A 44,636-nucleotide genomic window follows, 5' to 3' on the forward strand; every position below is an offset into this window, starting at 1 on the left:
GGCCGCGTTCGCGTGCCGGGCCGTTCTCGCCGTCGGCTCAGACCGTGACGGCTTCGCGCGCCTGCTCGAGGCCGTCGATCAGACGGGTCGTCGGGCGGCCGATGAGGTCACTGAGGGTGCTGGTCGCCTCGGCGAGCGCGCCGTCGCGGATGTTGCCGTCGAGCGCGACCACGAAACCCGCCGTGCCCTCGTCGAGACCGGCGCCGGTCAGGATGGCCGTGTGCTCCTCCGGGGAGACGGGGCGGTACGCGACGTCCCGGCCGAGGATCGTCCCGACCGCAGCGGCGAGGTCGGTGAACGCCCAGGCCTCGTCGCCGGTCAGCTCGTAGACGGCGCCTTCGTGACCGGGAGTGGTGAGCACCACGGCGGCCGCCTCGGCGTAGTCTTTGCGCGTCGCGCTGGCCACACGGCCGTCGCCGGCACTCGCCACGATCTCGCCGGACTGCCCGGCGGTGTCGAGTTGACCGACGTAGTTCTCCGTGTACCAGTTGTTACGCAGCACGGTCACCGGCAGGCCGGATTCCGCGAGCAGCTCCTCGGTGGCTTTGTGCTCGGGCGCGAGCACCAGCGCGGTGTCCGTGGCGTGGGGCGCGCTCGTGTAGACGATGTGGCCGACCCCCGACCGTACGGCAGCGTCGATCGCGTTCTTGTGCTGGGGGACGCGTTTGCCCGGCTCGCTGGCCGAGACCAGAAGCAGCGCATCCGCACCGTCGAACGCCGCGTCGAGCGTCTCCGGCTTGTCGAAGTCGATGGTCGCGGTCTGCACGCCGCGGTCGGCGAGAGCGGCCAGCTTCTGTTCGGAGCGCCCGAGGGCGCGGATGTCCGCTGCGGGGACGCCCCTCTCGAGCAGCGATTCGACGACGAGGCGTCCGAGGTGTCCTGATGCTCCGGTGACGACGATGGTCATGGTGGTGTTTCCTTTCGGTCGGTCTCCAGCTCCAACCCGCGTCCTCCACGGTTACTTCCCGTTCGGAGGTACCCACTTTTTGGTAAGTTACTGACGTGAATACCAGTATTCAGTCGATGAACGGATTCGGATTCACGGATGGTGTGCTCCCCTCCGCCTGCCCGAGCCGTATCGTGCTCAACCACGTGACCAGCACCTGGGGCGTTCTGGTGCTCGTCGCCCTCTCTCAGAGCGACCTCCGCTGGGGCGAGCTCCGCCGAACGGTGCAGGGCATCAGCGAGAAGATGCTCGCGCAGACCCTCAAGACACTCGAACGCGACGGCTTCGTGCTGCGGACCGCCCAGTCGAGCATCCCGCCCCGGGTCGACTACAGCCTCACCGACCGCGGTCGCGACCTCACCGAGCACCTCCTGCCCCTGATGTCGTGGATCGCCGACAACGCCGACGAGATCCTGGAGCCGCAAGCGTGACGACTGCCGCCGGCGCGAGCACGGTGCGCACCCGCTCTGTCCCACTCGATGTGCTGCGGATCGGCGCCATCCTCGGCGTGATCGCCATCCACGTCTTCGCCGGGATCGTCGGAAACCCCGCGATCCGCGGGTCGGGCACGTGGTGGGTGGCGACGATCGTCGACATCGGCGGCATCTGGGTGGTGCCGGTGTTCGTGATGGTGAGCGGCGCGCTGCTGCTCTCGCCTCGTGTGCACGCCGACGGACCGGCCGCCTTCTACCGCAAGCGACTGCTGCGGTTGGGGCCGGCTTTCGTCGTGTGGCAGGTGTTCTACATCGTCGTCGTGCGCATCCTGATCAGCCACGAGCACCTCACGGCGCTGCAGACGATCGGGCTCGTCGTCGACGGCAAGGCGTACACGCAACTGTATTTCCTGTGGCTCATCGCCGGGCTCTACCTGGTCGCGCCGGTTCTGGCGGCGTTCCTCTCCGGTGGCGGGCAGCGTCGCGCCCTCGTCTTCGCCGGCTCAGTCCTGCTTTTCACGGTCGCCGTCGTCGGGCTCTCCGGCCTGTCGGCGCTCTTCGGCGATCCGCATCCGATCGTGCTGAACGCGCTGACCCAGTGGCTTCCGTACGTCGGCTTCTTCCTCGCCGGCTGGGCTCTGCGCACCGTCGTGCTCTCGCCCGGGTGGACGGTCGCGGCGGCGCTCGTCACCGCAGCCCTTCTCGCCGAGACCATCTGGCAGTACGGCAGCGCATCCCGCCCCGCCTGGCTGCAGGCGGTCTCACCGGTGGGCTACGACGGTGCCGTCGTCGCCGCTGCCTCGCTCGGTGTCTTCGTGGTCGTGCAGAGCCTGTTCGCCCGCGTGACCGCGCTGCGCGAACGCGGTGCCCGGATGCTCGCCCAGCTCTCCGACGCCGCGTTCGGCGTCTTCCTGGTGCATTTCTTCTTCCTGACCCTGGCCGTCACGCTGTTCCCCGGGTTGAACGTGGCGCGGTCGAACAGCCTGCCCGTCGCCATCCTGCTCTGGGCGGGCATCGCGGTGCTGTCGTTCGCCGTCAGTCTGGCGGCTCGTCGCGTGCCGGGGCTCCGGCGGCTGTTCTGACACAGCGCGCCTCAGCGCCCCTCGTTACGGACGGGTGCGGGTGTCCTGCTTGCGCAGCTCCTTCGGCAGGGAGAACATGAGGTCTTCCTCCGCGGTCTTCACCTCTTGCACATCCCCGTAGCCGGCCCCGCGCAGGTCGTCGAGAACCTCCTGCACGAGCACCTCGGGCACGGATGCGCCACTCGTGACGCCGACGGAGGCGACCCCGTCGAGCCATTCCTGCTTGATCTCGCTGGCGTAGTCGATGCGGTAAGCCGCCTTCGCGCCGTATTCGAGCGCGACCTCGACGAGCCGCACCGAGTTGGAGGAGTTGGCGGAACCGACCACGATCACGAGGTCGGCGTCTTCGGCCACCTTCTTGATGGCGACCTGGCGGTTCTGGGTGGCGTAGCAGATGTCGTCGCTGGGGGGATCTTGCAGGTGCGGGAACCGCTCGCGCAGTCGCCGAACGGTCTCCATCGTCTCGTCGACGGAGAGCGTGGTCTGGGAGAGCCAGACGACCTTCTCCGGGTCTCTGACGACGATGTTGTCGACGTCGTCGGGCCCGTTGACGAGCGTGACGTGCTCGGGCGCTTCGCCGGCGGTGCCCTCGACCTCCTCGTGACCTTCGTGTCCGATCAGCAGGATCTCGAAGTCGTCGCGGGCGAACCGCACCGCCTCGCGGTGCACCTTGGTGACCAGCGGGCAGGTCGCGTCGATCGCCTGGAGGCCGCGATCGGCAGCCGACTGCACGACGGCGGGCGAGACACCGTGCGCGCTGAAGACGACGTGAGCCCCGGTGGGCACCTCGTCGACCTCGTCGACGAAGATCGCGCCCTGGCGTTCGAGCGTCGAGACGACGTGAACGTTGTGCACGATCTGCTTGCGCACGTACACGGGGGCGCCATAGTGCTCGATGGCCTTCTCGACGGCCACGACCGCGCGGTCGACGCCGGCGCAGTAGCCCCGGGGGGCGGCCAGCAGCACCCGCTTATGTCCGACGACCGGGGTATCCTTGAGCCGGCCTCTCAAGCCGGGGATTCTCGGCATCGGCAGGCTGATGGTTGCGTCGCTCACCCCTCAATCCTAGGTGAGTGCGCTGAGCACTCGATGGGAGACGTACCGTGGCCAGCACTGCGAGCCCGACAGGCGCCCCGTCGATGGAGGTCGGGCCGCCGACCGCCGACGCGCCGTGGCCCGTCGCCACCCTGTCGAGCAAGATCCGGGGCTGGATCGAGCGGCTCGGCACGGCGTGGGTGGAGGGCGAGATCACCCAGTGGGGCGTCTCGGGCGGAAACGTTTACGGCAAGCTCAAAGACCTGAACGAAGACGCGACGATCAGCTTCACGATCTGGTCGTCGGTGAAGGCCCGCATCCCGGCCGATCTGAAGCAGGGTGATCGCGTGATCGCGGCCGTCAAGCCGAACTTCTGGGTCAAGGGCGGCACCCTCACCATGCAGGTCTTCGACATGCGCCATGTCGGGCTCGGCGATCTGCTGGAACGGCTCGAACGGCTCCGCGCGCAGCTCGCGGCCGAAGGGCTGTTCGCCCTCGACCGCAAACGCCGGCTGCCCTTTCTCCCCCATCGCATCGGCCTCATCACGGGCAAGGACTCCGACGCCGAGAAGGATGTGCTGCGCAACGCTCAGCTGCGCTGGCCGCAGGTGGAGTTCCGCATCGTCCACGCCGCCGTGCAGGGCGAGCGCACGGTGTCGGAGGTCACCGCCGCGATCCGCCGACTCGACGCCGACCCCGAAGTGAATGTGATCATCATCGCGCGAGGCGGTGGCGACTTCCAGAACCTGCTCGGGTTCAGCGACGAGACGCTCGTGCGCGCGGCTGCCGCTGCCACCACGCCGATCGTGAGCGCCATCGGGCACGAGGCCGACAGGCCGCTGCTCGACGAGGTCGCCGACCTGCGCGCGTCCACCCCGACCGACGCGGCGAAACGCGTGGTGCCCGACGTCGCGGAGGAGATCGTGCGCGTGCACCAGGCCCGCGCCAGGATGGGGATGCGGCTGACGCACCTGCTCGCCGCCGAGATCGACCGCATCGGGCATCTGCGCTCGCGGCCGTCGCTCGTCTCGTCGAGCTGGATCGTCGACTCCCGCGCCGAAGAACTCACGCGGTACGTCGCGCGCGGCGCAGAGCTCGTCGAGCGCGCCATCGAGAGGGAGCACATCCGCACCGCCGAACTGCGGGGGCAACTGCGCGCGCTGTCGCCGCAGGGAACACTCGACCGCGGGTACGCGATCGCCCAGCTCCCCAGCGGACACGTGCTGCGGACGCCCGGCGAAGCCCCCGACGGAACACTGCTGAAGCTCACGGTCGCCGACGGTTCGCTCACCGCCGTCGCCGACTCGCTGGCGGACTCAGGCGAAGGTCAGAACGACAAATAGAATGGATGTCATGCCCACCACCGAGGACAAGAGCCTCAGCACCGCAACGCTCAGCTACGAGGAGGCCCGCGACGAACTCGTGCGCGTCGTCGCCGAGCTCGAGCAGGGCTCGTCGACCCTCGAACAGTCGATCGCGCTCTGGGAGCGCGGCGAGGCCCTCGCCCGCCGCTGCGAAGAGTGGCTGATCGGCGCGAAGGCACGGCTCGACGCCGCACGCGCCGGAGCCGTCGCCGGGGATGCGGGCTCGGCGCCCACGGGAGCCTCTGACCCCGAATGACCCCCAGCAAGAAGCCTCCGGCGGTCGTCGCCGAACTCGGTCGCCCCGAAACACCCGAGGAGACCGCGGAACGCAAAGCGCAGAACTCGCGCAACCACCGCAACCGGCAGACGATCAACAACCTCGTCTATTCGCTCCTCGCGACGGTGGGGCTCGTCGCCGTCATCGTTCTCTTCGTTCCCCGCGGCAACCCGATCGACGCCAATCCGGCCGTCGACTACACCTCGATCGCGGCCGAGGCGCAGGGCTCGGAACCCGACAGGCTGCTGGTGCCCGCCCTCCCCTCGAGCTGGAAGTCCAACAACGCACAGGTGAACACCAAGACCCCCGACCGGGTCGACTCCTGGTACGTCGGGCTGATCACACCCAAGGGCGAATACATCGGCATGCGCCAGGGCTTCGAGGCCAACGACAGCTGGACGGCCGAGCAGGTCAACAAGAGCATGATCACCACCACGACGACGATCGACGGCGTGAAGTGGGACGTGTACGACAACCGCTCCTCGGGCAAAGACAACGGCGACGTGGACTACGCGCTCGTCACCACCGCCGGCAAGAGCTCCATCGTCTTGTTCGGCACAGCAGCCACCGACGAATTCCGTGTTGTCGCGGATGCCGTCGCCGGCCAGATCCGCCAACTCGGAGGTTCATGATGGGAATGCCACGACCGTCACGCGTGTGGGATGAGATGCTGCGAGGCAACGAGCGCTTCGTGGGAGGCGGGCCGGAGCATCCGCGCCAGGATGTCGAACGCCGCGAGACGATCGCCGCCGGCCAGGCTCCGCTCGCCGCGATCTTCGGCTGCAGCGACTCCCGCCTCGCAGCGGAGATCATCTTCGACCTCGGTCTCGGTGACGCGTTCGTCGTGCGCAACGCCGGGCAAGTCATGTCGGATTCGGTGCTCGGCTCCCTCGAATACGCCGTCGGCGTGCTGCACGTTCCGCTCATCCTCGTGCTCGGACACGACGAGTGCGGTGCGGTTCGCGCCGCGATCGACTCCCAGGCCACGGATGCGGAACCCCTGCCTCCGCACATCGCGAACCTCATCGCCCCCATCGTTCCCGCCGTGCACCGCGTCTCGCGCACCTCGCTCGGTCAGTCGATCGACCCCTCGGTGCTCGACGCGAGCGAGGTCGGGCGCGAGCACCTGCGCGACACGGTCGCCGAACTGCTGGAGGAGTCCGAGATGATCAGCGCGGCCGTCGCCGACGGCTCGTTGGCTATCGTTGGTGCGAACTACCGGCTTCAGGAAGGTCGGGTCGTGCCCGACGTCGTCGTCGGACTGGCCGACCCGGCCTCCGACTAACACCGCGCGGGAGAGCCAGCCATCCGCTGGCCTCGCTTCCGCGCCCCAGAAAGGAAAACACACCGTGGTGGACACCCAGGCGGACACCGGCTACCGCATCGAACACGACACGATGGGAGAGGTCCGCGTTCCCGCGGCCGCTCTCTACGGAGCGCAGACGCAGCGCGCCGTCGAGAACTTCCCCATCTCGGGTTCGGTGCTCGAGCCGGCGCAGATCGCCGCCCTCGCCCGCATCAAGAAGTCGGCGGCCCTCGCCAACGCCCGTCTCGGCGTTCTCGATCAGTCGATCGCCGACGCGATCGCCGCCTCCGCCGACGAAGTCGTCAGCGGTGCGCACGACGCCGAGTTCCCGATCGACGTGTACCAGACCGGTTCGGGTACCTCGTCGAACATGAACATGAACGAGGTGCTGGCGACGCTCGCCTCGCGCCGGCTCGGTTCGCCGGTGCACCCCAACGATCACGTGAACGCCTCGCAGTCGTCGAACGACGTGTTCCCGACCTCCGTGCACATCGCCGTGACCGGTGCCCTGATCGACGACCTCATCCCCGCTCTCGACCACCTCGCGGTGTCGCTCGAAGAGAAGGCGGAGCTGTGGGTGACCGCCGTCAAGGCCGGCCGCACCCACCTCATGGACGCGACGCCGGTCACGCTCGGCCAGGAGTTCGGCGGCTACGCCGCGCAGATCCGCCTCGGCATCGAGCGCGTGCAGTCGGCGCTGCACCGGGTCGCCGAGGTGCCTCTCGGCGGAACGGCCGTCGGCACGGGCATCAACACTCCGCTCGGCTTTCCGCAGCTGGTCATCGAGCTGCTCACGCAGGAGACCGAGCTGCCGATCACCGAAGCGCGCAACCACTTCGAAGCACAGGCCAACCGGGATGCCCTGGTCGAGACCTCCGGCGCTCTCCGCACGATCGCGGTCAGCCTGACGAAGATCTGCAACGACCTGCGCTGGATGGGCTCCGGCCCGAACACAGGACTCGGCGAGCTGCACATCCCCGACCTTCAGCCCGGCTCCTCGATCATGCCCGGCAAGGTCAACCCGGTCATCCCGGAAGCCGTGCTCATGGTCGCTTCCCGGGTCATCGGCAACGACGCCACGATCGCCTGGAGCGGCGCCTCCGGAATCTTCGAGCTGAACGTCGCCATCCCCGTGATGGGCACCGCGCTGCTCGAGTCGATCCGTCTGCTCTCGCAGGGCACGCGCGTGCTCGCCGACAAGACCATCACGGGCCTGGAGGCGAACATCGACCGCGCCCGCGCTCTGGCGGAGTCGTCGCCGTCGATCGTCACCCCGCTGAACCGCGTGATCGGCTACGAGGCCGCCGCGAAGGTCGCCAAGCACTCGGTCGCCAACGGCATGACCGTGCGCGAGGCCGTGATCGACCTCGGCTTCGTCGAGCGCGGTGAGGTCACCCTCGAGCAGCTCGACAAGTCGCTCGACGTGCTCAGCATGACCCACCCCGGCTGACCCGCCGCCTGCTCGGTCGGCCGGGCTGCCCGCCCGGCCGATCGAGCTGCAGGTGCGCCGGCCGACCAGTTCGTCGGAATTCCACACGAATTCCGGCCGATTTTCCGTCACGCCGGAAGAAACGCCGCACCCACGCGCGACTTCTCCTGCGCAACCCCCGGCGCCTCACCCCGAACTCACAACGGCCACCCAGAAGCCGCCCAACAGGAACGGCCCCAACGGCACACCATCGCTTCCTCGCCGCCACTCCGCGAGCGCTGCGATCCCGGCCGTCCCGAACGCGACCATCCCGGCCAGCACCACGGACCCGACCGAAGCACCGCCCCGGTCGCTCACGCCCAGCGCGAGGGCCAGCATGCCGGCGAGCTTCACATCCCCGAGCCCGAGGCCACCGCCGACGGCCATGACCCCCAGCGCGCACAGCACCACGACGCACACCGCGAACGCTTTCCAGGGGGCCGCACCGCCCGCCGCCCACGCGCCGATGCCGCCCACGCCCGCGACGACGAACCCCGGCAGCACGAGGATGTTCGGCAGCCGCCGCTCGCGGATGTCGCTGAGACTGAGCGGCACAGTCACCATGGCCACGTATCCCAGCACCGCGAACCGAGCAGGATCGTGCCCCATCAGCGCGCCGGCGACGCCCACCAGCCCCACCAGACCCGCAAGCGCGGAGAATTCGGCGCGATCTCCCAGACCGGTGCCCCTCACGAGCCCCACAAGCACACCGGCGTCGACCGGCCCGGCAGCCCGGCCCTGCACCGGCCTGCCGGCCCGATCGCGCTGTCCCCCGATCGTTCTCCCCACGCCTTCGACGCTAACCCGCCGTCGGGCGCGAATCGCGTTGTCCACAGGTCGAGCGTCCGCCCACAACGGCATCGACGCTTGAGGCGCTAGTGGCCCTGGAAGGCGCGGCCGGCGAACGCCCAGCAGACGAACGCCCAGCAGGCGAACGCACCACGGCGCCCGCCCCGTGTTCCGGGCCGGGCGCCGTCGCGCGCGTTCACTCGAGCGGCGCAGACCGCCGCACGCGCCTAACTGAGTTCGTTGCCTTCGAGCAGCTCCGTGACGAGCGCCGCGATGGCCGAGCGCTCCGACCGTGTGAGGGTGATGTGGCCGAACAGCGAGTGGCCTTTCAGGGTCTCGATCACCGAGGCGACGCCGTCGTGCCTACCCACCCGTAGATTGTCGCGCTGGGCCACATCGTGGGTCAGCACCACGCGCGAGTTCTGGCCGATGCGGCTGAGCACGGTGAGCAGCACGTTCCGTTCGAGCGACTGGGCCTCGTCCACGATCACGAACGCATCGTGCAGCGAGCGGCCTCGGATGTGCGTGAGCGGCAGCACCTCCAGGATGCCCCGGTCTTGCACCTCGTCGAGCACGTTCTGCGAGACGAGTGCGCCGAGGGTGTCGAAGATCGCCTGACCCCAGGGGTTCATCTTCTCGCCCTGGTCACCGGGAAGATACCCGAGCTCCTGGCCGCCGACCGCGTACAGCGGGCGGAACACCATGATCTTCTTGTGCTGCTGCCGTTCGAGCACCGCTTCGAGTCCTGCACAGAGGGCGAGCGCGGATTTGCCCGTTCCGGCGCGGCCGCCGAGCGACAGGATTCCCACCTCGGGGTCGAGCAGCATGTCGATGGCGAGCCGCTGTTCCGCGGAGCGACCGTGCAGTCCGAAGACGTCCCGGTCGCCGCGCACCAGCTTGAGAGCGCCTTCGCCGGTCACCCGGCCGAGCGCCGAGCCACGGTCGGAATGGATGATGAGGCCGGTGTTGACCGGCAGGTCTTCGACCAGGCTGGTTCGCATCCACTCGTTGTCGTAGAGGTCGGCCATCGCCTCGGAGCCGAGAGTGATCTCGTCGAGGCCCGTCCAGCCCGAATCGACCGCGAGCTCGTGCCGGTACTCCTCGGCGGCCAGGCCGATGGAGGCGGCCTTGACGCGCAGCGGAAGGTCTTTGGAGACGACGGTGACGGCGAGCCCGTCGTTGGCGAGGTTGAGGGCGACGGCGAGGATGCGCGAGTCGTTGTCGCCGAGCTGGAGACCGCTCGGCAGCACCGACATGTTGGAGTGGTTCAGCTCGACTCGCAGCGACCCGCCGTCGCCGACCGGGATCGGGAAGTCGAGGCGTTCGTGCTTGACTCGCAGCTCGTCCAGGTTGCGGAGCGCTTGCCGCGCGAAATAGCCGATCTCCGGGTCGTTTCGCTTTCCTTCCAACTCCCCCACGACGACCACTGGGATGACCACCGCGTGTTCGGCGAATCGGAAGATCGCCTTCGGATCGGACAGCAGCACCGAAGTGTCGAGCACGTACGTGCGCTCGGTCTGTTCGACGTGACGGCTTGTCGATCCGGTCTCTGCCGGCTGTCGGGTAACTTGTTCGGCCACAACCACTCCCGCCCCGGTCGCTCCGCGGAGCTCCCGGTGTCTGTCGACGAGTCGGCCGGTTGGGTTTCGAAACGAACTTACGTGGCCGTCTCGATCGGGCGCCGTGCCCGATAGCACGAAGCTACGCCGACCCACCGACACCGAGGGGCGACACGCCCGCTGCGCCGGATTAACCCTGGGTAAATCCTCGCCCCAGTGCAGGGGCCAGGTCAGAGCAGTGCAGGGGCCAGGTCAGAGCAGTGCAGGGGCCAAGTCAGAGCAGCGCAGAGGTCAGATCACCGACCCGTACGACACGAACGCCGCCCGCAGCATCTCCAGCGTGTCGACGTCCGTGCCCGCGTGAACGCTCAACCGCACACTCGTGGTGCGGGTGGTCGCGGTGATGCCGTGGTTGTGCAGCGACGCGCTCAGCGCCGTCAGGTTCTCGGTGGCCGGTTCGAGCACGATCATCCCCGCGCGCTCCGCGTTGGTGCGCGACGACGCCACAGGGATGGCGTACTCGTCGGCAAGCTCGAGCACCTGTTCGACCGTGGTCGAGATGGCGTCGTTGATCGCGCCGACGCCGACCGAAGCGATTTCCTCAAGGGCCGCCGCGAACCGCGCCTCCGCCACGCAGTCGGGATTGCTCAGCGAGAAGGCGCGCGCGCTGGAACTGGGCTCGGTCACCTCGTCGAACGATTCGGTCTTGTCCGTGCCGGTGAACCCGCTGAAGACGGGGGTGAGGTGGTCGAGGGCGCGTTCGCTGAGCGCCAGGAAGCCCGTCCCCCATCCGGCCCGCGCCCATTTCTGGCCGCCGCTCACGATCACGTCCGCCACCTCGAACGGCGCGTCGACGACACCGAAGCCCTGGATCGCGTCGACGATCAGCAGCCTGTCGCCGATCACCTGGCGGATGCCGTCGATGTCGGCCAGATACCCCGTGCGGGAGTCGACGAGACTGACCGCGACGGCTGTGGTGTCGCGCCCGATCTGCTCGCGGATCTGACCCGGCGTCACGCGGCCGTGGTCTGTCTCGAGCCAGGTCGGCGTCACGACGTGCATCGCCTCCGCGGCCCGCACTGCCGCGAACGTGATGCTCGGGAACTCCGCCTTCGACAGGAGCACCTCGCCGCCCGTCAGCCCGAACATGGCGTGCATCAGTCCGGTGCTGGTGTTCGGCTGGAACACGATCTGGTCGGCTCCGAACCGGGTGAGACCGGCGATGGCCTCGCGCACCCGGAGGTCTTCGCCGCGCATCCGTTCGATGCTGCCGTAGCGGCCCCTGCTCAGGATCTCGTTCCGCCCCGCCGACTCGGCGAGCACCGTCGCCGACAGCGGGCCGACCCGTCCGTAGTCCAGGTAGCCCGGCTCCTCGCGGAATCCCGCCGCGAACTCCTCGATCGTCGTCATCTGGTTGACCTCCCGGGCCATCTTGTCAGGTCGGGCGGGTCAGCCGCCGTAGCGCCGCTGCCGCCGCGAGAAGTCGCGCACTGCCCGCAGGAAGTCGACCTCGCGGAGGTCGGGGCCGAGCGCTTCCACGAAGTAGAACTCGCTGTGCGCGCTCTGCCACAGCATGAAGTCGCTGAGCCGCTGCTCGCCGGAGGTGCGGATGACGAGGTCGGGGTCGGGCTGACCGCCCGTGTAGAGGTGCTCGCCGATCATGTCGGGAGTGAGGAGGTCGGCCAGCGTCTCCAGGCTTCCGCCTTCGGCATGGTGCGCGGCGACGATCGAGCGCATCGCATCCGTGATCTCCTTGCGACCGCCGTAGCCGACGGCGAGGTTGACGTGGAGGCCCTTGTTCTCGACCGTGCGCTTCTCGGCGTCGGAGAGCGCCGCGACCAGCGACTCCGGCAGGCCTGTGGTCGTGCCGACGTGCTGCACGCGCCAGTCCCGGTAGCGCGACAGGTCGTCGGCCAGCTCGGCGATGATCTCGATCAGGGCGGACAGCTCCTCGCTCTTGCGATTCGTGAGGTTGTCCGACGACAGCAGGTAGAGCGTGACGACGGAGACGCCGAGGTCGTCGCACCATTCCAGGAACTCGCGCATCTTCGCCGCTCCCGCACGATGCCCGTGCGCGGCCGTCTCATGGCCGGCCAGGCGCGCCCACCGGCGGTTGCCGTCGATGATCATGGCCACGTGCCTCGGTGCGACATCTTTGGTCAGGCCACGGCGCAACCGGGTCTGGTAGAGCCCGTAGAGGAGACCGCGCCCGAGGGGGAAACTCCATTTGCTCACAGAGGTACGTTACCCGTTCGAAGCGGAGGCCGACTCTCAGCCGCCGAACCCCGCTCGTCCCGTAGCCTTGAAGCATGACGCCCCGCAAAGCCCGCGACAATGAAGACGTCGCCGAGTCTCTCGAGAGACCGGCCGAAGCCCTCACCGCGCCCGATGCCGCCGTCAAGGCAGACGAAGCGCGCGGCCCCGACCTGCCCAACGTCCCGTTGCTGGATGCCTCGCCCGCGAACGACGACGACATCAAGCCGACCTGGCGCGGCTGGATCCACGCGGGAACGTTCCCGGTCACCATCGCCGCCGGCATCGTGCTCATCACGGTCGCACACGGCGCGCCCGCCAAGTGGGCGTCGGCGGTGTTCGTGCTCACGTCGATGCTGCTGTTCGGCAACTCGGCCCTCTACCACCGCTTCGACTGGAATCCGCGTACCAAGGTCATCCTCAAGCGCATCGATCACGCGAACATCTTCCTGCTGATCGCCGGCACGTACACCCCGCTCGCCGTGCTGGCACTGCCGCCGGCGAAGGGCATCCTGCTGCTGGCGCTCGTGTGGGGCACCGCCCTGCTCGGCATCGGGTTCCGGGTGTTCTGGATCTCGGCACCGCGCTGGCTCTACGTGCCCATCTACGTGGGGATGGGCTGGGGCGCCCTCGGCTTCATCGTCGACCTGTTCGAGGCGAATGTGGCGATGATGGTGCTCGTTCTCGTCGGCGGCGTGCTGTACACGATCGGCGCCGTGATCTACGGGATGAAGCGCCCCAACCCCTTCCCGGGCAGGTTCGGCTTCCACGAGATCTTCCACACGCTCACCGTGCTGGCTTTCCTCTGCCACTGGGCGGCGACGCTGCTGATCGCGCTGCATCCCGTCTACAACGCGGGCTAGCCGCGGTCTAGCCGCGGTCAGCCGGCCGGCCGCAGGCCGGCTGCGACCTACGCTTTCGGGCGCCCGCCGGTGCCGCCGGTGCGGCGCGGCCCGTCCGCGTCGCCGTCGTCTGTGCCCGCCCCGGGGTCGTCGGCACCCGGCTCGTCGCCGCGACGCAGCTGCTGCTCCGCATCCAGCTTCTCCGCGATCTCGGCGCGATACCGCACGCGGCGGATGCGGCGCACCATGTCGATGACGAGCAGCACCACCACGACGGCCAGCAGGAACGTCACGATGAAGCCGACGTACCCGGGTGTGACCTGGTCGTCTTTGGGCGCTCCGGGAGCCGGGGTGGGCGACGGTGTCGCTGCCGCCACCCGGATGGAGGCGCCGAGGAGAAGATCGCCGATCACTCGGCGCCCTCGATTCCGGCGAAAAGGTCGGTCTCAGGCATCTGCGTGTTCACTTTCGAGTCGATGAGCTGGAAGTCCTCGGTCGGCCAGGCTCGACGCTGCACGTCGTTCGGCCAGAAGAAGAAGGGGCTGTCGGGTGCGACCTGGCTGGCGTGGGAGCGAAGCGCCTCGTCGCGCGTGTCGAAGAAGTCCCCGGCGGGGATGCGGGTCGTCGCCTCGAACGTGCGGGCCGACATCCAGTCGCGCATCTCGCGCAGCTTCTCGATGAGCGGCGAGCCGGGCTCCGACGTCAGCAGTTCGTCGTAGACGGCGTCGAGCCGCACCGAGTTCATGATGCGGTCGTAGTAGAGCTTCGACACCTGCCACGCCTCCCCCGCCTCTGGATAGCGCGCGGGGTCGGCGGCGGCACGGTAGGCCTCGACGCCGACGACGTGAGCCCGGATGTGATCGGGATGCGGGTAGCCGCCGTTCTCGTCGTACGTGATCATCACGTGCGGCTTGAAGGAGCGCACGAGTGCGACCAGCGGAGCGGCGGACGTCTCGAGCGGGATGGAGGCGAACGACCCGGCGGGCAGGGAGCCGTCTTCGCGCGCCATGCCCGAGTCGACGTACCCGAGCCAGCGATGCTGGATGCCCATCACCTTCTGCGCCGCCGCCATCTCGCGCCGGCGCAGCCCCGCCAAGTCGCGGCGGGCCATCGCCAGATCGGGAAGCTGGTCGTTCAGGATGTCGCCGCGCTCGCCGCCCGTGCAGCTCACGACCATCACCTCGTCGCCGAGGCTCGTGTAATAGGCGTAGGTGGCCGCCCCCTTGCTCGACTCGTCGTCGGGATGGGCGTGCACTGCCATCAATCGCCGGGTCACGTTCGCGGTCGTCCTTCTGCTTCGCCGGAGCCTCATGCGAGGAGAACGATTCCCAGATTCGTCTCCTAGTCTTGGAGTTCAAGCCTACCGTCGCGGACGGTGCACCATTTCACGGGAGTTTCAGTGCTGGGAGAAGCATGGCGGTGAGCGAGACGCTCGACCGGCGCTACGGTCGCACGCCCGACCGCAAGCGACGCGACAAGTGGTGGCTCATCGGAGCGGCGGTCGCTTTCGTCGCCGTGTTCACGGCCTGGATCTTCTGGGCGGGCTGGGATGGCGACGCGGCCAACCTCGAGGCGACCGACACCGCGTACACGATCAAAGACGCCCACCATGTCGACATCACCTTCACCGTGAACGCGCCCGCGGGCACGCCCGTGACGTGCGCGGTGCAGGCGCTCAACGAATCGTTCGCCATCGTGGGCTGGCGCATCGTGAGCTACCCCGGTGAGAATGCCCGGTTGACGACGCACAAGGAGTCGATCCGCACCACGGAACAGAGCAATACAGGTTTGATTTCGAGCTGCTGGCTGTCCTAGGCTTATCCGATACGCCTCGACGATTGTCGAGGCGTCCGCTCTATCGTGACGGCCGTCAGGCCGCCGAAGATCTGCCCGAGAGGCCCGAGGGCCGACGGCGCAAAGGAGTTCAGCATGTCTCAGGAGTCTCAGGTCAGCTTTCTGACCCAGGATGCTTACGACCGTCTGCAGGCGGAACTCGAGGAGCTCAGTGGCAACGGCCGGCGAGAGATCGCCAAGCGCATCGAATCGGCCCGTGAAGAGGGAGACCTCAAGGAGAACGGCGGGTACCACGCCGCCAAAGACGAGCAGGGCAAGATGGAGGCCCGCATCGTTCAGCTGACCCTTCTGCTGCGCACCGCCACAGTCGGCGAAGCGCCGCAGAGCCACGGTGTGGTCGAGCCTGGAACGGTGATCACCGCGACCATCGCCGGCGACGAGAGCGTGTTCCTCATCGGAAGCCGCGAGATCGCCGAAGGCACCGACTTCACCGTCTACAGCGAGCAGAGCCCGCTCGGCGCCGCCATCCTCGGCCTCAAGGTCGGCGAGTCGACGAAGTACACCGCGCCGAACGGCAAGGAGATCGCCGTCGAGGTTCTCAACGTGGAGACCTTCACCGGCTGATCCGGGGCCGCGGCCGTCTATTCGTAGTCGAGCACCGGGTCGTACCCCGCCGACCGCAGCGCTTCGATGACCTGCTTGCGGTGCTCGGTTCCGCGCGTCTCGACGCTCACATCCAGCTCGACCTGGCTGATCTGCAGCCCGTGTCCGTGGCGGGTGTGCAGCACCTCGATGACGTTGGCGTTCGCCCCGGCGAGGATCTCGGAGATGCGCGCGAGCTGTCCTGGGCGGTCGGGAAGCATGATCTTGAGCTTGAGGTAGCGGTCGGAGGCCGCAAGCCCGTGGCTGATCACCCGTTGCATCAGCATCGGGTCGATATTGCCTCCGGAGAGGATGCTCACGGTCGGACCCGTCGGCGCCACCTTGCCCGACAGGATGGCCGCGACAGCGGCGGCTCCGGCCGGCTCCACGACGAGCTTCGCCCGCTCCAGCAGCACGAGCAGCGCCCGCGCCATGTCGTCTTCGCTGACCGTGACGATCTCGTCGACCACGTCGCGGATGATCGCGAAGTTGAGGATGCCCGGCTTGCTCACCGCGATGCCGTCGGCGATGGTGGCGACGGGCGAGATCTCGGTCGGCTCCCCCGCCTCCAACGACACCGGATACGCCGCGGCGTTGGCAGCCTGCACGCCGATCACCCGCACCTCGCGGCCCTCACGGGCCGCCCGCTGCTTCACGGCACTGGCGACGCCCGAGATGAGCCCGCCGCCACCGATGGGCACGATGATGGTCGCCGCATCCGGAACCTGGTCGAGGATCTCGAGCCCCAGGGTGCCCTGGCCGGCCACCACGTCCGGGTGGTCGAACGGCGGGATCAGCACGGCCCCTGTCTCGGCGGCGAAGTCGGCGGCCGCACGGAGGGTCTCGTCGACGATGCTGCCGCTCAGCACCACGTCGGCGCCGTAGTCGCGGGTTGCCTGGAACTTGGGGATCGCGACGCCGACCGGCATGAAGATGGTGGCCCGGATGCCGAGCTCCCGCGCCGCGAACGCCACACCCTGCGCGTGGTTGCCGGCCGAGGCCGCCACCACACCGCGCGCACGTTCCTCGGCGGTGAGCTTGGCCATCCTGTTGTATGCGCCGCGGATCTTGTATGACCCGGTGCGCTGCAGGTTCTCGCACTTCAGGTAGACCGGCGCTCCGAGCACATCCGCGAGGTAGCGGGAGCTTTCGATCGGTGTCGGCTGCGCGACCCGTGACACGATCACCCGTGCGGCCTCGATCTCGTCGAGACTCGGGCCGGCGAAAGGAGTGCGCGTCGGATCTGTCAGCGTGGCCACGAGCTTCAGCCTACTCGCGCTCGTATTCCGCTGACCGAATGTTCTCTTGAGCACCTCGTGGCTGACGGGAGCGGGCTCACGCCTGGGGACGCGGGCGGCGCACGTCGCGGGGAACGGTCTGCCAGAGCACCGTCGCCGGGCCCACGTACCCGCCGGGGCCCCGCGCACGCCAGGCACCGCTCGAGATGTAGTGCACCATGACGTTGAGCACCGCCGCGAACGGCACCGCGAACAAGGCGCCGGGGATGCCGGCGAGCAGCGAGCCGGCCGCGACCGAGAGCACGACGGCGAGAGGATGCACCTTCACCGCGGTACCCATGATGAGCGGCTGCAGCACGTGGCCCTCGATCTGCTGAACGGCCAGCACGCCCGCGAGCATGATGAGCGCCGCGACCCAGCCGTTGAAGAGCAGGGCCACGAGCACGGCCAGCACGCCCGTCACCACGGCGCCCACCACCGGTATGAAGGAGCCCAGGAAGACGAGCACGCCGATCGGAATGACGAGCGGCAGCCCGAGGAAGAACGCGACGATGCTGATGCCGACCGCGTCGATGAACGCCACGAGGATCTGCACCTTCACGAAGTTGCGCAAGGTGTTCCAGCCTGCCTGTCCGGCGCCGTCGATGGCCGGCCGTGCGCGCTTCGGAAAGATGCGCACGACCCAGTTCCAGATCGAACGACCGTCGATCAGGATGAACAGCAGGCTGAAGATCGTGAGCAGTACGCCCGTCAGCAGGTGGCCCAGGGTCGAACCGAACGAGAGGGCGCCGGAGAGGAAGACCTGGCCGTCTTCTTGCACCGACTTCCAGATGGAGGCGAGCCCGTCGGTGATCTGGGCTTCGGAGAGTCCGAGCGGGCCGGTGGTCAGCCACGCACGGAAGTCGGTGAACGACGCAACGGACCGGTCCCGCAATTCGCCGCTCTGCCGCGTGACCTGCCAGATGGCGAGATAGAGCAGGCCGCTCACGACGATGATGAGGCCGAGCATGGCGGCGACGATCGCCAGCCATCGCGGCCAACGATGGCGGTGCAGCCAGTCGACCAAGGGAACGAGCAGTGCGCCGATCAGCACGGCGATCAGCAGCGGGATGATGATCAGCCGTAGCTGGATGACCAAAAAGATGAAGACGGCGATCACGGCGCCGATCACCAGCAGACGCCACGACCACGCCCCGGCGATGCGCATGCCGCGGGGCAGCGACTCGTCGGCCGACTCCACGGGCTCGTCGAGGTCGCGCTTGCGGCGGTTCAGGAACCAGCTGCGGGCAGGCGCGCGGTTCTCACTCGCCGCGACCGAGGTGACGGGCGGGGTGGAGCCCGGTGGGGTCGCATCCGTGTCTGACATGGTCGTCAGTTTACGGGCGCGCCCCCGCTGAGACAGTGGGTTGACCGAGCGTGTGGAGAATGCTCAGGTCTGATCAGGGCTGTGGATGGATGGGCTCGGCCACCACCAGCGGCGGGTTCTCGATCGATGTCGAGAACCACGACCAGGCGGCTCCGCTCTTCTGCTGCACGGAGGCGTACGTGACCTGGTTCGGCGGCAGGTCGTGCAGCGCGACGGTCACCGAGACGTTGCCGTTGACCGTCTTGAGACCCGTGCCGGTCGGAGACCCGACAAGGGAGAACGCGCCGACGTCGAGGGTGACCGGACCGCTGGTGGAGATCGCGAACGAGATCACGTAGCTGCCGACGTTCGTGATGCCGTATGCGCTCGGCTGGAAGTGCACCGAGACTCCGGGACCACCCGACAGCGTCTCCCGGTTGGTGAACGACGCGTAGGGAGTGCCCGTCGTGTCGGTCTGCATGATGTCGGAGGCGATGAGGGTGAGGTTCGTGCGCCCTTTGCCCACGGTGTGCGTGGGACTGATCGTGTCGATGGGCAGCAACCACCACGGGAAGTGGATGACGTCGCTCACGCGCAGCTCTGTGGCGAGGTCCTTGATGGACAGTGTCTTTTCGAATGTGGAGAGGTCGATCGTCGACGTTTTCTCGGCGGCCTCCCCCGAGGCTTCACCTGACATGAGGATTATTCTACTCTTGGGGGCAATACCCCCGGGTGGTCACGCAGTGGCGAGGGGCGTCGCGGTGACGGGTGTCGCGGTCAACGTCAGATACGTCGATGCTCCCGGCTCCGGGGTCTCCCTCGCCGCGTGCTGAGCGGACAGCTCCGTGCCGTCGTGCAGCCGGAGCCGGGTGCGGCGAAGAGCGCCGAGAAAGCTCGTGGACACGACTGTCGCCGGGATGCCCGCCGTGCCGAGCAGCACATCCTCAGGCCGCAGGTAGACCTGCACGGCACCATCCGGCAGGTTCTCGCTGGCGAGCGGCACCCGCTGCCCGAACACCGACAGCACGCCGCCGGTGACGTCGCCGCGCACCTTGTTCGTGAGACCAACGAACTCGGCCACGAACGGCGAAACCGGGCGGCGGTACAGCTCCTCGGGCGTTCCGATCTGCTCGATGTCGCCGGAGCGCATCACGGCGACCCGATCGGCCACCGCGAGCGCCTCCTCCTGATCGTGGGTGACGAAGAACGTCGTGATGCCGAGCTCGATCTGGATGCGGCGGATCTCCTCCCTCAGCTGCACGCGCACCTTCGCGTCGAGCGCCGACAGCGGCTCGTCGAGGAGCAGCACGCGAGGCCGGGTGACCAGCGCTCGGGCCAGAGCGACGCGCTGCTGCTGTCCTCCACTCAGCTGGTGGGAGTATCGACCGGCATGGTGGCCGAGCCCGACGAGTTCGAGAGCCTCGGTGGCACGGCGGCGCCGCTCGGCGGGAGGCGTCTTGCGCATCCGCAACCCGAACTCGACGTTCTGGCCGACGGTGAGGTGAGGGAACAGCGAGTACGACTGGAAGACCATCCCGAGGTCGCGGCGGTTCGTCGGCTCGCCGGTGACATCGGCGCCGTCGATGAGGATGCGCCCGGAGTCGAGCCGCTCGAGGCCCGCGAGCGCGCGCAGCGCGGTCGTCTTGCCGCACCCGCTCGGGCCGAGCAGCGCGATCAGCTCACCGGGACGGGCGGCGAGGTCGAGGCCGGCGAGCCCGGCTCCCCCGCCGAAGTCGCGAACGACCTCCCGGAGCTCGACGGTGGATCCGAATCGCGGGGATTCGAGTGCAGACATGGGTCAGCCTTTCGTGCGGCGCCGCCGGCCGACCGCCACGATGCGGTCGACGGCGAAGAGGAGGAAGAACGCGAACAGCAGCGCGAGGAGCGCGAAGATGACCGCGACGAACGGATCGGACTGGGAGACGAGCAGCAGCGAGGTCTGCAGGTTGACCCGGCTGAGCAGTGATGCGATCGTGAACTCGCCGAGCACGACGGCCACCGAGAGCACGCTCGCCGCCAGGATCCCCCGCCCGAGGTTGGGCACCAGGATGCGCAGCAGCACACTCGTCCACCCCGCGCCGAGCGACCGGCCCGCCTCGCCGAGCGTCACGACGTCGATCGCCGCGATGTTGCTCTGGATCGCCCGGTACGCGTACGGCAGCACGGTGAAGCCGTACGCGAACGCGAGAGTCCAGGCGCCCGATCCGAAGAGCTGCGTGACCACCGAATAGGTCGGTGCGAGACCGACGACCATCACGATGGCGGGGATCATGATCGGCAGCAGGCAGACAACCTCGAGCAGACGGCGCAACCGGCGGAAGCGCAGCTCGACGAGGATCATCGTCGGCAAGAGCACGAGCAGCATGATGAGCACGGTGACGACCGCCAGCACGAGCGAGTTGCCGAGGCCCTGGTACACGCGGTCGTAGCGTGTCGTGGTTCCGCTGAAGACGAGCGCCCAGCGGTCGAAGTCGTAGACGCCCGGCTTCGCGGTGCGCAGGGTGAACTCGAGCATCGAGAACAGCGGGATGAGGAAGAACAGCCCGAAGACCGTCCAGATGACCGCGCGCGCGACAGGTCCGGGACCGAACCGCAGCGTCTGACCGCTCGCGCGGCTCACCGCTGCCACCGGGCCGTGCGCGCGACGAGCGCCGAGTAGCCGAGCATGACGACGATCATCACCACGAGCATCCCGAGCGACATCGCGCCGGCCAGGTTGGCCCGGCCGAGCACGGTCTCGCTGATCAGAGCCTGCCGGATCTGCAGCGAGACGATGTTGTTCGCCTGCCCCACCAACGCTGCAGCCGTGGCATACGACGAGAACGCGTTGGCGAAGAGCAGCAGCAGACTGCCGAGGAATGACGGCATCAGTACGGGGATGCCCACCCGCCACCAGTACGTCGCCCGGCTTCCGCCGAGGGTGGCGTTCGCTTCGAGCCACTGCGGTTTCAGTCCCTCCAGCGCCGGCATGAAGGTGATGACCATCAGCGGGATCTGAAAGTAGAGGTACGGCAGGATGAGACCCGGCACGGTGTAGAGCCAGACCCCGTTCTCGTAGATGTCGATGTGGAACTGGTTGCGCAGCAGCACGGTCACCAATCCCTGGGCTCCGATCGTGGCGATGAACGCGAAAGCGAGCATCACGCCGCCGAACTGGGCGAGCACGCTGCTCGCCGAGTCGACGAGCGAGCGGGTCACGCCGCCCGCCCGCGAGCGGAGCATCGCGAAGCAGAGCGCGGCGCCGCCCACCGCGCCGACCACCGCCGTGACGGCGGAGAGGAAGAAGGCGCCGAGGAAAGAGCCGGCGATCGCCGGTTCGGCGAGACCGCCGAGGTTGCTCCAGGTGAAGCGGCCGTTCGCATCCAGGAACCCGCTGCCCACAGCGATCGCCGTGGGAACCGCGAGGAAGACGATCACGTAGAACGCGAACGGCGTGAGGCCGAGGAGCGCCGGCACGGCACGCCAGCGGCCGCGCGAGGTGATCGCCCGGCCCGACGGCGAGTGCCGCCGGGAGACGTCCCCGGCGGCACCGCTGTCGATCACCGGCGCCGGAGCGTCAGCAATGGAATGGGTCACGACTAGCCGACCGCGTTCGCCCACTTGGCGTTCAGCAGGATTCCGGCGTCGGTCGCCTGCTTGTCCGTCATGACGGCGGTCTTATCGAGCTTGCCCGGGAACTCCTTCTCGTCGAGTGTTCCGGCCTTCTCCATCGCGTCGACCCGAGCCGGGTACGCGCCGCCCTTCAGCCACGCGTTCTGCGCGTCGTCGCTGTAGAGGTACTCCTCCCACAACCGGGCAGCGGCCGGGTGCGGCGCGTCTTTGCTGATCGCCTGGTTGTAGTAGCCGACGTACGAGGTGCCGGGCAGTACGACGTACTTCCAGCCCACACCGCCTCCCTTGATGGTGTCGCTCGTCGTGTAGCCCTTCTGGTTGAACGACCAGTCGAGCAGCACCGGGGTCTCCCCCGACGCGATCGTGTTCGGCTTGCCGTCGGCCGCGTTCCAGTTGCCCGCCGCTTTCAGCTTCGAGAACCAGTCGATGCCGGGGGTCAGGTCATCCAGAGTGCCGCCCGCCTGCAGGTCGGCGTAAGCGACCGCACCGGCCGCAGCCGCGGCCTGGGTCGGGTTGCCGTTGAGGGCTACCGCTCCCTTGAACTCCGGCTTCAGCAGATCGGCGAACGACTTGGGCGGCGACTTGATCTTGTTCGCGTCGTATCCGACGGCCATGACCCCGTAATATCCGACCTTCCAGAGCCCGCTGCTCTCCTTCTGGTTGGCGGGGATGTCCTCCCACCCGGTCGGCTTGTACGCCGCGAAGTACTGGGTGTTGGCGAGCGCGACCGAGCTGCCGATGTCGAACGTGTCGGGTGCCGTGTCCTGGCCCTTGAGCTTCTTGGCGGCGTCGATCTCCTCCTGGCTGGAGGCGCTGTCCTGGCTCGGGTTGATCGTGATGCCGTACTTCTTGGTGAAGCCGTCGAAGATCTGCTGGTAGTTCGCCCAGTCGCCGGGCGTCGCGATGATGTTGAGGCTGCCCTCCTTCTTCGCGGCGGCGGCCAGGTCGTCGATGGTGCCGAAGTCTTTCACACTGGTGGCCGTGGCCGCATCGACCGACGAGCCGTCGGTCGTGTCTGCCGCAGCGCCGCCCGAACAGGCGGCGAGCGAGAGGGCGACGACGGTGGCCGCTGCGGCCAGACCGGCGACGCGTGCGCGCTTCTTGATCAAAGGATCCTCCGTATGGATGCCCGGCAGGACGCCTCCCGACGAGTGGGAAGACCTCGGATTCCGTGCGGGCCGTTGCACACGGTAAGCAGCGCCGGCAACGCGTTCGGGTGCGAGGGGTGGACGTCGGGTGAACGACGGCAGAACCGCAGTGGCCTCCGCGCTGTCTGTGGCGGGCGCTAGTGTCGGGGTCGTGGTTGAAAAGGTCTCCCCCGCGCTCGCGCGACGCATCGCCCTCGCCGCCCAGGGCTTCGGGCGCCCTCGTGCCGCCACGGTCGGCACGCGTCAGCTGAACGGTCTCATCGACCGCATCAACCTGCTGCAGATCGACTCGGTCAACGTGTTCGAGCGCAGCCACTACCTTCCCGCCTTCGCGCGGCTCGGCCCCTACGACAAAACCCTGCTCGACAACCTCACGTTCAGAGCGAACGCCCCGCACACCGAGTACTGGGCGCACGAAGCGGCGTTCATGCGGCGCGAGGACTGGCCCCTGTTCCGGTGGCGCATGGATGCCCAGCGCATCCGGTACACCCGGCCCGGCTCGTGGTTTCCCGACAACCTCTCGACGGTCGACTGGCTGCGCACCGAGCTCGCAGCGAACGGCCCCCTCACCGCGGGCGAGATCGAGCACGACGCCAACAAGCGAACGGGCCCCTGGTGGGGCTGGTCGGATGTGAAACGGGCCCTCGAGCTCATGTTCATCTTCGGCGAGCTCGCCATCGCCGGGCGCACACGCTTCCAGCGGCGGTACGCTCTCGCCGCCGACGTGCTGCCCGCTGCGGTGCTCGACACGCGCATCGAGACGCCGGATGCGGTGCGCGAGCTGATCCGCAGGTCGGCCGTCGCGCACGGTATCGGCACGGCGGGCGACCTCGGCGACTACTTCCGCATCCAGCGGGCTCCCGCCCTCGCCGCCATCCAAGATCTCGAAGACGCCGGCGAGCTCCTGCCGGTGACCGTCGCCGGTTGGCAGCAGGGCAACGGCAAGCCGCTGAAGGCCTGGCTGCACAAAGACGCGCGCCTGCCCCGCAGCATCGACGCCACCGCGTTGCTCTCCCCCTTCGACCCGGTGGTCTGGTATCGCGACCGCGGGCTGAGAATGTTCGACTTCCACTACCGCATCGAGATCTACACGCCGGCGGAGAAGCGCATCTTCGGGTACTACACGCTCCCCCTGCTGATCGACGACCGCGTCGTGGGGCGCATCGATCTGAAGAGCGACCGCCAGGCGGGCATCCTGCGGGTGCAGTCCGCTTGGAGCGAGCCCGGCGCGCCCGCCGACACCGTCGAACGGCTCGTGCCGCTGCTCCTGGAGACGGCCGCCTGGCAGGGCCTCGACGGCGTCGCCGTGACCGACCCGCACCGAGGAGACCTGGCGCCGGCCTTGGCGCAAGCCGTCGCCCTCGCCGCTTAGGGGCCGGTCGGGAGTAGCATCCCTGGCATGACAGACGAGACGCAGATCCCCGACAACCACTACCTGGCGGTGCTCGTGAACCCCGACGGCAGCGTGTACGCCGAGGTCGTGCAGAGCCTGGTCGACGGGCAGCCGGCCGACCCGTTGCGCGACGTCACGACCGTCGGCGGCCAGACCGTCGAGAGCGTCTGGCGGCCCGACCTCGAAGGCACCGAGGGCGCCGACGGCTACCGCGTTCCCTACCGGTATGTGGGCACGGGCGAACTCGACGCCTAGAAGGTTCCGCCCATCTTCTCGAGGCGCTCGACGCGCTCCGGGATCGGCGGGTGGGTGCTGAACAGCCGGCTCATCACGCTGGGCTTCAGCGGGTTGGAGATCCAGAGGTGCGCCATCGACGAGTTCTGCTTCTTCATCGGGCGCCCGTAGGCCTCGAGCTTGAGCAGCGCGCTCGCGAGCGCATCCGGGTGCCGCGTGGTCATCGCGCCGGTGGCGTCGGCGAGGTACTCGCGCTGACGTGAGACCGCCAGCTGCACCAGGGTCGCCACGAGTGGCGCGACGATGGCGGCGATGAGACCGAACACCAGCACGATCGGGTTTCCGCCGCCGTTGTTGTTGTTGCGACCGCCGCCGAAGAAGGCCATGCGCAAGAAGATGTCGGCGATGAAACCGACGGCGACGGTGAGGCCGAACACGATCATCCCGAGCCGGATGTCGTAGTTGCGAACGTGACCGAGCTCGTGCGCCATGACGCCCTCGAGCTCGGCGTCGGTCATGATGTCGAGCAACCCCGTGGTCGCCGCGACAGAGGCGTGCTGCGGATCGCGGCCCGTCGCGAATGCGTTCGGCGCCGGGTCGTTGACGATGTAGACCGCCGGCATCGGCGTTCCGGTGGTGATCGACAGATTCTCGACCACGTTCCACAGCCGCGGGTTGTCGCTCTTCTGAATGGGCACCGCCCCCGACATGCTCAGGGCCTCGCTACTGCCCACGTAGTACTGGAAGACCGTGTAGAGCACCGCACCGATGAGCACGACGACCAGGATCGTGTAGCTGTGATAGATGAAACTGGCGAGCCAGCCGAGGCCGCCGATGATCAGCAGGAACAGCAGGATCGTGAAGACCGTATTGCGCTTGTTCCTGGCAATAGCCCTGTACATCGCCGACCGTTAGAACTGGACGCGCGGCGGTTCGGCGATCGCCGCGAGGTCGGTGACCTCGAAGAAGCCACGCTCGGAGAATCCGAGACGCTTCGCGAAGATGTTGTTCGGGAACACCTTGATCTTGGTGTTCAGCTCACGCACACCGCCGTTGTAGAACCGGCGCGAGGCCTGGATCTTGTCTTCGGTGTCGACCAGGTCGGCCTGCAACCGCAGGAAGTTCTGGCTGGCCTGCAGCTGCGGATACGCCTCGGCGACCGCGAAGATGCTCTTCAGCGCCGATTGCATGTGGTTCTCGGCCACGGAGGCCTCGGCCGGGCCTTGCGCCGACAGCGTCTCCGCCCTCGCCTGCGTGACCGACTCGAACACGCCCTTCTCGTGGGCGGCGTATCCCTTGACCGTCTCGATCAGATTGGGGATGAGGTCGGCACGCCGCTTGAGCTGCACCGTGATGTCGCTCCACGCCTCGTCGACACGCACGTTGAGCGTGACGAGAGAGTTGTAGGTGGCCCACAGGTAAATCCCGATGATCGCAACGATGACGACAACGATGATGACCGGGATGAGCCATTCCATGTTCTGGTACTCCTTGGTGACGGGCACGCCGACTGTCGTGCGGTCTTCATCCTAACCGCGAGCACCTCGGCTCTCTCCCCGTTCCCATGACCTTCAAAGCTAGCGCTGTAGCCCCGGACAGACCGCTCGAAGGCAGCGTCCAGCCGGCGCCGCGCGGCAGGGACGAACGACGCGGCGCCGACGCCCCGAGTGCCCGACACCGGGAGCGGTCGACGCCGCGTTCGTTCCGCCGGCGGCATCCGTGGTCGGACGGATGCCGTCAGAGCTCGGCTACGGACAACCCCAATATCCCGATGGGGTGAGCACGAGCGTTGCGCCGGGGCAGGGACCGCACCCCGAGTTGTCCGGAGGAGTCGACGACACCCCCGGGGCGTAGTGCGGCGCCGGGGCGGCGGATGCCGCGGGCGACGCGGAGTGCGTGGCCACCGTCGAGCGGGCGGCGGCGTGGGCGGTCTGGTATTCGGCAGCGGCGCGGGCCGCGGCGGCCGCAGCCGCTTCTGCGGCGAGACGCTGCTGTTCGGCGGCCTCCCACGCGGCGACGGAGTCGGTGACGGCCTTCTCGGCTTCCTTCAGTCCCACGACCCCGGCGGTCACCCGGAACGCGCTGGCGGCGGAGACGTTCGCGGCCACCCCGGCGATCGAGGCCGACAGCGCCGCGCGACCGCTCTCCGCGGCCCTGCCTGCGCTCGACGCGAGAACGGCGCGCGCCCGGACGAGCTCTGCGGTCGCCGCCGCCGAGGCGGTCTGACGGCGCGACTCGGCCGCTGCAACCCGCAGGCTCGCGGCGGACTCGACGTGCGCCACGGTCAGACGACTGATGGCGGCGCTCCGTGCGGCATCCCGCGCCTCGACCACGGAGATCGAGATGGCGCCGCTGGTGGATGCGACGACGCCGACGGCGACGAGGAGCGCTGCGGCGAGGCCGGCGAGGCGGCGCCGGCGGCCGGTCAGGAGACTGGCGGTGGAACGGGTGATGCGGTCGGACATCGGACTCTCCCGGAAGATGAATTATGCTCAATAACTCTCAGGTGATTCACAGCTAGCACGGAGTGTTTCAGTGAAATGAGAACCTGTCAAGAATCTCGTTGGTCACATTTGTCACACGGGCACCATCGATGGCCGCAAATCGCGTGTTGGATCCCCCGAATTCGCGGGTCTGATCCCCCGAAGAAACGGACTCGTTCAGCCGGCGAGAGCCGAATCCGCGCCCCGGCGACTCGGCGACCCACCGAGAACGCGGGCCAGATACTCGTTGGCGAACCGGCCCTCCGGGTCGAGCCTGTCGCGCACCGCGACGAAGTCGTCGAATCGGGGGTAGGCGGCGCGCAGCGACTCCGCGTCGCGGTAGTGCATCTTGCCCCAGTGCGGACGACCGTCGTGCGCCGTCATGATCTCTTCCACCGCCCGGAAATACGGATGCGGGTTCTCCCGGTAGTAGCGATGCACGGCGATGTACCCGCTCTCGCGTCCGTAGGCAGTGGAGAGCCAGTTGTCGTCGGCCGCGGCCGAACGCACCTCGACGGGGAAGGAGATGCGCCAGTCGCGCTTCTCGATCAGCGCTTTGACCTCGGCGAGCGCAGCGGGCACGGCCGCGCGCGGAAGCGCGTACTCCATCTCTCGGAATCGCACCGTTCGGTTCGTCACGAAGACGTTCGGTGACGCATCCGTGAAGTCGCGGTTGCCGGTGAGCTTCTGGGCGAGCCTGCTGAACGGCGGGACGACGGCGGGAACAGCCGTTCCGAGGGCGCAGACGCCCCGGTAGAGCCCGTTGGCGAGCAGCTCGTCGTCGAGCCAGCGCGAGAACGCGGGCAGCGGCGCGCGAGCCTCGTCGAACGGCAGTCGCGTGTTGGTCTTGGTGAGCGCGGTCTCCGTGTGCGGAAACCAGTAGAACTCGAAATGGTCTTCGCGCGCCGATCGTTCGAGATAGCTCTCGAGTGCCGCCGACAGCGGCTCCGGCCGTTCGACGGCCTGCAGCAGATACGCGGGAACGCACTGGATGGTGAGGTCGACGATCACGCCGAGCGCCCCGAGGCCGAGGCGGGCGGCCGGCAGCAGGTCCGCGTTCTCCGTCTCGCTGATCGTCAGGAGAGCTCCGGATGCCGTGACGAGCGTGAGCGCCACGATCTGCGTCGCCAACCCGCCGAAGCCTCCGCCCGTGCCGTGCGTGCCGGTGGAGGTGGCGCCGGCGATCGTCTGCCGGTCGATGTCGCCCATGTTCTCGAGCGCCAGCCCGTACGGCTTCAGGAGCCGCGGAAGCTGGTGCAGACGGGTTCCGGCTGCGAGCCTCACGCGGCCGAGCGTCTCGTCGACGGCGATCACGCCGGTCAGGTCGGTCAGGTCGAGCTGCACGCCGGGCGCGGCGGCGATCGCCGTGAAGCTGTGGCCGGCGCCGATGGCTTTGACGCGCATCCCTTGGCGGGCCGCCGCCGCCACGGCGCGCTGAACGGCATCCGCGGTCGCCGGGCGCTCCACACGCGCCGGGCGGATCTTCTCGCTCCGGGCCCAGTTGCGCCACACCGCGCCGGTCGCCGTCACAGGAACACCTGTCCCTCGCCGCGGTAGCTGGGCACCGCGCCGACCACCTTGGCGATGTCGCCGACCGTGTCGACGAGCTGGAAGGCGTCGACGTGCTCGCTCAGCTCCCCCGACTTGGTGTGGCGCAGCCAGACCCGATCGCCCACGCGCAGCACTCCCGCCGCGACGCCGGTCAGCGGGGTCTGGACCTCGCCCGCCATCTCCCGCTCGACCAACTTGAGGCCGGTGGGCCATGCGACCTGCGGCATCCTGTCGGCGCCGGGAGGCCCTGAGGCGATCCAGCCGCCGCCGAGCAGGGTGGCCGTGTCGGGCGCCGGGCGCCGCACCACTGAGAGCGCGAACGATGCGGCCGGAGCCGGCCGGAACGACCGGTAGTTGTCGAACAGGTGCCCGCCGAACAGACCGCTGCCCGCCGCGATCTCGGTCACAGATTCGTCCGATGCCGTGAACTCCAGCGATCCGGTGCCCCCACCGTTGACGAACTCGAGGTCGGCGATCTCGCGCACGCCCGCCACCGCCTGCCCTCGCCGGTCGGCGAGCTCCGCCTTCGAGTTCTTCTGCATCCAGCGGAGCGTCGCGCCCCAGGCCGGCTTTCCTTCCGGCTTGTCACCCTGCCCTGCGATCTGGGCTTCGTACCCCATCATTCCGACCAGAGCGAAACCGGCACGGCCGACGACGACCTCGGCGAGGGTGCGCGCCGCGGCGGGCGTGAAGACGGGAGACCGCCAGACGCCGATGTGCCCGAGCACCGGGCTCTTCCACGACGAGTCGAGTTCGAGGCAGACCCGGATCGTCTCACGATCGGCGGGGGCGATGACCGAGTCGATGAGATCGAGCTGGGCCACCGAATCGACCATGAGGGTGACCCTCGCCGCGAGCTCGGGCGAGGTCGCGAGGCGATGGATCGCCGAGCGGTGCGCCGTCGGATAGCCGACCACCACATCCTCGATCGGCGGATGCCCGTCAGACCCCGAGGCCAGCCACAGCGCCTCCGGCAGGGTGTACGCGAGCACACCGTGGTATCCCGGAAGCGCGAGCACCGCGTCGAGAACGGCCCGGACGCGCACAGACTTCGACGCGACCCGGATGGGCTTGCCGGCCGCCCGGCGCAGCATGTCGTGCGTGTTGTGGCGGAGGGCGGGCAGGTGCAGCACCGCGAGCGCCGGATCGAGGTGCGCGGTGGCAGCGGAGAGCGCGGGCCAGAAGACGTCGGGCGTCGTCCAGGTTCGCTCGGCCGCCGTGGGCTTGGTCGACAGATCGATGGGCATCAGCGCACCGCTTTCACTCGTGCGACCGCGAGAGCACCCGCGAACGCGAAGACACCGGACAGGATGAAGAGGCCCATGAAGCCGCCGAGCAGGGCGACGACTCCCGCGCCGATCAGCGGCGCCATCGCTTGCGGCACGGCGGTGGCGATGTTCATGATGCCGAGGTCTTTGCCCCGGTTCTCGGGGTCGGGCAGCACCTGGGTCGCGAGCGCCTGGTCGACCGAGAGGAAGCATCCGTAGCCCAGTCCGAGGAGACCGGCCGCGATCATGGCCGCACTCAGCTCGGGCACGAACGCCAGCAGCAGGGCGGCGACGCCCTGAAGTGCGGACGACGCGAACACGAACGCCTTGCGCCGCCCCACCCGGTCGGACCAGCGCCCGAACACCAGCGACGCGACGATCACGAACACCATGTACACGAGGATGAGCACGAGCAGGTCGTCGTCGGCGTTCTCGTCGTGCAGGCCGAACTCCAGAAAGTAGAGGAGCAGGGTGGTGCCGAACGCATTGCCGAAGTTCACCAGGACGCGGCTCAGCAGTGTCCACCCGAAGTCGGGATGCTCGCGCGGGCTGATCCAGAGGCTCTCCACGATCGCCGCGAACGACATCTTCTGCTTGAGCTCACGAGGCAGCACGGCGTCGGGAAGGAAGAGGAACGGGGTGACGAGCACGAGCAGCAGAACGGCCATCGCCGCATACCCGACGAAGATGCCGACGAACACGTAGGTCACGAGCGAGACGCCGAGGATGATCCCGACCGCCTGCGGGGCGCTCAGCCAGCCCGACACGTAGCCGCGCTGATCCACCGGAACCTGGTCGCTGATGGTCGCGGTGAGGGCGGCCGTGAGGATGCAGAAGCCGGTGAGGGCGAGCGACCAGAACACCCCGATGCCGACGATGGTGGTCTGGGCTCCGAGGAGGATGAGCGAGATGGCGAAGACGACGGCGCCGATCGCGATCCACGGGCGGCGACGGCCGAACCTGCTCGTCGTGCGGTCGGAGAGCGCGCCGGTCAGCGGATAGGCGACGATCGCGCACACGCCGGAGATGCCCGAGATCACTCCGAACGCGACCACGTTGTCGACCCAGTACGTGGTGTTCAGCTGCGCCTGAACCTGATCGGGCAGCAGCTTCTGGATGGGCGCGAGCTGCGCCATCCAGATGCCGAGCCAGGCGATCGCGAAGAACGCGATCCAGCGCGAGGTGACACGGCGGGTCGGCTCGGCGAAGACCGCCGGGGTCGTGGTCTGGGTCATCAGGGCCTCACGTTCGGGTTCGGGTGGTGAGAGAGTCGCTGCGGATGGGTACTGGTCGTGCCAGCTGCGCCACCGCACCGGCGGCGAAGTCGATGGTCGCCTCGGCTGCCGCGTCGTCGCGGGTGACCAGCCAGGCGATGGTGATGCCGTCGGTGAGCACCACGAGCATCCGCGCCACTTCCGCGGTCGGTCGCAGCCATTCCGAAGCCGTGGCGGCCGCCGCCGTGATGACCGCCGATTCGGCGACGGCGAAGTAGCGCTCGTACTGCCTTCGGGCGAGCGGCTCGAAGCCGGGCTCGCGCAGCGCCCACTGCGTCAGCTCGAACATCGCCTTCTCGCGGTCCGGGTCTGCGCGCACCGCGTCGAAATAATCGCGCAAGCCCGCGCGAACGACCTCGCGCACGGTCGCCGGCTCCGACGCGGCGAGCAGCGCCGGCGTGAACGCGCTCTGCTCCCCGTCGACGACCGCGTTGATCAGTTCGACCATCAGTTCATCGCGCGAGGTGAAGGCGTAGTGGAAGCTGGCCAGCGACATCCCGGCTTCCGCCACGATCGCGCGGGTCGTCGCGGCCGCGACGCCGTCTCTCGCCACGACACGCAGCGCGGCGCGCACGAGGGCGGTGCGACGTTCGGCGGCGGAGATGCGCGTCATCTGATCCTGCTTGCAAGTGACAGGTGCTCGGACGTCTTCTCGCGCTCCTTCGCGCCAGAAGTGGGACGGTTGACCCAAATGTCAGTATGCCGCAAATTCGGCCCGGTGGTTTGACACGCCCGGGGTCCGCCACCTGAAATGGGGTGGAATGCTCCGCTTTTCGTCAGATGTTTCGCCACCAACCCGGTCGAGGGGGTCGATCGGGTTCTTGCTCTGCGCGCTCGCAGCGGTGGCGCTCGCTCTGACCCTCGTGCCGGCCGGCGCGACCCGGGCGTCGGCGGAGACTCTGACCCCCGCGGCGCCGGCACCCTCTGCGCCCTCCGATACACCCTCGGGAACGCCCACTCCTGAGCCGCCGACGATCGACGACCTCGGGAACGGGCTCGTGCACCTCCCGCTCACCGTCTCCGGCCGAGGCGCCGAAGGCGACCACCTCGAGATCTCCGGCGGGTCGGGCTCCTCCAGCTGCCGCGCCACCGTCGGCGCCGACGGTGGCTGGGACTGCCGGCTCACCAGCCTTCCCGACGGGCCGTCCGTCGTCATCCGCGCCGTCTCCCTCGACTCGGGCGCCGCGGCACCGACCCGTCGCGTCGCCGTGCTCTCCGCCCCGTCGATCACGGCCCCCGACGGCGGCCTCGTCACCGGCGGCGGTATCCGCGGAACCGCGTATCCCGGCGCCACGGTGACCGTTCGCGCCGACAACGGCGCCACCTGCACCTTCGTCGCCGACTCGACTGGGGCTTGGGGATGCGTGCTCGGTTCGCTGGGCTCCGGCGCCTACACGGTCGCTGCGAGTCAGCGTGGCCCCCGAGGCTTCCCCAACGAGAGCTCGGCGTCGAGCAGCCCGGTGCGGATCACCGTGGACAAGACGGCACCGGCCGCCCCGACGATCGTCTCCCCCGGGTCTGGCTCGGTCCGAACGGGCGAGCCGCTCACGTTCAACGGAACCGGAGAGACCGGGGCGAGCATCGGCGTCTACGCCGGCAACGACTCCGGCAGCTCGGTGCTCTGCACCGCCACCGTGCGGGCCGGCGCCTGGAACTGCACGGGTTCGATGCCGCCCGGAAAGTACACCGTCTCCGCGCTGCAGACCGATCCGGCGGGCAACGTCAGTGCGGCGAGCAACGCCGTCGTCTTCACGTTCACCGCGCCGGCCCCCATCCCGAGCAGCCCCTCGTCGCCGTCGAAGACCCCACAGGCAACTCCCACCCCGGCCGTGCCGGCCGTGCCCCCGGGAACGACGCCCGCCCCGAGCCCGAACGCCCCCCAGGCCGGGCGCGGCGGCCCGGGCGTGCCCGACTGGGTCGGCACCCCGTTCACGACCGCGTCGGCGCCCGTCGTCACGGCGGCGGCGTTTCCCGGCTGGCTGCGGTCGATCATCCTCGCCGTGGCCGCGCTGCTGCTGCTCGCTCTTCCCGCGCGACTGCTCGCCGGCACCATCGCCCGCGGGCGAGCCGAGCGCGGCGAACGCCGGCGCGGCAGTCTGTTCGGACGCAACCGCAGCGCCGCGGAGCTGCGCGAATCCGAGGACCGACTGAGCGTCGGCGCCGCCGGCACCGACGAATCCCGAGGGCCGAACCCCTGGTCCACGGCCGCTGCACTCGCCGCGGCCTCCGCCCTCGTCACGCTGTCCAGCCCGGTCGGGGATGCGGCAGCCTACCTCCGGGTGCTCGTCGCGATCACGATCGCGCTGGTGGCCGTGAACGCCGTCTGGGTCTTGTTAGCCCGCTGGACAGCCCCGCACCTCGCGCACTCGCACGCCCGCATCGTTTTCCGCCCGGGCATGCTGATCGTCGTCGCTGCCGCCGCCGTCGCCTCGCGACTGTTCGGTTTGCAGCCCGCGGTGCTCTTCGGCCTCATCCTCGGCATCGCGCTCGTCGAAGGCACGAGTCGTGTCGCCCGCGGGCAGGTGGCCGCCGTTCAACTCGCGGGGATTGCGACCGTAGGTGTGCTCGCTTGGCTGACGGTCGGCATCATTCCCGAACCGACGGGCGTCGTCTCGGCGTTCGCCACCGAGTTGGCCAACTCGCTGTCGTTGCTCGGTCTGGGCACGGCGGCGATCGCGCTCATCCCGGTCGGCGGCCTCGCCGGTCGCGCCGTCTTCCAGTGGTCGCGGCTGGTCTGGCTCGGGATGAGCCTCGTCGTCTACACACTGCTCTTCGCGCTGCTGCTGCCCGTCGCATCCCTGGTCGAGACCGGCGAGAACCTGATCATCCTCGTCATCGCCACGCTGGCGTTCGCCGTGCTGAGCGTGTGCGTGTGGATGTGGGAGCGCTTCGTGGAGCCTGCGCGCCAGTAGGTGCAGCGGCACTGACCGCCCGGCTCACACCGCGTCGACATAGAACCAGTTCGCGCCTTCGCGAACGAAGCGGGACGTCTCCTCCTGCACGCCGGTGTCCTCGCCCTTGTAGTAGGCGCGGAAGGCCACCACGCCGTCACGGTCGAACGGGCCGCCCTTGTCGGTTCCCAGGATGTCGAGCCGGTACCACCGAATCCCCGGGGTCAGATCGAGCGTGCTCGGCCTCGTCGAGCCGTGCCAGCTGCGCAGGAGATGCCCGGGGTCGCCGAGCGCGAAAGCCGAGAAGCGCGAGCGCATGAGCCGCTCGGCCGTGGGCGCAGGCGTGTCGCCGCGGTGGAGCGGGCCGCAGCACTCGTCGTACGTCTCCCCGCTCGAGCACGGACAGCGAACGGGATGCGCGGCAGAACTCACGCGTCGAGCGTACCCGTTCGCCGCCCGCAGAAAGGCCCGGCCGCGGAACGTCTGGGGGGATCATCGGTTCGCGACCGGGCCGTGGACACCACACCAGATTCGGGCGCCTGCACACAGTGTGCGCCACGCTCTTGAGCACTGCCTTTGCGCGCGCTGAGCATCCTCACACACCGCACCCGCCGGTTCACCGGCCGATGGGTCGGGGTGGGCCGGGGGTGTAGCCTGAAGACATGGCTGATTTGCTCATCGGGTTCATTTGGGTCGTCGTCGTCGTGGGCGGCGTGCTCGGGTTTTCGGCCATGGTCGCGATGGCGAAAGCGCCGTACCGCAACAAGTAGGTCGGCTCAGGCCAGGCCGGATGCTCAGCGCAGGCCGGCAATGAACAGGTTCAGCACGCGGCGCAGATCGTCGCCACTGTAGCCGCTCTTGTTCGCCGCCCAGGCGAGAGAGCTGGCGAAGACGAACAGGTCGTCGGACTTCACGTCGTCGCGCACGGCCCCCGCACTCTGCGCGCGAGCCAGCAGCAGCGCGGTCGAGTCCTTCATCACGCCGCAGGGCGCGGTGAGCGGTGAGGTGCGGTCGTTGACGGCCTCGGCCACCGAATCCGGCAATCCGTCGTAGCTGCTCAGATGACGAGCGAGCTCGATCAGCCAGTCGTTCAGCGCCTCTCCCGCGTCGTCGCGTGCCAGAAGCTCCTCGGCCTTCTGGTCGAGGCCTTGGCGGCTCTCGACCAGGGCGGCTGCGAGCAGGCAGTCGCGGTTGGGGAAGTGACGGTAGAGCGTTCCCGCTCCGACACCGGCTCGCTTGGCGATGTCGTCGAGCGACGTCTGCACGCCGTGCTCACTGAAGGCCTCGCACGCGATCTGCACGATCTTGTCGTAGTTGCGCTGAGCGTCGGCTCGCAGCGGTTTGACCTGGGTGATGGTGTCGCCGGCCACTGATGGTTCCTTCCGAAAGAATTCACTTCATCGACGTTGACAAAGCGGAGACTGTCTCCGTATTGTAGATCACTCAAGAGGAGACTCTCTCCGATTAGCAATGATATGCCCCCAGAAACGGATGCGCCAGCATGACGACCACGGAACTCAGCCCAGACACAGCCAGCACCGCAGCACTCCGCCCCACCGCCGCCGCCGAACGCCCCGCCCGACGCAGCCTGCGCACCCCCGCGCTCGGACTCATCGTCGTCTTCATCACTCAGCTGATGCTCGTGGTCGATGCCAGCATCGTGAACGTCGCCCTGCCCGACATCCAGAAGGAGCTGCACTTCTCCCCCACCGACCTCTCCTGGGTGGTGACGGCGTACGCACTCGCGTTCGCTGGCCTCATCCTGCTGAGCGGCAAGATCGGCTCGATCGTCGGCGCCCGCCTCGCCCTCATGGTGGGCGTCGGCCTGTTCATCGTCGCCTCGGCGATCGGCGGTTTCGCGCCGAACCCCGAGATCCTCGTCGCCGCCCGCGTGCTGCAGGGCATCGGCGCGGCCATCGCGGCTCCGAGCACACTGGTGCTGCTCGTCGCCAACACGACCGAGGGCGCCAGCCGCGCCCGGGCCATGTCGCTCTTCGTGCTGGCGGCCGGCAGTGGCGGGGCCATCGGCCTCATCCTCGGCGGATTCCTGACCACCAGCTTCGGCTGGGAGTGGGTGATGTTCGTGAACGTGCCGATCGGCATCCTGATCATCGCGGGCGCAGCACTGTTCCTGCGCGAGACCGAGCGCGTTCCGGCGCGGCTCGACCTGGGCGGCGCCGCCGTGTCGACGGTCGGCATGGTCGGCCTCGTGTACGGGTTCACCCGCGCGGCGAGCCACGGCTGGACGGACGTGCAGGTGCTGGTCTCGTTCAGCGTCGCCGTCGTGGCCCTCGTCAGCCTGATCTTCATCGAGCGCCGTCACGTGAGCCCGGTCGTGCAGCTGCACTTCTTCTCCCGGATGCGCACCGCCACTCCACTGCTCGGCATGCTCCTGGTGCCGGCCGGCATGTTCGGCTTCTTCTACTTCGCCGCGCTCTTCACCCAGAACGTGCTCGGCTTCGACCCGCTCGGAACGGGGCTCGCCCTGCTCCCGTTCGTCGCCGCGATGCTGATCACCAATGAGATCGCGCCTCGGGTCATCCTCCCCCGTTTCGGCGAGAAGGTGGTCGGGGTGGTCGGTCTGAGCGGCATGGTCGTCGGACTTGTCTGGCTCGGCCAGATGAACTCGGCGAGCACGTTCTTCTCCGGCATCCTCGGCCCGGCGATCGTGCTGGGCATCAGCGCCGGACTCACCTTCGCGCCGCTGACCTCCATCGCGATGGACCAGGCGCCGAAAGACGAGGTGAGCGCGGCATCCAGCCTCCTCCAGGGGATGCAGCAGCTCGGCGGCTCGGTCGGCGTCGCCGTTCTGACAACGGTGTTCATCGCGGTCACGGCGATCTCCGGCGAGGCACGCGGCATCTCCACGTCGCTGCTGATCGGCGCCGCCTTCCCCGCCGCCGCACTCGTGCTGTTCGCGATCTGGGGTCGCCGCATCCCGGTGCGCGCTGATGGCACCGACGACTCGGCCGCGCCGGTGGTCATGCACTGACCAGCGCCGATCGCGGCCGTGACGGCCCGGTCGCCTGACCGACCGGGCCCAACCCGCTGACGCCCCCTGGATGGCTTCCCAGGGGGCGTTCGCGTCGGTCGCTACGATGGTCCGCGGGCCCCCATAGCCCAATCGGCAGAGGCAGACGACTTAAAATCGTCCGAGTGTGGGTTCGAGTCCCACTGGGGGCACGGCGAGACGGACGTGAATGTGGCCGGTGCGGTCGAGCGTGGCCGGTATGCCGGCCACACTCGACCGCAGTGGCCACATTCGTTCGGGATGGCCACGCTCGCGCAGCATCGCGGTCGCTAGGCGGGGTTTCGTTCGACCACCGCTGGCGCGTGCCTGCGCATCCGGAACACCGAGGCGCCCTTCAGCCTGAGGGCGGGCTTCTCGATCGCGTACCAGCTCGCCGTGGCGATGGCCAGGGTGAACACGGTCGCGAGGACTGCGAACAGCGGCACGCCGAGGGCGTACAGGCCGGCCGAGGCGAGAACCTGCTGCAGCGGGAAAGCGTAGATGTAGGTGCCGTACGAGATGTCGTTCTGGAGACGCAGACGGCGCACCTTCAGCAGGGCGCCCGCGACGATCAGCAGGTACGCGAGCGGGATGGCGGCGAGCACGCGGTAGTCGGGCAGGAAGGCCGCGGCGACGATGATCACAGCGGCGACGCCGACAAGCCACCACCGGGCGGGCAGACGGTGCTGCAGCTGGTGCACGAGCGCGCCGGCGAAGAACATCAGGCCGAAACGCGCCGCGTTGACGAGGTAGAAGTTGTCGACGGCGCCGGCGCCGGTCGCGACCACCACGGCCAGGCACAGGAGGAAGATCACCGGAATCGTCGCACGAAAGCGGAGGAGTCGGGTGAGGCCGAGACCGAGCACGGCCAGGTAGCACAGGAACTCCCACCAGAGCGTCCACAGCGAACCGTTCCACACGTCGGGGTACGGCACGCCCGCCGGCGTTCCCGCGATACCGAACTGCACGACGCGCAGGCCGGCGTTGCCGCCGACGTAGCGCATGGCCTCCCCCACGAAGTCGGCGGGGAATCCAGCCCCCGACAGCAGCACACCGATCGGCGCGATGACCGCGGCGGTGACGATCAGGCACACCCAGAACGCCGGCACGATGCGCAGAAAGCGCGCCTGCAGGTAGGGCCACCACTTGGGGCGACGCATCCAGCTCGACACGATGAGGAAGCCGGAGATCGCGAAGAACCCGTCGACCCCGCCCTCGCCGAGCAGCTGGGTCACCGGATGCGCCGTGTGCGGGGCACCGGTCAACGGGAACGAGTGCCACACGATGACACTGATCGCGAGCAGCAGCCGGAGGGCGTTCAGCGTGTTGAGTTTCGGATCGAACACCCGCTGCAATGTCATCGATCTCCCCCGAACGGCTTCGTGAGACGTCGTCGACGCCCATTGGTGAAACATACTCACTTTTTGGGTGCGTGTCATCACCCCCGTGAAGGTGTGATCGGCGAACTCAGCGTGAGTCGGTCGCGAATCGCGCCACCAGGCGGTCGATCGTGATCCCCCACCCCTCCCGGATGCCCAGGTCGAGCCAGGCCTGCGCTTCCGCGTCGGAAAGCCGCTCGGGCAGCTCGACGCGAAGGGTCAGCTCGGTCTTGTCGCCGAGGTCGTCCAACTGCACTGTGACGACCGGCACCTCGTCGGGCCGATCCGGGCGGATCTCGGGCCATCCGCCGACAGCGCCGAACTCGAACACGATGCGCTCACCAGGAACGATCTCGCGGTAGATGCCGCCGGTCACGTACTGCTTGGTGTCGGACTCGATCATCCGCTGCCGCCAAGCGCCACCGACCCGCAGGTCGACCTCCACGGGCTCGTCGGCCGGAGTGCCCTCTGCGAAGAACCACCCGAGATGAGCCGGATCCGTCCACGCCTGGAAGACCAGATCGCGGGGAGCATCCAGGATGCGGGTGAGGGTGAATCCGCGCTCAGTGCCGGTCGTCTGCGTCATTGCTGCGTCCTTTCGTCGTGGTGCGAAGACGGTCACGCTCCGCGACCATCGTCTTGAGGTGGCCATCGAGCCGGTCGAGGCGCTCGTCGAAGAACTCCCGGTAGGCGGACAGCCAGTCGTCGGCCCGCTTCAGCTCCGCCGTCTCGAGTCGACGGGGACGCCATTGGGCCTCCCTGGCCTGGCTGATGAGCCCGGCGGCTTCGAGCACACGCAGGTGCCGCGAGATCGCCGGAAGACTCATCTCGTGGGGCGCCGCCAGTTGCGAGACGGTGGCCTCGCCCGCGCTGAGCTGCGAGAGGATGGCCCGCCGAGTCGGGTCTGCCAGCGCCGCGAACGTCGCGCTCAGAGCATCCGTCATGTTAACTCCTTGGTTAATTAACCAGTTCGTTAACTATGGGATGATGTGCGCCCGATGTCAAGCGCCTTGTCGGACTCAGGCGAACCGCTGGAGCTCGGGCGGGGAGATGACCACCGACTGGCCGGCCGGATTGAGCAGAACTCCATCGTGGCGCTGCTCGAGTGCGACACGGGCGACGTTCGCGATGCCCGTCACCTGAGCGTTCTCGGGCGGAGACCACGCCCAGACCTCTGCGGGCGACGTGAACGCCACCGAGTATGTCTCGCCGTTCTTGCCGCGCGCCGTCGGGACCGTCACACCGGTGACCGTGCCGGACTCGTCGCGCACGTCGGTCATCGCGATGAAAACGGCCGGCGTGCTGGCCACGAGGTTCAGCAGATCGTCCCACGGTGTGGTGCGTTCGACGAGCGCGGTCTTGAGCGCCACATTGACCGCAGGGTCGTCGGTGAGGTGGTGACGGATCTCGTCGGCGTAAGCGATGCACATGTCGTCGGAGCCCGCATCGATCGCGATGCCGTCGTACTCCGCCGCTGCTTGGGCGAGCACGGCGGGCGCGGGTTGCACGAGTGAGACCGGGGATTCGCCCGGGTGGGATGCCGCGAGACGCTCGTTGCTCGTGTAGGCGAGCAGCAGACGCCGGCCCTGGTCGTCGGTGCGCGAGGCGATGCTCAGAGTGTCGCCCGCCTGAAACCCCTTCGACGGGTCGGCCAACCTCGAACCCGTCGAATCGAGAAGCAGCTCGCCGGTCGCGCACTGACGCAAGACCTCCGCGAACGCGCGGGCGTCTTTGCCGGACGCCCAACGACTGAGCGCTGCCTGCACCAGACGGTTCGACACGAGGCGCGCCGGAGCCGCGCTCTCTGCTGCGGGCGCCTCCCTCTTGGCGCCCTTCTTCGAAAACAATCCCATCGGCTCCCCCTCGGCGCTGGATGTCTGCCCACCAGCATGCCATCTAATGCGGTGGTGCAATGACCACCGGGCACCTCACGGTCGGGCAGCGACGACGAAGGGCCCGGTCCGACAGGTGTCGGATCGGGCCCTTCGAATCAGAACCGGGCGAAACTACTTCGCGGGAACCTCGGCGGGCTCCTTCTTGGGAGCGGCCTTCTTGGCGGGAGCCTTCTTGGGCGCTTCGACCGCGGGGGCGGCGTCGGCCGCCGGCGGCTTCGGGCGAGCGGCGAACTCCTCGAAGACCGCACGCGGGGTCTGCACCGCGGCGAGCGACACGATGTCGCGACCGAGGAAGAAGCCACCGATCCAGTCGGTGAGCACGCGCCACTTGCGCTCCCACGTGGGCATCGCGAGGCCGTGGTAGCCACGGTGCGCGAACCAGGCGAGGAGGCCCTTGATGGCCAGCTTGCCGGACTGGAAGACGCCGACCCCGACACCGAGGCCCGCGACCGCACCGAGGTTCTTGTGGAAGTACTGGCGGGGCAACTCGCCGCGCAGGTCGGCCACGATGTTCTTGGCGAGCAGCTTGCCCTGACGCACGGCGTGCTGGGCGTTCGGCACGCAGAAGCCGCCGACGCCACCACCCGTGAGGTCGGGTACGGCAGACACGTCACCGGCGCCCCAAGCGTCTTTGACGATCTCCTCGTCGCTTCCGACGCGGAGGTCGGCGCGCACCTTGAGGCGGCCGCGCTCCTCGATCGGGAGGTCGGTGTGACGCACGATCGTCGGGTTGGCCATGACGCCAGCCGTCCAGACGATGAGGTCGGTCTCGAACTTCTCACCGGTGGAGAGCTCGACCACGCCGTCGACCGCGCTCTGCAGCTGCGTGTCGAGGTGGATCTCGGCACCGCGCTGAGCGAGGTTCTTGATGACCCAGTGGCTGGTGGGCAGCGACACCTCGGGCATGATGCGGCCCATCGCCTCGATGAGGTGGAAGTGCGTGTCGTCGAACGAGATCTGCGGGTACTGCTTCAGCAACGAGCTGGCGAGCGAACGCAGCTCGGCGAAGATCTCGATGCCCGCGAAGCCGCCACCGACGACCACGAAGGTCAGCAGGCGGTCGCGCTCGGGGCCGGCGGGCAGTGTGGCCGCCTTGTCGAAGTTGGTGAGGACCTTGTCGCGGATGGCGACGGCCTCTTCGATCGTCTTCAGGCCGATGGCCTGGTCGGCGACGCCGGGGATCGGGAAGGTGCGCGAAACGGCACCGGCGGTCACCACGACGACGTCGTACTCGAACTCGTAGGGCTCGCCCACGAGCGGCTCGATGGTCGCCGTCTTCTTTGCGTGGTCGATGTAGGTGACCTTCGCCGTGACGACGTTGGTCGTCTTCAGGTGGCGACGGTGCGCGACGACCGCGTGACGCGGCTCGATCGAACCCGCAGCGACCTCAGGAAGGAACGGCTGGTAGGTCATGTAGGGAAGCGGGTCCACCATGGTGACCTCGGCCTCGCCCTTGCGGAGCTGCTTCTCGAGCTTCCAAGCGGTGTAGAAGCCGGCGTATCCGCCGCCGACGATCAGGATTTTGGGCACAGTTGTGGGTCTCCTCAACACGAAAGTATGCGGTTAATCTACTCCCTGCTGGCCGTTCGCCTGAAATGCCGCCATGCGCCCACCCCGCCGAGGGCGGCGAGAGCGACGAATCCGGCGATCAGGCTGAACGGCAGCCAGAAGGTCGTGAGCGCGCTCCATTGCGGCCAGAGAAGGGTGGCGACGTTCAGCTCGCGCTCCGGTGCGAGGGCCTTCGGCGTTGGTGTCGCGACCGGTCCGGCACCTGGCGCGGCGGTCGCGGGCACGTCGGCGCGCCGGTGGATGCGGATCCACTCGCCGAGGTCGCCCATGGGGTTCGCCGTGACATGCGAGACCTTCGCCGTGACCGCAGCGCCGGCATCCAGGAGGCCGAAACCGTAGATGGGGCTCGGCACCGAGCCGGGAACGGGACGGGCCGTCTTGATGATGCGCTCGATCACATCCGCTGCCTTCAGCTCCGGATGCGCGGCCCGCACCAGGGCGACCGCCCCCGACACGAGCGGAGTCGCGCCGCTCGTCCCCTCCCACTGCACGTATCCGCCGCCGGGATTGGCGCCGACCAGCTGCTCGCTCGGCGCGGAGACACCGATCGTTATGCCCTGCGACGACGCGTCGAAACTGGCCTTGCCCTCGCGGTTCACACCCGCGACGGTCAGCACGCCGGGGATCGTCGCCGGCGCGCCCACCTCGGTGGTCCCGCTCCCACGGTTTCCCGCAGCGGCGACGACCACGACGTCGTGGTCGAACGCGTACTGGAACGCGTCGTCCCAGCTCGTCGGCCAGTCGAGGGTGTTTCGCGTCAGGGACATGTTGATGACCTTCGCGCCGTTGTCGACGGCCCACTGCACCGCCGACGCGATCTGGTCGTCGCTGCTGATCGAGCCCGCCGCCTTGCCGAGCGCCACCGAGGCCGTGATGATCGACGCCTCCGGCGCCGCCCCGAGCACGCCATCGTCGGCGCCTGTTCCGCGCCCGGCGAGCAGGGACGCGACCCACGTGCCGTGGCTCGCCGAATCGCCGTCGCCGAGAGGGCGCTCACCGTTCGCCGCGCCGACGCCCGACACATCCGTGCCGCCGACCACGGCACCCGCGAGGTCGGCGACGGAGCCGTCGACGCCGGTGTCGATCACCGCCACCTTGACGCCGGCGCCCTTCGTCGTCTGCCAGGCCTGCGTGAAGCCGTAGTCGTTCAGCCAGTACTCGAGATCGCGCACCTGATCGGCGTGCGCCATCGTCGGCGCGGCCAGCGCGAGCACGATGCCCACGGCGGCCGCTGCTCCCCCGCGCCTCCAGCGCCCCATCTGCGTGCCGCCTACCGGATCACTCGTGCGGGGCGGGCTCGGGAGTCACGGGCTCGGCGGTGGCGTCGTCGTCGAACACGCACTCGCAGACGTCCGGCGACCAGGCGGCACGGGCCAGGGCCAGGTCGCCGATGGGATTCACGCCCGGCCCGGCTGCGAGCGCGTGGGCGCCGAGCGCGTGCAGGCATTTCACGCGGACGGGCATGCCGCCCGCGGAGATGCCGGCGATCTCATCCACGACCGCGATGCTCTCCCGGTCGGCGAGGTACGCGGCGTGGGCGGCGGCATACCGGTCGCGCAGCTCCTCGTCGGACTCGAGCAGCTCGTTGTACTCGTTCATCACCTGGGTCGCCTCGAGCTGCGACAGCGCGGCCGTGGCGGCGGGATGCGTGAGGTAGTAGAAGGTCGGGAACGGTGTGCCGTCGTCGAGCCGCGGAGCCGTCGACACGACCGTCGGCCGGCCGCACACGCACCGGGCGGAGATGCCGACCACGTTGCGCGCCGGGCGGCCGAGTTGCGCGGAGACGACCGCGATGTCCTCATCGGTCACGGGATCGAACGGTGGGGTGGTCATCTTCTAGCCGCCTGGGGTGGTCGTCGGTGTCGGGGTGCTTCCGCTCGCCGGGGTCTTGCCGTCGAGCTGATCGGGCGTGGCCGTGCTGAGGCCGGAGCCCACGAACGAGCCGAACAGCGAGCCGAGCCAGTCGGTCTCGGTCTTCTGCAGTTCGGAGCTCACCGGGGCGTCGCCGCCGGCCTTCGCCGCCGGCGGCCTGTCGTCGATCACGAGGTAGCTCGTCTCGCCGGGCATCACGTAGTAGAGCCGATCGCGGGCCTGGGACCGGATGTAGCTGGGGTCGTTCCAGCGCGCCCGCTGGTCCTTCAGGTCGGACACCTGCGCCTCGAGCTGATCGACCTTGGCCTGCTGGTCGGCGATCTGCTGCCGCTGCTGCACCAGCCCGCTCAGGCTCGGCGCGAGGATGACGACGGCCAGGATGATCAGCCCCATCATGACGAGCGAGAATCCCGAGAAGTGGATGCCGCGCAGCCAGCGCCCCGCGCCGGACTCGCCCGTCGACATGGTCACCGGCACACGCCGGGAGCGAGGCTTGGCCAACAGAGCCTCCAGGGTGTGACGTGAGCGGGAACGGGGGCCCGTGGGCCCTGTTTCATCGTACGTCACGCCGACGGCGCCCTGCTGGCGACGCGCTCCGCCCCGAGTGTGGCCGTTCCGGTCGAGTGTGCCCGGCGCACCGGTCCATCTAGACCGGTACGGCCACACACGCGCAGGACCGCCCC

46 protein-coding genes and 1 tRNA gene are annotated in these 44,636 nt (G+C 68.7%); 15 read left to right on the forward strand and 32 right to left on the reverse strand.

All coding sequences use genetic code 11. From position 1 onward, the window contains the following. Nucleotides 1-37: 37 nt before the first annotated feature. A complete protein-coding gene (locus ACFVWR_RS15045; RefSeq protein ID WP_387213655.1) occupies nt 38-907 on the reverse strand; it encodes an SDR family oxidoreductase in 870 nt (289 codons plus the stop codon). Nucleotides 908-1,002: 95 nt separating this feature from the next. Between ACFVWR_RS15045 and ACFVWR_RS15050 the strand changes: the two genes are divergently transcribed. Both ACFVWR_RS15050 and ACFVWR_RS15055 read left to right on the forward strand, forming a co-directional pair. Beyond that, on the forward strand, nt 1,003-1,377 hold the full coding sequence (locus ACFVWR_RS15050) for a winged helix-turn-helix transcriptional regulator (RefSeq protein WP_387213658.1): 375 nt from the start codon (nt 1,003-1,005) through the stop codon (nt 1,375-1,377). Next, nucleotides 1,374-2,462, forward strand: a complete 1,089-nt coding sequence (locus tag ACFVWR_RS15055; RefSeq protein ID WP_387213661.1) for an acyltransferase — start codon at nt 1,374-1,376, stop codon at nt 2,460-2,462. The genes ACFVWR_RS15050 and ACFVWR_RS15055 overlap by 4 nt, the downstream gene beginning before the upstream one ends. Nucleotides 2,463-2,486: 24 nt before the next feature. Here ACFVWR_RS15055 and ACFVWR_RS15060 read toward each other — a convergent pair whose 3' ends face one another. Beyond that, nucleotides 2,487-3,491 (reverse strand): 4-hydroxy-3-methylbut-2-enyl diphosphate reductase, encoded by a 1,005-nt coding sequence (locus ACFVWR_RS15060; RefSeq protein WP_387213776.1) that lies wholly within the window; start codon nt 3,489-3,491, stop codon nt 2,487-2,489. 110 nt (nt 3,492-3,601) lie between these two features. Between ACFVWR_RS15060 and xseA the strand changes: the two genes are divergently transcribed. The 5 genes from xseA to ACFVWR_RS15085 all read left to right on the forward strand — a co-directional run bounded on the left by xseA (nt 3,602) and on the right by ACFVWR_RS15085 (nt 7,894). Beyond that, nucleotides 3,602-4,840 (forward strand): exodeoxyribonuclease VII large subunit, encoded by a 1,239-nt coding sequence (xseA, locus tag ACFVWR_RS15065; RefSeq protein ID WP_387213779.1) that lies wholly within the window; start codon nt 3,602-3,604, stop codon nt 4,838-4,840. Between the two features lies 1 nt (nt 4,841). Further along, on the forward strand, nt 4,842-5,117 hold the full coding sequence (locus tag ACFVWR_RS15070; protein WP_387213664.1) for an exodeoxyribonuclease VII small subunit: 276 nt from the start codon (nt 4,842-4,844) through the stop codon (nt 5,115-5,117). Then, complete coding sequence (locus tag ACFVWR_RS15075) at nt 5,114-5,770, forward strand: DUF4245 domain-containing protein (protein WP_387213666.1); 657 nt, start codon at nt 5,114-5,116, stop codon at nt 5,768-5,770. The genes ACFVWR_RS15070 and ACFVWR_RS15075 overlap by 4 nt, the downstream gene beginning before the upstream one ends. Then, nucleotides 5,770-6,423, forward strand: coding sequence for a carbonic anhydrase (locus ACFVWR_RS15080; protein WP_387213782.1), 654 nt, complete (start codon nt 5,770-5,772; stop codon nt 6,421-6,423). The genes ACFVWR_RS15075 and ACFVWR_RS15080 overlap by 1 nt, the downstream gene beginning before the upstream one ends. Before the next feature lie 64 nt (nt 6,424-6,487). Beyond that, nucleotides 6,488-7,894 carry a class II fumarate hydratase gene (locus ACFVWR_RS15085; RefSeq protein ID WP_387213669.1) on the forward strand — a complete coding sequence of 469 codons (1,407 nt, stop codon included), beginning with the start codon at nt 6,488-6,490 and terminating at the stop codon, nt 7,892-7,894. A gap of 165 nt (nt 7,895-8,059) precedes the next feature. Here the strand turns inward: ACFVWR_RS15085 and ACFVWR_RS15090 are convergent, their stop codons facing one another. The 4 genes from ACFVWR_RS15090 to ACFVWR_RS15105 form a co-directional block, all read right to left on the reverse strand. Further along, a complete protein-coding gene (locus ACFVWR_RS15090) occupies nt 8,060-8,701 on the reverse strand; it encodes a prepilin peptidase (protein ID WP_387213672.1) in 642 nt (213 codons plus the stop codon). Nucleotides 8,702-8,928: 227 nt separating this feature from the next. Further along, a complete protein-coding gene (locus tag ACFVWR_RS15095; protein ID WP_387213675.1) occupies nt 8,929-10,281 on the reverse strand; it encodes a PhoH family protein in 1,353 nt (450 codons plus the stop codon). 270 nt (nt 10,282-10,551) lie between these two features. Next, nucleotides 10,552-11,670, reverse strand: a complete 1,119-nt coding sequence (locus ACFVWR_RS15100) for an aminotransferase class V-fold PLP-dependent enzyme (RefSeq protein ID WP_387213678.1) — start codon at nt 11,668-11,670, stop codon at nt 10,552-10,554. Nucleotides 11,671-11,709: 39 nt separating this feature from the next. After that, nucleotides 11,710-12,495, reverse strand: a complete 786-nt coding sequence (locus ACFVWR_RS15105) for an isoprenyl transferase (RefSeq protein ID WP_387213681.1) — start codon at nt 12,493-12,495, stop codon at nt 11,710-11,712. 74 nt (nt 12,496-12,569) lie between these two features. Here ACFVWR_RS15105 and ACFVWR_RS15110 point away from each other — a divergent pair, with 74 nt between their 5' ends. Next, on the forward strand, nt 12,570-13,376 hold the full coding sequence (locus ACFVWR_RS15110) for a hemolysin III family protein (protein ID WP_387213684.1): 807 nt from the start codon (nt 12,570-12,572) through the stop codon (nt 13,374-13,376). A 47-nt stretch (nt 13,377-13,423) separates the two neighbouring features. Here the strand turns inward: ACFVWR_RS15110 and ACFVWR_RS15115 are convergent, their stop codons facing one another. Then, entirely contained in the window at nt 13,424-13,768 is a 345-nt protein-coding gene (locus ACFVWR_RS15115) for a hypothetical protein (protein WP_387213687.1), read from the reverse strand. After that, on the reverse strand, nt 13,765-14,616 hold the full coding sequence (gene mca, locus ACFVWR_RS15120; RefSeq protein WP_387213785.1) for a mycothiol conjugate amidase Mca: 852 nt from the start codon (nt 14,614-14,616) through the stop codon (nt 13,765-13,767). Before mca ends, ACFVWR_RS15115 begins: the two co-directional genes overlap by 4 nt. Before the next feature lie 158 nt (nt 14,617-14,774). On the opposite strand from mca, the gene ACFVWR_RS15125 reads away from it, so the two are divergent. Both ACFVWR_RS15125 and greA read left to right on the forward strand, forming a co-directional pair. Continuing rightward, nucleotides 14,775-15,170, forward strand: coding sequence for a DUF4307 domain-containing protein (locus ACFVWR_RS15125; RefSeq protein ID WP_387213690.1), 396 nt, complete (start codon nt 14,775-14,777; stop codon nt 15,168-15,170). A gap of 114 nt (nt 15,171-15,284) precedes the next feature. Then, nucleotides 15,285-15,773, forward strand: a complete 489-nt coding sequence (gene greA, locus ACFVWR_RS15130; protein ID WP_387213693.1) for a transcription elongation factor GreA — start codon at nt 15,285-15,287, stop codon at nt 15,771-15,773. Nucleotides 15,774-15,790: 17 nt separating this feature from the next. Here the strand turns inward: greA and ilvA are convergent, their stop codons facing one another. The 7 genes from ilvA to ACFVWR_RS15165 form a co-directional block, all read right to left on the reverse strand. Beyond that, complete coding sequence (ilvA, locus tag ACFVWR_RS15135) at nt 15,791-17,050, reverse strand: threonine ammonia-lyase (RefSeq protein WP_387213696.1); 1,260 nt, start codon at nt 17,048-17,050, stop codon at nt 15,791-15,793. 76 nt (nt 17,051-17,126) lie between these two features. After that, entirely contained in the window at nt 17,127-18,395 is a 1,269-nt protein-coding gene (locus ACFVWR_RS15140; RefSeq protein WP_387213699.1) for an AI-2E family transporter, read from the reverse strand. 73 nt (nt 18,396-18,468) lie between these two features. Next, nucleotides 18,469-19,071, reverse strand: a complete 603-nt coding sequence (locus ACFVWR_RS15145) for a hypothetical protein (protein ID WP_387213702.1) — start codon at nt 19,069-19,071, stop codon at nt 18,469-18,471. 39 nt (nt 19,072-19,110) lie between these two features. After that, nucleotides 19,111-20,169 (reverse strand): ABC transporter ATP-binding protein, encoded by a 1,059-nt coding sequence (locus ACFVWR_RS15150; RefSeq protein ID WP_387213705.1) that lies wholly within the window; start codon nt 20,167-20,169, stop codon nt 19,111-19,113. Between the two features lie 3 nt (nt 20,170-20,172). Then, nucleotides 20,173-20,994 carry an ABC transporter permease subunit gene (locus ACFVWR_RS15155; protein WP_387213708.1) on the reverse strand — a complete coding sequence of 274 codons (822 nt, stop codon included), beginning with the start codon at nt 20,992-20,994 and terminating at the stop codon, nt 20,173-20,175. Continuing rightward, nucleotides 20,991-21,974 carry an ABC transporter permease gene (locus ACFVWR_RS15160; RefSeq protein ID WP_387213711.1) on the reverse strand — a complete coding sequence of 328 codons (984 nt, stop codon included), beginning with the start codon at nt 21,972-21,974 and terminating at the stop codon, nt 20,991-20,993. Before ACFVWR_RS15160 ends, ACFVWR_RS15155 begins: the two co-directional genes overlap by 4 nt. Next, the gene (locus ACFVWR_RS15165; protein ID WP_387213714.1) at nt 21,953-23,095 is read right to left on the reverse strand and encodes an ABC transporter substrate-binding protein; all 1,143 of its coding nucleotides are present in this window, start codon (nt 23,093-23,095) and stop codon (nt 21,953-21,955) included. The genes ACFVWR_RS15160 and ACFVWR_RS15165 overlap by 22 nt, the downstream gene beginning before the upstream one ends. A 190-nt stretch (nt 23,096-23,285) precedes the next feature. On the opposite strand from ACFVWR_RS15165, the gene ACFVWR_RS15170 reads away from it, so the two are divergent. Both ACFVWR_RS15170 and ACFVWR_RS15175 read left to right on the forward strand, forming a co-directional pair. Further along, on the forward strand, nt 23,286-24,506 hold the full coding sequence (locus ACFVWR_RS15170) for a winged helix-turn-helix domain-containing protein (RefSeq protein ID WP_387213717.1): 1,221 nt from the start codon (nt 23,286-23,288) through the stop codon (nt 24,504-24,506). Between the two features lie 27 nt (nt 24,507-24,533). After that, nucleotides 24,534-24,782 carry a hypothetical protein gene (locus ACFVWR_RS15175; protein WP_387213720.1) on the forward strand — a complete coding sequence of 83 codons (249 nt, stop codon included), beginning with the start codon at nt 24,534-24,536 and terminating at the stop codon, nt 24,780-24,782. Here the strand turns inward: ACFVWR_RS15175 and ACFVWR_RS15180 are convergent. The 7 genes from ACFVWR_RS15180 to ACFVWR_RS15210 all read right to left on the reverse strand — a co-directional run bounded on the left by ACFVWR_RS15180 (nt 24,779) and on the right by ACFVWR_RS15210 (nt 31,950). Beyond that, a complete protein-coding gene (locus ACFVWR_RS15180; protein WP_387213723.1) occupies nt 24,779-25,663 on the reverse strand; it encodes a M48 family metallopeptidase in 885 nt (294 codons plus the stop codon). The two genes, ACFVWR_RS15175 and ACFVWR_RS15180, sit on opposite strands and share 4 nt — an antisense overlap. A gap of 9 nt (nt 25,664-25,672) precedes the next feature. Further along, nucleotides 25,673-26,239: a LemA family protein gene (locus ACFVWR_RS15185; protein WP_387213787.1), complete on the reverse strand. Its 567-nt coding sequence runs from the start codon at nt 26,237-26,239 to the stop codon at nt 25,673-25,675. Nucleotides 26,240-26,509: 270 nt separating this feature from the next. After that, complete coding sequence (locus ACFVWR_RS15190; RefSeq protein ID WP_387213726.1) at nt 26,510-27,226, reverse strand: hypothetical protein; 717 nt, start codon at nt 27,224-27,226, stop codon at nt 26,510-26,512. A 195-nt stretch (nt 27,227-27,421) separates the two neighbouring features. Further along, a complete protein-coding gene (locus ACFVWR_RS15195) occupies nt 27,422-28,774 on the reverse strand; it encodes a D-arabinono-1,4-lactone oxidase (protein WP_387213729.1) in 1,353 nt (450 codons plus the stop codon). Continuing rightward, nucleotides 28,771-30,042, reverse strand: coding sequence for an amino acid deaminase/aldolase (locus ACFVWR_RS15200; RefSeq protein WP_387213732.1), 1,272 nt, complete (start codon nt 30,040-30,042; stop codon nt 28,771-28,773). Before ACFVWR_RS15200 ends, ACFVWR_RS15195 begins: the two co-directional genes overlap by 4 nt. Continuing rightward, nucleotides 30,042-31,298 carry an MFS transporter gene (locus tag ACFVWR_RS15205; RefSeq protein WP_387213735.1) on the reverse strand — a complete coding sequence of 419 codons (1,257 nt, stop codon included), beginning with the start codon at nt 31,296-31,298 and terminating at the stop codon, nt 30,042-30,044. Before ACFVWR_RS15205 ends, ACFVWR_RS15200 begins: the two co-directional genes overlap by 1 nt. A gap of 7 nt (nt 31,299-31,305) precedes the next feature. Then, nucleotides 31,306-31,950: a TetR/AcrR family transcriptional regulator gene (locus ACFVWR_RS15210; protein ID WP_387213738.1), complete on the reverse strand. Its 645-nt coding sequence runs from the start codon at nt 31,948-31,950 to the stop codon at nt 31,306-31,308. A gap of 208 nt (nt 31,951-32,158) precedes the next feature. Here ACFVWR_RS15210 and ACFVWR_RS15215 point away from each other — a divergent pair, with 208 nt between their 5' ends. After that, nucleotides 32,159-34,249 carry a hypothetical protein gene (locus ACFVWR_RS15215; protein WP_387213741.1) on the forward strand — a complete coding sequence of 697 codons (2,091 nt, stop codon included), beginning with the start codon at nt 32,159-32,161 and terminating at the stop codon, nt 34,247-34,249. Between the two features lie 24 nt (nt 34,250-34,273). Here the strand turns inward: ACFVWR_RS15215 and ACFVWR_RS15220 are convergent, their stop codons facing one another. Then, nucleotides 34,274-34,660, reverse strand: a complete 387-nt coding sequence (locus tag ACFVWR_RS15220) for a YchJ family protein (protein ID WP_387213744.1) — start codon at nt 34,658-34,660, stop codon at nt 34,274-34,276. 362 nt (nt 34,661-35,022) lie between these two features. Further along, complete coding sequence (locus tag ACFVWR_RS15225) at nt 35,023-35,598, reverse strand: TetR/AcrR family transcriptional regulator (RefSeq protein ID WP_387213747.1); 576 nt, start codon at nt 35,596-35,598, stop codon at nt 35,023-35,025. A gap of 131 nt (nt 35,599-35,729) precedes the next feature. Between ACFVWR_RS15225 and ACFVWR_RS15230 the strand changes: the two genes are divergently transcribed. Both ACFVWR_RS15230 and ACFVWR_RS15235 read left to right on the forward strand, forming a co-directional pair. After that, nucleotides 35,730-37,220: a DHA2 family efflux MFS transporter permease subunit gene (locus tag ACFVWR_RS15230; protein WP_387213750.1), complete on the forward strand. Its 1,491-nt coding sequence runs from the start codon at nt 35,730-35,732 to the stop codon at nt 37,218-37,220. A gap of 117 nt (nt 37,221-37,337) precedes the next feature. Beyond that, nucleotides 37,338-37,411, forward strand: a tRNA-Leu gene (locus ACFVWR_RS15235). A gap of 117 nt (nt 37,412-37,528) precedes the next feature. Here ACFVWR_RS15235 and ACFVWR_RS15240 read toward each other — a convergent pair. The 8 genes from ACFVWR_RS15240 to ACFVWR_RS15275 all read right to left on the reverse strand — a co-directional run. After that, entirely contained in the window at nt 37,529-38,599 is a 1,071-nt protein-coding gene (locus ACFVWR_RS15240; protein ID WP_387213753.1) for an acyltransferase family protein, read from the reverse strand. Nucleotides 38,600-38,705: 106 nt separating this feature from the next. Continuing rightward, entirely contained in the window at nt 38,706-39,203 is a 498-nt protein-coding gene (locus tag ACFVWR_RS15245) for an SRPBCC domain-containing protein (protein WP_387213755.1), read from the reverse strand. Then, nucleotides 39,181-39,561: an ArsR/SmtB family transcription factor gene (locus ACFVWR_RS15250; RefSeq protein ID WP_387213758.1), complete on the reverse strand. Its 381-nt coding sequence runs from the start codon at nt 39,559-39,561 to the stop codon at nt 39,181-39,183. Before ACFVWR_RS15250 ends, ACFVWR_RS15245 begins: the two co-directional genes overlap by 23 nt. A 75-nt stretch (nt 39,562-39,636) precedes the next feature. After that, a complete protein-coding gene (locus ACFVWR_RS15255) occupies nt 39,637-40,470 on the reverse strand; it encodes an SseB family protein (RefSeq protein ID WP_387213761.1) in 834 nt (277 codons plus the stop codon). Nucleotides 40,471-40,623: 153 nt separating this feature from the next. Next, nucleotides 40,624-42,042 carry an NAD(P)/FAD-dependent oxidoreductase gene (locus ACFVWR_RS15260; protein ID WP_387213763.1) on the reverse strand — a complete coding sequence of 473 codons (1,419 nt, stop codon included), beginning with the start codon at nt 42,040-42,042 and terminating at the stop codon, nt 40,624-40,626. A gap of 38 nt (nt 42,043-42,080) precedes the next feature. After that, nucleotides 42,081-43,340 (reverse strand): S8 family serine peptidase, encoded by a 1,260-nt coding sequence (locus tag ACFVWR_RS15265; protein ID WP_387213766.1) that lies wholly within the window; start codon nt 43,338-43,340, stop codon nt 42,081-42,083. A gap of 19 nt (nt 43,341-43,359) precedes the next feature. Continuing rightward, nucleotides 43,360-43,914 carry a DUF501 domain-containing protein gene (locus ACFVWR_RS15270; RefSeq protein WP_387213769.1) on the reverse strand — a complete coding sequence of 185 codons (555 nt, stop codon included), beginning with the start codon at nt 43,912-43,914 and terminating at the stop codon, nt 43,360-43,362. Nucleotides 43,915-43,917: 3 nt separating this feature from the next. Next, nucleotides 43,918-44,636: septum formation initiator family protein (locus ACFVWR_RS15275; protein WP_387213773.1), on the reverse strand; the 719-nt coding region annotated here is incomplete at its 5' end.

Origin of the sequence: Leifsonia sp. NPDC058292, from assembly GCF_042880955.1 — a bacterium.
Classification (GTDB): domain Bacteria; phylum Actinomycetota; class Actinomycetes; order Actinomycetales; family Microbacteriaceae; genus Leifsonia.

Bases quoted from the DNA above. Each gene is read 5' to 3' on its own strand.
- ACFVWR_RS15255 (WP_387213761.1), bottom strand. From the start codon at position 40,470: ATGGGATTGTTTTCGAAGAAGGGCGCCAAGAGGGAGGCGCCCGCAGCA.
- ACFVWR_RS15240 (WP_387213753.1), bottom strand. From the start codon at position 38,599: ATGACATTGCAGCGGGTGTTCGATCCGAAACTCAACACGCTGAACGCC.
- ACFVWR_RS15150 (WP_387213705.1), bottom strand. From the start codon at position 20,169: ATGTCTGCACTCGAATCCCCGCGATTCGGATCCACCGTCGAGCTCCGG.
- ACFVWR_RS15210 (WP_387213738.1), bottom strand. From the start codon at position 31,950: ATGACGCGCATCTCCGCCGCCGAACGTCGCACCGCCCTCGTGCGCGCC.
- ACFVWR_RS15175 (WP_387213720.1), top strand. From the start codon at position 24,534: ATGACAGACGAGACGCAGATCCCCGACAACCACTACCTGGCGGTGCTC.
- ACFVWR_RS15180 (WP_387213723.1), bottom strand. From the start codon at position 25,663: ATGTACAGGGCTATTGCCAGGAACAAGCGCAATACGGTCTTCACGATC.
- ACFVWR_RS15070 (WP_387213664.1), top strand. From the start codon at position 4,842: ATGGATGTCATGCCCACCACCGAGGACAAGAGCCTCAGCACCGCAACG.
- ACFVWR_RS15075 (WP_387213666.1), top strand. From the start codon at position 5,114: ATGACCCCCAGCAAGAAGCCTCCGGCGGTCGTCGCCGAACTCGGTCGC.
- ACFVWR_RS15080 (WP_387213782.1), top strand. From the start codon at position 5,770: ATGGGAATGCCACGACCGTCACGCGTGTGGGATGAGATGCTGCGAGGC.
- ACFVWR_RS15140 (WP_387213699.1), bottom strand. From the start codon at position 18,395: ATGTCAGACACGGATGCGACCCCACCGGGCTCCACCCCGCCCGTCACC.
- ACFVWR_RS15100 (WP_387213678.1), bottom strand. From the start codon at position 11,670: ATGACGACGATCGAGGAGTTCGCGGCGGGATTCCGCGAGGAGCCGGGC.
- ACFVWR_RS15230 (WP_387213750.1), top strand. From the start codon at position 35,730: ATGACGACCACGGAACTCAGCCCAGACACAGCCAGCACCGCAGCACTC.
- xseA (WP_387213779.1), top strand. From the start codon at position 3,602: ATGGAGGTCGGGCCGCCGACCGCCGACGCGCCGTGGCCCGTCGCCACC.
- ACFVWR_RS15200 (WP_387213732.1), bottom strand. From the start codon at position 30,042: ATGCCCATCGATCTGTCGACCAAGCCCACGGCGGCCGAGCGAACCTGG.
- ACFVWR_RS15060 (WP_387213776.1), bottom strand. From the start codon at position 3,491: ATGCCGAGAATCCCCGGCTTGAGAGGCCGGCTCAAGGATACCCCGGTC.
- ACFVWR_RS15265 (WP_387213766.1), bottom strand. From the start codon at position 43,340: ATGGGGCGCTGGAGGCGCGGGGGAGCAGCGGCCGCCGTGGGCATCGTG.
- ACFVWR_RS15145 (WP_387213702.1), bottom strand. From the start codon at position 19,071: ATGTCAGGTGAAGCCTCGGGGGAGGCCGCCGAGAAAACGTCGACGATC.
- ACFVWR_RS15245 (WP_387213755.1), bottom strand. From the start codon at position 39,203: ATGACGCAGACGACCGGCACTGAGCGCGGATTCACCCTCACCCGCATC.
- ACFVWR_RS15250 (WP_387213758.1), bottom strand. From the start codon at position 39,561: ATGACGGATGCTCTGAGCGCGACGTTCGCGGCGCTGGCAGACCCGACT.
- ACFVWR_RS15270 (WP_387213769.1), bottom strand. From the start codon at position 43,914: ATGACCACCCCACCGTTCGATCCCGTGACCGATGAGGACATCGCGGTC.
- mca (WP_387213785.1), bottom strand. From the start codon at position 14,616: ATGGCAGTGCACGCCCATCCCGACGACGAGTCGAGCAAGGGGGCGGCC.
- greA (WP_387213693.1), top strand. From the start codon at position 15,285: ATGTCTCAGGAGTCTCAGGTCAGCTTTCTGACCCAGGATGCTTACGAC.
- ACFVWR_RS15110 (WP_387213684.1), top strand. From the start codon at position 12,570: ATGACGCCCCGCAAAGCCCGCGACAATGAAGACGTCGCCGAGTCTCTC.
- ACFVWR_RS15205 (WP_387213735.1), bottom strand. From the start codon at position 31,298: ATGACCCAGACCACGACCCCGGCGGTCTTCGCCGAGCCGACCCGCCGT.
- ACFVWR_RS15190 (WP_387213726.1), bottom strand. From the start codon at position 27,226: ATGTCCGACCGCATCACCCGTTCCACCGCCAGTCTCCTGACCGGCCGC.
- ACFVWR_RS15045 (WP_387213655.1), bottom strand. From the start codon at position 907: ATGACCATCGTCGTCACCGGAGCATCAGGACACCTCGGACGCCTCGTC.
- ACFVWR_RS15185 (WP_387213787.1), bottom strand. From the start codon at position 26,239: ATGGAATGGCTCATCCCGGTCATCATCGTTGTCGTCATCGTTGCGATC.